Origin of the sequence: Paraburkholderia elongata (assembly GCF_013177735.1) — a bacterium.
Lineage (GTDB): Bacteria > Pseudomonadota > Gammaproteobacteria > Burkholderiales > Burkholderiaceae > Paraburkholderia > Paraburkholderia elongata.
On record NZ_WOEZ01000195.1, the window covers coordinates 1 to 57,303 of the forward strand.

Annotated in this window: 49 protein-coding genes and 5 tRNA genes (1 of these 54 only partly in view); 18 read left to right on the forward strand and 36 right to left on the reverse strand. The window is 62.0% G+C overall.

Going from position 1 to position 57,303, the window contains the following annotated elements; all coding sequences use genetic code 11:
- Positions 1-206: 206 nt before the first annotated feature.
- The 3 genes from GNZ13_RS34665 to GNZ13_RS34675 all read left to right on the forward strand — a co-directional run bounded on the left by GNZ13_RS34665 (position 207) and on the right by GNZ13_RS34675 (position 1,941).
- A tRNA-Pro gene (locus GNZ13_RS34665) sits at positions 207-283 on the forward strand.
- A 216-nt stretch (positions 284-499) separates the two neighbouring features.
- A complete protein-coding gene (gene sixA / locus GNZ13_RS34670) occupies positions 500-958 on the forward strand; it encodes a phosphohistidine phosphatase SixA (RefSeq protein WP_172172955.1) in 459 nt (152 codons plus the stop codon).
- A 170-nt stretch (positions 959-1,128) separates the two neighbouring features.
- Positions 1,129-1,941 (forward strand): GNAT family N-acetyltransferase, encoded by an 813-nt coding sequence (locus tag GNZ13_RS34675; protein ID WP_172172957.1) that lies wholly within the window; start codon positions 1,129-1,131, stop codon positions 1,939-1,941.
- Between the two features lie 118 nt (positions 1,942-2,059).
- On the opposite strand, the gene ppx is transcribed toward GNZ13_RS34675, so the two are convergent.
- On the reverse strand, positions 2,060-3,685 hold the full coding sequence (gene ppx, locus GNZ13_RS34680; protein WP_172172959.1) for an exopolyphosphatase: 1,626 nt from the start codon (positions 3,683-3,685) through the stop codon (positions 2,060-2,062).
- Between the two features lie 202 nt (positions 3,686-3,887).
- On the opposite strand from ppx, the gene ppk1 reads away from it, so the two are divergent.
- Positions 3,888-5,951, forward strand: coding sequence for a polyphosphate kinase 1 (gene ppk1, locus GNZ13_RS34685; protein ID WP_172172961.1), 2,064 nt, complete (start codon positions 3,888-3,890; stop codon positions 5,949-5,951).
- A 102-nt stretch (positions 5,952-6,053) separates the two neighbouring features.
- Here ppk1 and phoR read toward each other — a convergent pair whose 3' ends face one another.
- From phoR to GNZ13_RS34740, 11 genes are all read right to left on the reverse strand, one after another.
- Entirely contained in the window at positions 6,054-7,367 is a 1,314-nt protein-coding gene (phoR, locus tag GNZ13_RS34690; protein WP_172172963.1) for a phosphate regulon sensor histidine kinase PhoR, read from the reverse strand.
- Positions 7,368-7,551: 184 nt separating this feature from the next.
- A complete protein-coding gene (gene phoB, locus GNZ13_RS34695; protein ID WP_028199153.1) occupies positions 7,552-8,253 on the reverse strand; it encodes a phosphate regulon transcriptional regulator PhoB in 702 nt (233 codons plus the stop codon).
- Positions 8,254-8,279: 26 nt separating this feature from the next.
- Complete coding sequence (phoU, locus tag GNZ13_RS34700) at positions 8,280-8,984, reverse strand: phosphate signaling complex protein PhoU (RefSeq protein ID WP_028199154.1); 705 nt, start codon at positions 8,982-8,984, stop codon at positions 8,280-8,282.
- A 28-nt stretch (positions 8,985-9,012) separates the two neighbouring features.
- On the reverse strand, positions 9,013-9,861 hold the full coding sequence (gene pstB / locus GNZ13_RS34705; protein WP_172172965.1) for a phosphate ABC transporter ATP-binding protein PstB: 849 nt from the start codon (positions 9,859-9,861) through the stop codon (positions 9,013-9,015).
- A 17-nt stretch (positions 9,862-9,878) separates the two neighbouring features.
- Complete coding sequence (gene pstA / locus GNZ13_RS34710; RefSeq protein WP_172172967.1) at positions 9,879-10,775, reverse strand: phosphate ABC transporter permease PstA; 897 nt, start codon at positions 10,773-10,775, stop codon at positions 9,879-9,881.
- Entirely contained in the window at positions 10,772-11,773 is a 1,002-nt protein-coding gene (gene pstC, locus GNZ13_RS34715) for a phosphate ABC transporter permease PstC (RefSeq protein WP_172172969.1), read from the reverse strand. Before pstC ends, pstA begins: the two co-directional genes overlap by 4 nt.
- A gap of 146 nt (positions 11,774-11,919) precedes the next feature.
- Positions 11,920-12,951, reverse strand: a complete 1,032-nt coding sequence (gene pstS, locus GNZ13_RS34720) for a phosphate ABC transporter substrate-binding protein PstS (RefSeq protein ID WP_172172971.1) — start codon at positions 12,949-12,951, stop codon at positions 11,920-11,922.
- Positions 12,952-13,318: 367 nt separating this feature from the next.
- Positions 13,319-14,677: a phosphoglucosamine mutase gene (gene glmM / locus GNZ13_RS34725; protein WP_172172973.1), complete on the reverse strand. Its 1,359-nt coding sequence runs from the start codon at positions 14,675-14,677 to the stop codon at positions 13,319-13,321.
- Between the two features lie 28 nt (positions 14,678-14,705).
- On the reverse strand, positions 14,706-15,605 hold the full coding sequence (folP, locus tag GNZ13_RS34730; RefSeq protein ID WP_172172975.1) for a dihydropteroate synthase: 900 nt from the start codon (positions 15,603-15,605) through the stop codon (positions 14,706-14,708).
- Positions 15,606-15,688: 83 nt separating this feature from the next.
- The gene (gene ftsH, locus GNZ13_RS34735; RefSeq protein WP_074282683.1) at positions 15,689-17,578 is read right to left on the reverse strand and encodes an ATP-dependent zinc metalloprotease FtsH; all 1,890 of its coding nucleotides are present in this window, start codon (positions 17,576-17,578) and stop codon (positions 15,689-15,691) included.
- A gap of 188 nt (positions 17,579-17,766) precedes the next feature.
- Entirely contained in the window at positions 17,767-18,429 is a 663-nt protein-coding gene (locus tag GNZ13_RS34740) for an RlmE family RNA methyltransferase (RefSeq protein ID WP_172172977.1), read from the reverse strand.
- Between the two features lie 183 nt (positions 18,430-18,612).
- Between GNZ13_RS34740 and GNZ13_RS34745 the strand changes: the two genes are divergently transcribed.
- Complete coding sequence (locus tag GNZ13_RS34745) at positions 18,613-19,143, forward strand: YhbY family RNA-binding protein (RefSeq protein WP_172172979.1); 531 nt, start codon at positions 18,613-18,615, stop codon at positions 19,141-19,143.
- 36 nt (positions 19,144-19,179) lie between these two features.
- On the opposite strand, the gene GNZ13_RS34750 is transcribed toward GNZ13_RS34745, so the two are convergent.
- The 7 genes from GNZ13_RS34750 to gloB all read right to left on the reverse strand — a co-directional run bounded on the left by GNZ13_RS34750 (position 19,180) and on the right by gloB (position 29,435).
- On the reverse strand, positions 19,180-19,689 hold the full coding sequence (locus GNZ13_RS34750; RefSeq protein WP_172172981.1) for a DUF4149 domain-containing protein: 510 nt from the start codon (positions 19,687-19,689) through the stop codon (positions 19,180-19,182).
- Between the two features lie 20 nt (positions 19,690-19,709).
- Positions 19,710-20,186 (reverse strand): transcription elongation factor GreA, encoded by a 477-nt coding sequence (greA, locus tag GNZ13_RS34755; protein WP_074282679.1) that lies wholly within the window; start codon positions 20,184-20,186, stop codon positions 19,710-19,712.
- Between the two features lie 152 nt (positions 20,187-20,338).
- The gene (gene carB, locus GNZ13_RS34760; RefSeq protein ID WP_172172983.1) at positions 20,339-23,593 is read right to left on the reverse strand and encodes a carbamoyl-phosphate synthase large subunit; all 3,255 of its coding nucleotides are present in this window, start codon (positions 23,591-23,593) and stop codon (positions 20,339-20,341) included.
- 164 nt (positions 23,594-23,757) lie between these two features.
- A complete protein-coding gene (carA, locus tag GNZ13_RS34765; RefSeq protein WP_172172985.1) occupies positions 23,758-24,912 on the reverse strand; it encodes a glutamine-hydrolyzing carbamoyl-phosphate synthase small subunit in 1,155 nt (384 codons plus the stop codon).
- A 428-nt stretch (positions 24,913-25,340) separates the two neighbouring features.
- Complete coding sequence (locus tag GNZ13_RS34770) at positions 25,341-26,582, reverse strand: MFS transporter (protein ID WP_172172987.1); 1,242 nt, start codon at positions 26,580-26,582, stop codon at positions 25,341-25,343.
- A 200-nt stretch (positions 26,583-26,782) separates the two neighbouring features.
- Entirely contained in the window at positions 26,783-28,486 is a 1,704-nt protein-coding gene (locus GNZ13_RS34775; RefSeq protein ID WP_172172989.1) for a transglycosylase SLT domain-containing protein, read from the reverse strand.
- 157 nt (positions 28,487-28,643) lie between these two features.
- A complete protein-coding gene (gloB, locus tag GNZ13_RS34780; protein WP_172172991.1) occupies positions 28,644-29,435 on the reverse strand; it encodes a hydroxyacylglutathione hydrolase in 792 nt (263 codons plus the stop codon).
- 19 nt (positions 29,436-29,454) lie between these two features.
- Between gloB and GNZ13_RS34785 the strand changes: the two genes are divergently transcribed.
- The 5 genes from GNZ13_RS34785 to GNZ13_RS34805 all read left to right on the forward strand — a co-directional run bounded on the left by GNZ13_RS34785 (position 29,455) and on the right by GNZ13_RS34805 (position 34,097).
- The gene (locus GNZ13_RS34785; RefSeq protein ID WP_172172993.1) at positions 29,455-30,318 is read left to right on the forward strand and encodes a class I SAM-dependent methyltransferase; all 864 of its coding nucleotides are present in this window, start codon (positions 29,455-29,457) and stop codon (positions 30,316-30,318) included.
- Positions 30,315-30,761, forward strand: coding sequence for a ribonuclease HI (gene rnhA, locus GNZ13_RS34790; RefSeq protein WP_172172995.1), 447 nt, complete (start codon positions 30,315-30,317; stop codon positions 30,759-30,761). The genes GNZ13_RS34785 and rnhA overlap by 4 nt, the downstream gene beginning before the upstream one ends.
- A 104-nt stretch (positions 30,762-30,865) precedes the next feature.
- On the forward strand, positions 30,866-31,600 hold the full coding sequence (gene dnaQ / locus GNZ13_RS34795) for a DNA polymerase III subunit epsilon (RefSeq protein ID WP_172172997.1): 735 nt from the start codon (positions 30,866-30,868) through the stop codon (positions 31,598-31,600).
- 48 nt (positions 31,601-31,648) lie between these two features.
- Positions 31,649-31,723: transfer RNA gene (locus tag GNZ13_RS34800), tRNA-Val, on the forward strand.
- A 496-nt stretch (positions 31,724-32,219) separates the two neighbouring features.
- Positions 32,220-34,097 (forward strand): ABC transporter ATP-binding protein, encoded by a 1,878-nt coding sequence (locus GNZ13_RS34805; protein ID WP_172172999.1) that lies wholly within the window; start codon positions 32,220-32,222, stop codon positions 34,095-34,097.
- A 98-nt stretch (positions 34,098-34,195) separates the two neighbouring features.
- On the opposite strand, the gene GNZ13_RS34810 is transcribed toward GNZ13_RS34805, so the two are convergent.
- The 3 genes from GNZ13_RS34810 to GNZ13_RS34820 all read right to left on the reverse strand — a co-directional run bounded on the left by GNZ13_RS34810 (position 34,196) and on the right by GNZ13_RS34820 (position 37,012).
- Positions 34,196-34,660 (reverse strand): DUF2214 family protein, encoded by a 465-nt coding sequence (locus GNZ13_RS34810; RefSeq protein ID WP_172173001.1) that lies wholly within the window; start codon positions 34,658-34,660, stop codon positions 34,196-34,198.
- A 159-nt stretch (positions 34,661-34,819) separates the two neighbouring features.
- Complete coding sequence (locus GNZ13_RS34815) at positions 34,820-35,674, reverse strand: hypothetical protein (RefSeq protein WP_172173003.1); 855 nt, start codon at positions 35,672-35,674, stop codon at positions 34,820-34,822.
- Positions 35,675-35,947: 273 nt separating this feature from the next.
- Entirely contained in the window at positions 35,948-37,012 is a 1,065-nt protein-coding gene (locus tag GNZ13_RS34820; protein ID WP_172173005.1) for a glycosyltransferase family 4 protein, read from the reverse strand.
- A gap of 605 nt (positions 37,013-37,617) precedes the next feature.
- Here GNZ13_RS34820 and GNZ13_RS34825 point away from each other — a divergent pair.
- Positions 37,618-39,540, forward strand: a complete 1,923-nt coding sequence (locus tag GNZ13_RS34825; RefSeq protein ID WP_407945682.1) for an ABC transporter ATP-binding protein — start codon at positions 37,618-37,620, stop codon at positions 39,538-39,540.
- Positions 39,541-39,659: 119 nt separating this feature from the next.
- Here GNZ13_RS34825 and otsA read toward each other — a convergent pair whose 3' ends face one another.
- Together otsA and otsB are read right to left on the reverse strand one after the other, a co-directional pair.
- Entirely contained in the window at positions 39,660-41,120 is a 1,461-nt protein-coding gene (otsA, locus tag GNZ13_RS34830) for an alpha,alpha-trehalose-phosphate synthase (UDP-forming) (protein WP_172173009.1), read from the reverse strand.
- A 67-nt stretch (positions 41,121-41,187) separates the two neighbouring features.
- Positions 41,188-41,937: a trehalose-phosphatase gene (otsB, locus tag GNZ13_RS34835; RefSeq protein ID WP_172173011.1), complete on the reverse strand. Its 750-nt coding sequence runs from the start codon at positions 41,935-41,937 to the stop codon at positions 41,188-41,190.
- A gap of 472 nt (positions 41,938-42,409) precedes the next feature.
- Here otsB and GNZ13_RS34840 point away from each other — a divergent pair, with 472 nt between their 5' ends.
- The 3 genes from GNZ13_RS34840 to GNZ13_RS34850 are packed head-to-tail and all read left to right on the forward strand — an operon-like array spanning position 42,410 to position 44,353.
- Positions 42,410-42,979, forward strand: a complete 570-nt coding sequence (locus GNZ13_RS34840) for an SCO family protein (RefSeq protein ID WP_172173102.1) — start codon at positions 42,410-42,412, stop codon at positions 42,977-42,979.
- Between the two features lie 18 nt (positions 42,980-42,997).
- Positions 42,998-43,459 carry a copper chaperone PCu(A)C gene (locus GNZ13_RS34845; protein WP_172173013.1) on the forward strand — a complete coding sequence of 154 codons (462 nt, stop codon included), beginning with the start codon at positions 42,998-43,000 and terminating at the stop codon, positions 43,457-43,459.
- A 9-nt stretch (positions 43,460-43,468) separates the two neighbouring features.
- Positions 43,469-44,353: a cytochrome c oxidase assembly protein gene (locus GNZ13_RS34850; RefSeq protein WP_172173015.1), complete on the forward strand. Its 885-nt coding sequence runs from the start codon at positions 43,469-43,471 to the stop codon at positions 44,351-44,353.
- Positions 44,354-44,430: 77 nt separating this feature from the next.
- Here the strand turns inward: GNZ13_RS34850 and GNZ13_RS34855 are convergent, their stop codons facing one another.
- The 8 genes from GNZ13_RS34855 to uvrC form a co-directional block, all read right to left on the reverse strand.
- Entirely contained in the window at positions 44,431-44,934 is a 504-nt protein-coding gene (locus GNZ13_RS34855) for a GNAT family N-acetyltransferase (protein WP_172173017.1), read from the reverse strand.
- A 98-nt stretch (positions 44,935-45,032) separates the two neighbouring features.
- Positions 45,033-45,791 (reverse strand): TraB/GumN family protein, encoded by a 759-nt coding sequence (locus tag GNZ13_RS34860; RefSeq protein WP_172173019.1) that lies wholly within the window; start codon positions 45,789-45,791, stop codon positions 45,033-45,035.
- A gap of 47 nt (positions 45,792-45,838) precedes the next feature.
- On the reverse strand, positions 45,839-46,243 hold the full coding sequence (locus GNZ13_RS34865; RefSeq protein WP_172173021.1) for a hypothetical protein: 405 nt from the start codon (positions 46,241-46,243) through the stop codon (positions 45,839-45,841).
- A 201-nt stretch (positions 46,244-46,444) separates the two neighbouring features.
- Positions 46,445-46,518, reverse strand: a tRNA-Cys gene (locus tag GNZ13_RS34870).
- A gap of 104 nt (positions 46,519-46,622) precedes the next feature.
- Positions 46,623-46,698 (reverse strand) — tRNA-Gly (locus GNZ13_RS34875).
- A gap of 62 nt (positions 46,699-46,760) precedes the next feature.
- Positions 46,761-46,836, reverse strand: a tRNA-Gly gene (locus tag GNZ13_RS34880).
- Positions 46,837-47,084: 248 nt separating this feature from the next.
- Positions 47,085-47,678 carry a CDP-diacylglycerol--glycerol-3-phosphate 3-phosphatidyltransferase gene (gene pgsA, locus GNZ13_RS34885; RefSeq protein WP_074282658.1) on the reverse strand — a complete coding sequence of 198 codons (594 nt, stop codon included), beginning with the start codon at positions 47,676-47,678 and terminating at the stop codon, positions 47,085-47,087.
- Positions 47,679-47,767: 89 nt separating this feature from the next.
- Positions 47,768-49,966 carry an excinuclease ABC subunit UvrC gene (gene uvrC / locus GNZ13_RS34890; protein WP_172173023.1) on the reverse strand — a complete coding sequence of 733 codons (2,199 nt, stop codon included), beginning with the start codon at positions 49,964-49,966 and terminating at the stop codon, positions 47,768-47,770.
- A gap of 260 nt (positions 49,967-50,226) precedes the next feature.
- Between uvrC and earP the strand changes: the two genes are divergently transcribed.
- From earP to GNZ13_RS34910, 4 genes are all read left to right on the forward strand, one after another.
- On the forward strand, positions 50,227-51,420 hold the full coding sequence (gene earP / locus GNZ13_RS34895; protein WP_172173025.1) for an elongation factor P maturation arginine rhamnosyltransferase EarP: 1,194 nt from the start codon (positions 50,227-50,229) through the stop codon (positions 51,418-51,420).
- A 197-nt stretch (positions 51,421-51,617) separates the two neighbouring features.
- Positions 51,618-52,175 carry an elongation factor P gene (gene efp, locus GNZ13_RS34900; RefSeq protein ID WP_172173027.1) on the forward strand — a complete coding sequence of 186 codons (558 nt, stop codon included), beginning with the start codon at positions 51,618-51,620 and terminating at the stop codon, positions 52,173-52,175.
- A 52-nt stretch (positions 52,176-52,227) separates the two neighbouring features.
- Entirely contained in the window at positions 52,228-52,503 is a 276-nt protein-coding gene (locus GNZ13_RS34905) for a hypothetical protein (protein WP_172173029.1), read from the forward strand.
- 340 nt (positions 52,504-52,843) lie between these two features.
- Positions 52,844-54,226: a sigma-54-dependent transcriptional regulator gene (locus tag GNZ13_RS34910; RefSeq protein WP_172173031.1), complete on the forward strand. Its 1,383-nt coding sequence runs from the start codon at positions 52,844-52,846 to the stop codon at positions 54,224-54,226.
- Positions 54,227-54,363: 137 nt separating this feature from the next.
- On the opposite strand, the gene nagZ is transcribed toward GNZ13_RS34910, so the two are convergent.
- The 4 genes from nagZ to recO all read right to left on the reverse strand — a co-directional run.
- Positions 54,364-55,392, reverse strand: coding sequence for a beta-N-acetylhexosaminidase (gene nagZ, locus GNZ13_RS34915; protein WP_172173033.1), 1,029 nt, complete (start codon positions 55,390-55,392; stop codon positions 54,364-54,366).
- A gap of 70 nt (positions 55,393-55,462) precedes the next feature.
- Positions 55,463-55,906, reverse strand: coding sequence for a holo-ACP synthase (acpS, locus tag GNZ13_RS34920; RefSeq protein ID WP_171925353.1), 444 nt, complete (start codon positions 55,904-55,906; stop codon positions 55,463-55,465).
- A 16-nt stretch (positions 55,907-55,922) separates the two neighbouring features.
- Positions 55,923-56,687, reverse strand: coding sequence for a pyridoxine 5'-phosphate synthase (pdxJ, locus tag GNZ13_RS34925; RefSeq protein ID WP_172173035.1), 765 nt, complete (start codon positions 56,685-56,687; stop codon positions 55,923-55,925).
- Positions 56,684-57,303 carry the 3' portion of a DNA repair protein RecO gene (gene recO / locus GNZ13_RS34930; protein WP_172173037.1) on the reverse strand. It continues 313 nt past the right edge of the window, so the window shows 620 of its 933 coding nt (coding positions 314-933); the start codon falls outside the window, past its right edge — the gene reads right to left on this strand; the stop codon is at positions 56,684-56,686. Before recO ends, pdxJ begins: the two co-directional genes overlap by 4 nt.

Genomic DNA, 57,303 nt, shown 5'->3' on the forward strand with positions numbered 1-57,303 from the left:
GTGGCCCCAAGACCCGCAAACCCGCACCCTATGTCGAAGGCGCGGTAGCCCGTGCCCATCACAGTACCGCCCGCCTGCTTAAACGCGCCAAAGGCGAAACATCTTGATCAAGACCTTGAAAGGGCTGCGTCTGAGGCCCTTTTTTCATTCCGACGCAATTCGTGATTGACTCTGGCACCCAATGCCACGTAGAATCTCGGATTCGTCGGAGCGTAGCGCAGCCTGGTAGCGCATCTGATTTGGGATCAGAGGGTCGAAGGTTCGAATCCTTTCGCTCCGACCACGAAAAGCAATACGAAACCCGCGTCGCCTCCGGCTTCGCGGGTTTTTGCTTTTTGAGCGTCACGGGTCCATGCACATGGGGTGATGGGTTCATGCGGATTGATGCTCAGACAGGCTCGCCCGCGCCACCGCCTTGCGCCCTCACGTGTGCGCATGCGACAGTGATTGCAAACCCGGCGCTACTGCCTACGCCGCAACCGGAGTCAAGGAGACACGCATGAATCTGATCCTCTGGCGTCACGCCGAAGCTGAAGATTTCGCCGCGAGCGATCTCGCCCGCGCGCTGACCACGAAGGGCCGCAAACAGGCGCAAAACGTCGCCAAGTGGTTGCGCACCCGCCTGCCCGACGACGCGCTGGTCCTCGCGAGTCCCGCGGTGCGCACCATCCAGACTGCCGAAACCTTGAGCGACCAGTATCGTGTGGTGCGCGAACTCGCGCCTAACGCCAGTGCGGACGATGTGCTCAAGGCCGCCGGCTGGCCAAAAGGCATCTCACAGACCGTCGTCATCGTCGGCCATCAACCGACACTCGGCCACGTTGCGGCACGCCTGCTTGGCAACAGCGAAGCGAGTTGGCCGCTGAAGAAAGCCGGCCTGTGGTGGATCGAAAGCCGTGAACGCAACGGCGACGACCAGGCCGTGCTGCGCGCGGCAATGAGTCCCGATCTGGTCTGAACCGGTCGCGCAGAAACAACACACGCCCCGCCCGGCCCACGATATTACAAGCTGCGGGCACGCAGCTTACGGGCAGTCATCCAATCGTCACGACTCTGCCATGCGAGCGTCACCAGGCGTTACTACATTGGCGAAAAAAGAAATCTCCCTTTTTTCGACCAGGACGCCACATGCGAGAACTGCCGACGCCCACCCTGCCCCTGGCTTCGATCTTCGAAACGCGTCGCCTGCCGCGCGCCGAAGAGACGGTCACCGCCCAGCATCGCCTGCAAGTCACGTGGGCCCGCACCGACGAGGAACTGCGCGAGGCCCAGCGCCTGCGCTACCGCGTATTCGCCGATGAAATGGGCGCACGTCTGACGGGTCCTGCCGGCCTCGACGTCGATTCGTTCGATTCATACTGCGATCATCTGCTGGTGCGCGATCTCGACACGCTGAAGGTAGTCGGCACCTATCGCGCGCTGCCGCCGCACCAGGCCGCCCGTATCGGACGCCTGTATGCCGAAAGCGAATTCGACGTGTCGCGCCTCACGCACCTGCGCGCGAAGATGGTCGAGGTGGGCCGTTCGTGCGTGCACCCGGACTATCGCAGCGGCTCGGTGATCATGTCGCTGTGGGCAGGGCTCGCCGCGTACATGAAGCACAACGGCTACGAGACGATGCTCGGCTGCGCGAGCGTCGCAATGGTCGACGGCGGCCACTACGCGGCGAATCTGTACTGCTCGCTGCGCGACAACGCGCTGACCGCGCCGGAATATCGCGCGTTCCCGCACACACCTCTGCCGGTCGAAGAATTGCAAACCGGCGCCGACGTCGCACCGCCGCCGCTGGTGAAAGGCTATCTGCGCCTCGGTGCGAAGATTTGCGGCGCTCCGGCGTGGGACCCCGACTTCAACACGGCGGACTTTTTGACGCTGTTGCGCCTGACGGATATCAACGCGCGTTACGCGCGGCACTTCCTCGGCGACGCGTCGCCGCGCTGAGTGGCACGCAAACCCGCACAAACCCACGCGCACCACCCGGCACATTCAGGCGACGACTGGATGTGCATAAAAAAGCCCGGTATTTCCGCCGGGCTTTTTCACTTACAACGCATGCTTCTCAGTCGTCAGTGTAGACCACGCGATACGGGATGCCGACCTTCTCCCACTCCGCAGCCTCCTGAATCAGGCTGTAATCGGTCAGCGGATTCTTAGCCACCCACTCGTTCGGCAAACGCACCTCATAACCGCCGTTGACCTGCGCGACCGCGATACCCGGCAAGCCGACGTCGGCACGCCGGCGGCACAGCAGCGCCGCGAGCCGCAGACAGAACAACAGCGGCCATTCCACTTCGCGTGTTTGCGACAGCTTGCCGAGCTTCCCCGCGTGGCCGAGCACCAGCGCGGCGAGCCGCGCCTGGTCGGTGCGCGAAAAACCCGGCATGTCGGCGTTGCTGGCGATATACGCCGAATGCTTGTGATAGGCACTGTGGGAAATCGACAGCCCGATTTCGTGCAAGGCCGCAGCCCAGCCAAGGAACATGCGGTTCTCGACGCGACGCTCCTCATCCGGCTCGGCAAACTGGTCGTAAAAGCGCACCGCGAGTTCACCGATACGCCCGGCCTGCGCGCGGTCTACGCCATAACGGCGCATGAAGCCGCCCACCGTCAACGTGCGCATGTCCTCGTGCTGCGAACGGCCCAGCAAGTCGTACAGCACGCCGAGGCGCAGCGCGCCATCTGTTGTATCGACGTAATCGACGCCGAGTTCGTCGAACACCGCGATCATGATCGACAGGCCGCCGGCCAGCACCGGGATGCGATCGGCCTTCAACGCGACCAGCTTCAGACGATTGACATTCTCCGCCTTGATCAGCACGCGCTTGAGGCGCTCGAGCCCGCCACGCGAGATGCCGTGCGTGACGCCCGGATCGTTGAAGCCGTTTGCCTCGACCAGTTCGGCGAGCGCCCGTGCGGTGCCGGACGAGCCGATGGCCTGTTCCCAACCGGTTTTCTTGTATTCCGCAGAAATGATCTGGATTTCACGGCTCGCGGCGAGTTCGGCCTGGCGCATCGTGTAATCGTCGACATTGCCCGCCGGGAAGAATGCGCGACTATGGCTCACGCAACCGATATACAGGCTCTCCATCTTGATCGGCGTGTAGTGCGAACCGATGATGAATTCCGTCGAGCCGCCGCCGATATCCACGACGAGACGCTTGCCCGCGCTCGCGGGCACGGAGTGTGCAGCGCCTGCATAGATCAGACGCGCTTCTTCACGCCCGGCGATCACTTCGATCGGGAAGCCGAGCGCGGCTTGTGCCTCGCCGAGAAACTCGCCCGCGTTCTTGGCGATGCGCAGCGTGTTGGTGGCGACGGCGCGAACGTGGTCGGGATGAAAGTCGCGTAGCCGCTCGCCGAAGCGCTTGAGCGCATCCCAGCCGCGCACTTGCGAGGCACGGTCGAGCATCTTGTCGCGTGACAGACCGGCGGCAAGACGCACCGGCTCGCGCAACGCGTCGACCTGATAGATCTGGCTGCCCGCGTCGGTTTCCTCTACCCGGCCCACGATCAGCCGGAAGCTGTTCGAGCCAAGGTCGACGGCAGCAAGGAGTTGTGGAGTATTGACCATCGAGTAAGCGGACTCCATGCGCGCGTGCGCAGCGGCGTTTGATGCGAAAGGGGCCGGATGTGCACCGGATGCCTTGGGCGCCTTATGACCGGCCGCGCTGTTCAAAGACGCCATTCTAAGCGTACCGGGCCTCACGATGTCGCCTCGCGGTGATGGGGGTGCCCTATGGTCCCATATGCACTGCGTCATAATTACGACACGCGATGAATACGGCGTAGAATTTATAACACCGCAATCGTCATAACAACGTCATCATACTGTGAGAATTTCCGAGCGTCTTTTCGTCTCCCCTCCTGACATTCCATTCTCGCTGCCGATGTCCACCCGCTACCCCTTATTGAATCGCGAGCTGGGCATTCTGGGTTTCAACGAGCGTGTGTTGGCACAAGCTGCCGACCCTGCCGTCCCTTTGCTCGAACGCCTGCGCTTCATCTGCATCACCAGTAGCAACCTCGACGAATTCTTCGAAGTCCGCATGGCCGGACTGCAGGAACAGATGCGCGACAACCCCGGTGCGATGTCGCCGGACGGTATGTCGTTGCAGCACGTGTACGACCTCGTGGTCGAGCGCGCGCAGAGGCTCGTGCATCGCCAGTACACCATGCTGCACGACACGGTGTTCACCGTGCTCGAAACAGAAGGCATCTATTTTCACGGCACTGAAGCATGGAACGAAGCGCAGACCGAATGGGCGCGCAACTACTTCTTCGACGAACTGCTGCCGGTCCTCACGCCGATCGGCCTCGATCCGGCTCACCCGTTTCCGCGCGTGCTCAACAAGAGCCTGAACTTCGTCGTCGAACTCGAAGGCAAGGATGCGTTCGGCCGCCAGGCGATGATGGGCATCGTGCAGGCGCCGCGCGCGTTGCCCCGGCTCGTGCGCATGCCGCAGGACCTATCGGGCTATCCGCATGGCTTCGTGCTGCTGAGCTCGTTGCTGCAGCGCTTTGTCGGCGAGCTGTTCCCGAATCTGGTGGTGCGCACCTGCAACCAGTTTCGCATCACGCGCAATAGCGAACTGTTCGTCGACGAAGACGAAATCACCAATCTGCGTGTCGCGTTGCAGGGTGAACTGCCGGCGCGGCATCTGGGCAACGCGGTGCGGCTCGAAGTGTCGGCGGACACGCCCGAGCATGTCGTGCGGCGCCTCCTCGACGAAAGCAGCCTGACCACCAAGGACTGCTATTTCGTCGACGGCCCCGTCAATCTGGTGCGATTGATGCAATTGCCGGAGATGGTGGACCGGCCCGACCTGAAGTTCGTGCCGCATATCCCCGCGATTCCGTCGCAGATCGCCAACAGCACGAGCATGTTCGACGTGATCGATCAAGGTGACGTGCTGCTGCATCATCCTTACGAGAGCTTTCAACCGGTGCTCGAATTGCTGCTGCAGGCGGCTAAAGACCCGAACGTGATGGCCATCAAGCAGACCATCTATCGCACCGGCACCGACTCCCCGCTGATGGACGCGCTAATGCAAGCGGCGCGCAACGGCAAGGAAGTGACGGTGGTGGTCGAACTGCTCGCGCGCTTCGACGAAGAAACCAATATTAACTGGGCGTCACAGCTGGAAGCAGTAGGCGCGCACGTCGTGTACGGCGTGGTGGGCCACAAGTGTCACGCGAAGATGATGCTGATCGTGCGGCGTGTATCGTCGGGCGGCAAGACCACGCTCAAGCGTTACGTGCACCTGGGCACCGGCAACTATCATCCGCGCACAGCGCGTCTTTATACCGACTTCGGCCTGATGACCGCCGATCAGAAGATCTGCGAAGACGTGCACCACGTGTTTCAGCAACTGACCGGCATCGGCGGTGAACTGAAGCTGCATGAGTTCTGGCAGTCGCCGTTCACGCTGCATCCGAAACTGGTCGAGGCGATTCGCGCGGAAGCCGATCACGCGCGCGCCGGCAAGAAGGCGCGCATCGTCGCAAAGATGAACGCGCTGCTCGAACCCACCGTGATTGCCGAGCTATACGAGGCGTCGCAGGCCGGCGTGAAGATCGATCTGATCGTGCGTGGCGTATGTTCGTTGCAACCGGGTGTGCCGGGTTTGTCGGAGAACATTACGGTACGCTCGATTGTTGGGCGGTTCCTCGAACATCATCGCATCTTCTATTTCTACGACGAAGGCAAGGAACAGGTGTATCTGTCGAGCGCCGACTGGATGGACCGTAACTTCTTCCGGCGCGTGGAAGTGGCGTTTCCGATCAACAACCGCCGCTTGAAGCGGCGTGTGATTGCCGAAGGCCTGTCGGCGTTTCTCGGCGACAACCAGTCCGCGTGGCTGATGCAAAGCGACGGTCACTACCGGCGCCGGCGGCCAGGAAAATCCTCGCGCAATGCGCAGATGAGTCTCCTGGGGAAATTCTGTTCGTGATCTCGTGATTGCCTGATCGTGTTCGCGCACCGCTGAAGCGGCGGTGCACATGAAAAAAAGCCCGTCTCTTTTACAGACGGGCTTTTTTTCAGGCAAATATTTTTAGGCTGGTGCCGGTTGCCGACGCGCCGTGCGATACACGGGGAAGCGCACGGTGAACGTACTGCCACGCCCCTCTTCGCTCTTCACGTCGAGGAGCGCATCGTGCCGTTGCAGCACATGCTTGACGATGGCGAGACCAAGGCCCGTCCCGCCCGTATCCCGCGAGCGGCTGCGGTCGACGCGATAGAAGCGCTCGGTCAGCCGCGGAATGTCCGCAGCCGGGATCCCCAGGCCGCTGTCCATGACCGAAAAAACCGCGCTGCCGCCGTTGGCGTGCCAGCTCACCGTGATCGCACCGCCGTCCGGCGTGTAGCGAATCGCATTGGTTACGAGGTTGCCAAGCGCACTGAGTATTTCTGTTTCCACGCCGGTGACGGTGAGCCCTTCGTCGGCGTCGAACACGATCTTGTGATGGTCGCTCGACAGGCTTTCCGCGTCGTCCTTAAGATGCCGCAGCACCGCACGCATATCGATCATCTGATCGCTCGGCGGCTTGTTGTCGCCTTCGAGCTTCGCGAGCACCAGCAAGTCGTTGACGATATGACGCATCCGCGAGGCCTGCTGCTCCATCAGTTCGAGATAGCGCCCACGCTCGGTTTCGCTCAACGGCAGTTCCCGCATCGTCTCGAGAAAACCGGAGAGCACGGTCAGCGGCGTCTTCAGTTCATGCGAGACATTGGCGACGAAGTCACGTCGCATCGCGTCGGTACGCTCCAACTCCGTGATGTCCTGGGACAACACCAGCTTGCGATTTTCACCGTACGGAAACACCTGCACCGACAGCACGTTCTGGCGCTTGTCGCCCATGCCGCGCATGATCAGCATCTGTTCGTAGCGATGCGAATTCAGATAGCGCACGAAATCGGGCTGACGCACCAGATGCGTGATGTGCTGGCGCAGATCGCGCTTCGCATCGAGCCCGAAATGGAGTTCGGAGATCTCGTTGCACCACTCGATCTGATCGTGATCGTCGAGCATCGCCACGCCGTTCGGCGAAGCCTGGATCGCCTGGATGAAGCGCGAATGCTGCTGCTCGACCTGACGCACCTGCGCATGCCAGCGTTTCGCAAGCTTATGCAGACGGTAGTAGATTTCGCCCCAGATACCGGGAGCGCTCGGCACTTCGCCGTAGACCGGCGCGTCGAGCAAGCGCCACAAACGCTGCTTGTGGAAGGTGCTGAAGATGCTCTGCGCGAGCAGCATGACAATCGCGAGGACCAGCCCTGCCTTGACGTTCACGAGTGCGCCGACCACCGCGCACAGAACAGCCAGCAGCACGACCGACACGATGGAGCGCGCCCAGATGATGTTCATGTTCTAGCGATCGAAGAGAAAACCGTACACGCCGGCATCTGAAAAGCGCGGCGCTTAACGTAACCGAAGTAACCGAAGTAACCGATGCAACCGATGCAACCGACGTAGCCGGTGTGACCTATGTGGCGTATGCGACATTCATGACGGGCACAGCTAAAGCACCGCCATTCGCGCTACCGCAAGGTCAGGCGCTCTTCGCGAGCCGGTAGCCGCTGCCGCGTACCGTCTCAATCATAGCATCGCACCCGGCCGGCTTGAGCGCCGCGCGCAGACGCTTGATGTGCACGTCCACCGTGCGCTCTTCGACGAACACGTGGTCGCCCCACACCTGATCGAGCAGTTGCGTGCGGCTGTGCACGCGCTCCGGGTGCGTCATGAAGAAGTGCAGCAGACGGAATTCGGTCGGGCCGAGGTCGAGCTTGATCTCGCTGCCTTCCGCATGGGCGGCTACGCGGTGCGTCGCCGGATCGAGCTTCAGACCGTTGATCGCGACCAGGTCTTCGGTCAACTGCGGCGCGCGGCGGCGCAACACCGCCTTGATACGCGCCATCAGTTCTTTCGGCGAGAACGGCTTGGTGACGTAGTCGTCCGCGCCGATTTCGAGGCCGAGCACCTTGTCCTGTTCATCGCCGCGCGCGGTCAGCATGATGATCGGAATGTGCTTGGTGCGTTCGTTGTTGCGCAGATCGCGCGCGAACGCAATGCCTGACTTGCCCGGCAACATCCAGTCGAGCAGGACGAGGTCGGGCAGTACGTCGCTGATCAGGTTCTGCGCCTGCTCCGCGTTGTACGCGCGAATCGGGCAGTGTCCGGCGTGTTGAAGATTGACCGAAATCAATTCGGAAATCGCGGGCTCATCTTCAATGACGAGAATGCTGCTGGGCATCGGCACCTCTGTTCCTTATATCTGGATTAACTGAGTGCTTCGCGTTCGAGCGCGTCGCGCGACTTGTGCCGCACGTCGGTGCCCTTGACGATGTAAATGATGAATTCGGCGATGTTCTTCGCGTGGTCGCCGATCCGTTCGATCGCCTTGGCGATGAACAGGAAATCGAGGCCCACCGAAATCGAACGCGGATCTTCAGTCATGTACGAAATCAGCTTGCGAACGAAAGCTCGGAATTCTTCGTCGATCGCCTTGTCGTCGCGCACGATCTGCGCGGCGGCGACCGTATCCAGACGCGCAAATGCGTCCAGCGCGCGGCGCAGAATCGACACCGCCATTTCGCCCGACAATTTGATCTCGGCGATATTGATGGTGCGCGAGGCGCCGTCTTCCATCAGACGCTTGGTACGCTTGGCGATTTTTTCAGCTTCGTCGCCGGCGCGTTCGAGATTCGTGATGGTCTTCGAAATCGCGATCAGGAGGCGCAAGTCGCGCGCGGCCGGCTGACGGCGCGCGATGATGTTGCTGCACTCTTCGTCGATTTCGACTTCCATCGTGTTCAGGCGCTCTTCGGCCGCGATCACCTGTTCGGCGACGTCGAGGTCGAAGTTGTTGAGCGCAATCATCGCGTTGACGATCTGCGACTCGACCAGGCCGCCCATTTCGAGCACCTTCGAAGAAACGAGGTTCAGGTCGGCGTCGAACTGGCTGGACAGATGTTTATCGGACATGTCGTACTCCGTTGTTTTGCGCGGCGGCTTAGCCGAAGCGGCCAGTAATGTAGTCCTCGGTTTCCTTGCGGACCGGCTTGATGAAGATCTTTTCGGTATCGCTGAATTCGATCAATTCACCGAGGTACATATAGGCAGTGTAGTCCGAACAGCGCGCGGCCTGTTGCATGTTGTGGGTGACGATCACCACCGTGTAATCACTCTTCAATTCAGCGATCAACTCTTCGATACGGCCCGTGGAAATCGGGTCGAGTGCGGAGCACGGCTCGTCGAGCAGCAGCACTTCGGGACGGATCGCGATACCGCGCGCGATACACAGACGCTGCTGCTGGCCGCCGGACAAACCGTAGCCGCTCTGGCCCAATTTGTCCTTCACTTCGTTCCACAGCGCGGCCTTGGTCAGCGCCCATTCCACGCGGTCGTCCATTTCCGAGCGCGGCAGTGTTTCGAACATCTTCACGCCGAATGCGATGTTGTCGTAGATCGACATCGGGAACGGCGTCGGCTTCTGGAACACCATGCCGATCCGCGCGCGCAGCAGCGAAATATCGCGCTTGGAGGTCAGCAGGTTTTCGCCGTCCATCAGGATCTCGCCTTCGGCGCGTTGCTCCGGATAGAGCGCGTACATCTTGTTGAGCGTGCGCAGCAAGGTGGACTTGCCGCAACCCGACGGGCCGATGAACGCGGTCACCTTGCCTTCGGGAATACGCAGATTGATATTCTTCAACGCGTGATACTTCCCGTAGAAGAAGTTCAGGTCGTTGATCTCAATCTTCGGACGCGACGACGCTTGCGCCTGGCCGCTTTGGGCGGGATCGAAACCGGCGGGCGCCGTCGGACGCGCGCTCGGATTGAGTTGAGTTTCTGCCATATTCATCGGATTACACTCCGCCCTTACTTATTCGAAAAGATCGTGCGCGCAAGGATATTCAATCCCAGCACCGCGAGCGTGATCAGGAACACGCCGGCCCACGCGAGCGATTGCCATTGCGCAAACGGGCTCATCGCGAACTTGTAAATCGTGACCGGCAGATTCGCGACTGGCTGGTTCATGTTCAGCGAGAAGAACTGGTTCGACAACGCGGTGAACAGCAGCGGCGCGGTTTCGCCGGCAATGCGCGCGACGCCGAGTAAGACGCCGGTGATAACGCCCGCAATCGACGCCTTCAGTGTGATCGACAGCACCATCTTCCACTTCGGCGTACCGAGTGCAAAAGCGGCTTCACGCAGCGCATTCGGCACCAGTTTCAGCATGTTTTCGGTGGTGCGGATCACGATCGGAATCTGCAGCAGCGCGAGCGCGAACACGCCCGCCCAACCGCTGAAGTGACCCATCTTCGCAACGACGAGTGCATAGACGAACAGACCCACTACGATCGACGGCGCCGACAACAGGATGTCGTTGATGAAACGCGTGATACTGGCGAGCCAGCCCTTCTGACCGTACTCGGCGAGATAGACCCCCGCCAGAATGCCGATCGGCGTGCCGATGATCGTTGCGAGTGCAACCAGCATCAAGCTGCCGACGATCGCGTTGGCGAGACCGCCGCCATCGGTGTTCGGCGGCGGCGTGGATTGCGTGAACAATTCAACCGACAAGCCGCCGATACCGAGGCGCAGGGTCGTATAAAGAATCCACACCAGCCACAGCAGGCCGAACGCCATGGCCGCGAGTGACAGCGTCAGCGCAACCGCATTCTTCTTGCGGCGGCGGCCTTGCAGACGCACGCGCATCGCTTCGAGCGCGGCGGGGTCGTTCGAACCCGGCATATTCAAGGTGGGCTGGCTCATTTCGCGCCCTCCCCTTTTTCGAGGCGAAGCAACATGAACTTCGAGATCGCCAGGACGATGAAAGTAATCACAAACAGGATCAACCCGAGTTCCATCAGCGCCGACGTATGCAGGCCCGGATCCGCTTCCGCGAATTCATTGGCGAGCGCCGAGGTAATGCTGTTGCCCGGCGAAAACAGCGAGACGTTATCGAGCAGATTGGTGTTGCCGATCACGAAAGTGACCGCCATCGTTTCACCGAGCGCGCGGCCGAGGCCGAGCATCACGCCGCCGATCACACCGCTCTTGGTGAAGGGCAGCACGATCTTCCACATCACTTCCCAGGTCGTGCAGCCGATGCCGTACGCCGATTCCTTCAACAGGACCGGCGTGACTTCGAACACGTCGCGCATCACCGAGGCGATGTACGGAATGATCATGATCGCGAGAATCACACCCGCGCACAGAATACCGATGCCGATCGGCGCACCCTGAAACAGCGCGCCGACGAACGGGATGCCGCCCAACACCGCGCCGAGCGGCTTTTCGAACCACGTCGCGAAGATCGGTGCAAACACCAGCAGACCCCACATGCCGTAGACGATCGACGGGATCGCGGCGAGCAGTTCGATGGCGATACCGAGCGGACGGCGCAACCACGCGGGCGCGAGTTCGGTCAGGAAAAGCGCGATGCCGAAGCTGACGGGCACCGCGATGAGGAGTGCAATGAGCGAGGTCGCGATCGTGCCATAAATGGGCACCAGTGCGCCGAATTGCTTGCTAGGTGGATCCCAGTCGGAGGTCCACAGAAACGCGAGGCCGAACTGCTTGATCGACGGCAGGGAGGCGACGATCAGTGAAACGATGATGCCGCCGAGCAGCAACAGGGTGACGACGGCGGCGAGACGGGTAAGGCCGCCGAAAATGACGTCGCCGGCGCGGCTGGGTGCTTTCTGCTGCGACGCGCTGCCGGGCGGTGTCGACCTCGCCGCGCCAGACGCTAAATGGATATCGGACATGAGAGCCTGATGGACCTGTTTCCAGTTGCCGTATGACACTTGTCGTGCGGCGGATAATGCTGGGCTAATGCCGGTGTAATGCCATTGGCCGTCCTCGAATGAGGACGGCCAATGTATTGCTAGATGCCTACTGCTTACTGCGTCGCTCAGTCAGCAATAGCCTTGCCCGAAGCGTCCTTCACCTTCGCCTTCCATTGCGTGCGGATTTCCGACACAACCGAATCCGGCAGCGAGATGTAGTCCAGATCGTTCGCGGCTTGCGTGCCGTTCTTGAACGCCCAATCGAAGAACTTCAGCGTTTCGGTGCCTTGCGGCGCCTTTTCTTGCGTCGTGTGCAGCAGCACGAACGTTGCGCCGACGATCGGCCATGCGTTCTTGCCCGGCTCGTTCGTCAAGATCTGGTAGAACGACTTCGACCAGTCCGCGCCCGCTGCCGCTGCCTTGAACGTTTCCGTCTTCGGCTCGACGACCGTGCCCGTCGAGTTCTTCAACGCCACGTACGTCATCTTGTTTTGCTTCGCGTACGCCCACTCGACGTAGCCGATTGCGCCCGGCAGACGTTGCACGAAGGCTGCGACGCCGTCGTTGCCCTTGCCGCCCGTACCCGTCGGCCAGTTGACCGTCGAACCTTCACCAACCTTCGACTTCCAGTCTGCGTTGACCTTCGACAGGTAGTTCGTCCAGATGAAGCTGGTGCCCGAACCATCGGCGCGGCGAACCACGGCGATGTCGGTATCCGGCAGCTTGATCTTCGGGTTCAGCGCAACAATCGCCGGATCGTTCCACTTCTTGATCTTGCCCAGGTAGATGTCGCCCAGCACTTCGCCCGACAGCGTCAGTTCAGCCGGCTTCACGCCCGGCACGTTGACGACCGGCACCACGCCGCCGACCACCGTCGGGAACTGGAACAGGCCTTCCTTGGCGAGGTCTTCGTCCTTCAGCGGAGCGTCCGAACCGGCGAAGTCGACCGTCTTCGCGATGATCTGCTTGATACCGCCCGACGAGCCGATACCTTGGTAGTTGACCTTGCCGCCGCCCGACTTCTGGTACGCGTCAGCCCACTTCGTGTAGATCGGTGCTGCGAAGGTGCTGCCCGCGCCGGTGATGTCTGCGGCTTGCGCTGCGATCGCGAAAAGCGCGCCAGCGACGCCAGCGAACACGGTTTGCATCAATTTCATGAGACCTCCAAGGGTGTGAGCGGTGTGAGCGAATAACATGAACACCGCGAAGCTTAGGGTCTCTTTGTGACAGTAACGTGACTAACCGTGAAACGGATGTGACAATGAGATTACTAAGGTGAAAGGCGCGCGCGTGGACGAATTACCGGTTTAGCGGAATTGCAGGCGTCGCTCTACAGATTAGGCGAAAAAGATGGGGCGCGAACGTTTGCGTGCGGGGAGAGGGGTCTGGCGGGGATTTTTGACGGTTCGCTGGCGGGTTCGCCAACTGACGGGGCGAGGACGGACTGCTTGCCGCCCGCCGCTGTCGAATTAGCGTCGGGACGGCCGTGCTGTCGTTTCTCGCTTCCTCGGGGAGGCGCGTGGTTTAAGCCGTGGCTTGCTTGACCGCGTCGGCGATCGTTTCGGCATGGTGAACCGCGTCGTCGACATTCTCCGCCTCGACCATCACGCGTAGAACGGGCTCGGTGCCCGAGGCGCGAATCAACACTCGGCCGCGGCCGTTCAGCGCTTCCTCGGCCTTGCTGATGGCGCGGCGGATCGCGTCGCTGCCCTTCCAATCCGCGCCGGGCTTCATCCGCACGTTAATTAGCTTCTGCGGGAACAGCGTGACGCCGTGGAGCAACTCGGCGAGCGTTTTGTCGCTGCGCTTCATCGCGGCCAGCACCAGCAGGGCCGACACGATGCCGTCGCCAGTCGAATGGCGGTCAAGGGAGAGAATATGGCCGGAACCTTCTGCACCCAGTTGCCAGCCGTGCTCACGCAACTGCTCGAGTACGTAGCGGTCGCCCACCGCCGCGCGGACGAATTTCACGCCGGCTTCCTGTAGCGCGACTTCGACCGCCATGTTGGTCATCAAGGTGCCGACCGCGCCTTCCACTTTGCCGTCGGTCGCCATGCGGTCCTTGACCAGCACGTACAGCAGCTCGTCGCCGTTATACAGGCGGCCTGCCGAGTCCACGACCTGCAGACGGTCGGCGTCGCCGTCGAGTGCGATACCGAGGTCCGCGTGGTTCGCACGCACCGCGCGCACCAGTGCGTCCGGAGCGGTCGCACCGACACCGTCATTGATGTTGAAACCGTTCGGCGCGACGCCGATAGGAATCACATCGGCGCCGAGTTCATGGAACACGTGCGGCGCGACGTCGTACGCAGCGCCGTGCGCGCAGTCGACCACCAGCTTCAAGCCGCGCAGGTCGAACGCTGCCGGAAAGGTGCTCTTGCAAAATTCGATGTAGCGGCCGGCCGCGTCGTCGAGGCGCCGCGCCTTGCCGAGTTGCTCGGAGGCGGCGCATGCGAGCGGCAGATCGAGTTGTTCTTCGATCTGCGATTCCACTTCGTCGGGCAGCTTGTTGCCGTCGGCGGAGAAGAATTTGATGCCGTTGTCGTAGTACGGATTGTGCGACGCGCTGATCACGACGCCCGCAGCGAGCCGCAGTGCGCGCGTCAGATAGGCGATGCCCGGGGTCGGCATCGGCCCGGCCAGCATGACGTCGACGCCAGCCGCGGAAAAGCCCGCTTCGAGCGCGGCTTCGAGCATATAGCCCGACACCCGCGTGTCTTTACCGATCAGCACGGTGGGCCGTGCTCCTGTCCTGGCCCAGCGGTCCGCGCCCGCGAGCACCTTGCCGGCGGCGTAGCCGAGCCGCAAAACAAACTCCGGCGTAATGGGCCCTTCGCCGACCTTGCCCCGAATCCCGTCTGTTCCAAAATAACGACGTGCCATCTTTTATGTTCCTCCTTGGCTTTTGGGGTCAGTCATGCGCGCGGCTGTGGTTCGCCGCGTCGCGCATGGCTGCCCATACTTTCAATGCATCCACTGTTTGCGCCACATCGTGCACGCGCAGAATTGCCGCGCCGCGCTCGGCGGCACACACCGCCGCGGCGATGCTGCCCGCGACGCGCTCTGGCGCCGGGCGTCCGACGACCGCGCCGACCATCGACTTGCGCGACATGCCGGCGAGAATGGGGTATGGCGGCTCGGCCCGCGGCGCCGTGTCCGGCAGATGTGCGAGCAGTGCGTAATTGTGTTCGACCACCGCCTTGCCGAAGCCAAAGCCCGGATCCACGCTGATGCGCGCACGGGCAATGCCCGCCTGCGTCAGGGTCGCCACTCGTTCTTCGAGAAACTGCCGAACCTCGCTCACCACGTCTTTATAGTCGGGCTCATGAAGTTGCATGGTCTGCGGCTCGCCAAACATATGCATTACGCAGAGACCGCATTCGCTGTCGCGCACGGCATCAATCGCACCGGGCATCCGGAAGCCCCAGATGTCGTTGATCAGGTCGGCGCCCGCGGCCAGCGCGCGGCGCATCACTTCTGGCTTGTACGTGTCGATCGACAGCGGCACATTCGCGCCGCGCAGTTGTTCGACCAGCGGGATCACCCGCTCCAGTTCTTCGCCGAGCGGTACGGGCGGCGCACCCGGGCGGGTCGACTCGCCGCCGATGTCGATGATGTCCGCGCCGTCGAGCAGCATGCGCTCGGCCTGGCGCAGCGCATCGCCGCGCATCGCGTACTTGCCGCCATCGGAAAAAGAATCGGGTGTGACATTCAGGATGCCCATGACCAACGGGCGCTCAAAGGTCAGCTTGAAGCGGCCGCATTGCAGCGGCTCGGGGATGGGAAGAGAAGGAAATTCGACTTTCGACACGTAGCGGTCAATCACATAAAGCGGACAAATGCAAAACGGGCCGGTGTGAAACACACCGGCCCGCACTTTCTACTGGTCGCCTATCAGGCCGGCGCGGTCGCGCTACCCGGCTTGACCTCGGTGCCCGGGCTGCCACCCGACGAGGCGTCGCCAACCGACGGCGGCGAACTCTTCGGCGAGCGCGGCGGACGGCCTGCCATGATGTCGTTGATCTGATCGGCGTCGATCGTTTCCCACTCCATCAGCGCGGCGGTCATCGCTTCAACCTTGTCGCGGTTCTCGTCCAGCAGGCGCTTCGCGAGGTTGTACTGCTCGTCCAGCACGCGGCGGATTTCCGCATCGACCTTTTGCTGCGTCGCTTCCGAAATGGTGCGCGTGAAGCCACGACCAAACGGCGTTGCGTCGTTTTCGTCGTCGACGTAGACCATCGGTCCGAGCGCGTCGGTCATACCGAAGCGAGCCACCATGGCGCGGGCCGTAGCCGTTGCCTTGTTGAAGTCGTCCGATGCGCCGGTGCTGATCAGGTTCAGGAACAACTCTTCCGCGACACGGCCACCGAACAGGATCGCGAGGCGATCCAGCAGGTAGTCCTTTGAATACGTTTCGTTGTCATGTTCCGGCAGCTGCCACGTCACACCCAGCGCACGGCCGCGCGGAATGATCGTGACCTTGTGCACCGGATCAGCCTTCGGCAACAGCTTGGCAATGACCGCGTGACCCGACTCGTGATACGCGGTCGCGCGCTTCGATTCTTCGCGAATCACGGCCGACTTGCGCTCCGGACCCATGAAGATCTTGTCCTTCGCGTCTTCGAAATCCGCCATCTCGACGATGCGCTTGCCGCGGCGCGCCGCGAACAGCGCGGCTTCGTTCACGAGGTTTGCCAGATCGGCGCCCGAGAAGCCCGGCGTGCCGCGTGCGATAACCGCTGCGTCGACGTCGTTCGAAATCGGCACCTTGCGCAGGTGAACCTTCATGATGTGCTCGCGGCCGCGGATGTCCGGCAGACCGACGTACACCTGACGGTCGAAACGGCCCGGACGCAGCAGAGCCTTGTCCAGCACGTCCGAACGGTTCGTGGCAGCGATCACGATCACGCCCGAGTTCGCTTCAAAGCCGTCCATCTCGACCAGCATCTGATTCAAGGTCTGTTCGCGTTCGTCGTTACCGCCGCCCATGCCGGCGCCGCGATGACGGCCGACCGCGTCGATTTCGTCGATGAACACGATACACGGTGCATGCTTTTTAGCCTGCTCGAACATGTCGCGCACACGAGCCGCACCGACACCTACGAACATTTCCACGAAGTCCGAACCCGAGATGCTGAAGAACGGCACCTTCGCTTCACCGGCGATAGCGCGCGCCAGCAGCGTCTTACCGGTTCCCGGCGGGCCGACCAGCAGCACGCCGCGCGGAATGCGCCCACCCAGTTTCTGGAACTTCTGCGGATCGCGCAAGAAGTCGACCAGTTCGGAGACTTCTTCCTTGGCTTCGTCGCAACCGGCGACGTCGGTGAAATTGATTGCGTTGTTGTTTTCGTCGATCAGACGTGCACGGGATTTACCGAACGAGAACGCACCGCCTTTCCCGCCTCCCTGCATCTGTCGCATCATGTAGAACCAGAAGCCGATGATCAGGATCGTCGGTCCGAGGTAGTACAGCGCGGACACCAGCGCATTCGGTTCGTCATCAGCCTTGCCGCTCACCTGAACACCATACTTCATCAGATCGCCGACCATCCAGATGTCGCCGGGCGACACGATCTGGTACTTCTGACCGTCTGCTGGAGTGACCGTGAGGTTCCGCCCCTGGACAATGACGTTCTTGACTTTGCCGTTCTTCGCGTCGTCCATGAACTGCGAATAGGAAACACCTTCCTGGACACGGGGCTTGTCGAACTGCTTGAACACCGTAAACAGCACCAGTGCGATAACCAGCCACACTGCTGCTTTCGAAAACATATTGTTGTTCAAAGCACCACTCCTTCACTTAGACGGGCGCCTACATTTGCCTTGCGGCACCACGAAAGCATTCTAATCCAGTCCGCAGACCCCTGCCATAACGTTTCACTACCACAGAAATAGCGTAGTGGGCCATCAGAGCGCCAATCTCCGGCGCCATGGCACATTATCGGCAGATGCGGAACCTTCCTGCAGCGCGCCTATGCGGGCCGCTTGAGATGCCTACCCAAAATAAACGTTTCTGACGACTTGTCCCGCGAAGCTTTCGGCTTGCGGGCCGCCACCACCTTGAACTGGCGCTTGAACTTTTCGACAATCTGGCTATAACCGCTGCCATGAAAACATTTGACTAAAAGGGCACCATCCGGTTTCAGGTGGTTTTGCGCGAATTCCATCGCGATATCGCACAGATGCTCGATTCGCGCGGCATCCGCCACCGCCACTCCCGACAGGTTGGGCGCCATATCCGAAATTACAAGATCAACCTGGCGTTCCCCGACCAATTCTTCCAATTGGTGGAGAACCGAGTCTTCGCGGAAGTCGCCCTGAATGAAATGGACGTCCGCGATCGGCTCCATGGGCAGCATGTCCAGCGCGATGATCGTGCCGTCGATGCCGCCCTCGCGCTCAGCGTCGCGCTGCGAGCCCTTGGCCAGCTTGTTACGGGCGTACTGGCTCCAGCTGCCCGGCACCGAGCCGAGGTCGACAATGACCTGGCCTGGCCGGATCAGCTTGTCCTGCTCGTCGATTTCCTTCAGCTTGTAGGCAGCGCGCGCGCGGTAACCCTCCCGCTGCGCCATTTTTACGTACGGGTCGTTGATGTGATCGTGCAGCCACGCGGTGTTGAACTTGTTTTTTGCCATTAAAGGTAGAACTCTTGCTGCGTGATGTCGCGCTTTAGGGGATAATACGCGGTTAATTCGCGCGGCCACCGCCAATACTGGCAGTCATCCGCGATTCTGTTGTTCTGACGCGCCGCCCTGCGCCATGGCCCGAATCTATCCGGACTGCAGGTGCCGCCATTTTAGTCGAGTCTCCCACTTTCCATGCCAGCCCTTAAAGTCTCTTCCGACCAACGCGCCGAGTTGCGCTCCCAGGCACATGCGCTCAAACCGGTCGTGCTCGTCGGCGCCGAAGGCTTGACCGACGCGGTGCTGTCGGAGATCAAGGTCCACCTTGGCGCGCATCAACTGATCAAAATCCGCGTATTCGGCGACGAACGCGAAGAACGCATCGCCGTCTACGAACAAATCTGCGACAAGCTGAACGCTGCGCCGATCCAGCATATCGGCAAGCTGCTGGTGATCTGGAAGCCGGAAGCAGCAGCACAACCGGCCGTGAAGGCCAAGCGCGGCGCCCTGCCGAGCGCCCGCGAAGCGGCTGTCGAAGCCAAACCGGGTAAGGGCCGCGCACCGCGCGTGGTCACGGTGGTAAAGCCCAGCGAAATCCCGATGCGCAAGCCGAAGGCAAAAGCGGTCGTGGTGCGCGGCAATGAACGCGTCACGCAAGGCGGCAACATCAAGCGCGCCAAGAAGCGCCAAACCAGCGCGAAGCGCGCGCATCAGTCGTCGAAGTAAGCGAATGATGTGGGGTGCGGGCGGTGTCCGCACCACTCAACTGGTTACTTTCCCCGCAGCGCTTCGAGCGCCCTGCTCCGCTGTCACGACGCCGACGCTCGCCGGCAGCTTCCACACCAGCGCCACGCCCAGCAGGCTTTCGATCAGGTAAAACAGACTCGACACGCCGTGCAGGATGCCGAAGCGCGTCGCATAAACTGAATGTCCGACATCACTGCCCGCTTCCAGCGCGGCAATGCGCATTGCATTCATGAACGGCTGCAACGCAAAGTACCCCACCAGCACGCACACCAGCATACCGGCGATCAACCAGCGCAAACGACGATAGGCGTCGCTGCCGCGGCGAACCAGCACGTTCGCCAGACCCAGCAGCAAAATGCCGCAGACTGCGCCCAGCACGCCCTCGATGCGAAACAGTTGCGCCGCCACAGCGCCCGCCGTCATGCGGTCGAGCGACGTGAACAGCACCGGCGCGACGGCATAGCCGATAGTCAACAAACTACCGACCCACACCACCGTGAGCAGGCGGAACAGTCGATGCGGCATCAAGGACACCGGGGCCGCCCTCAAACGTAGCTAACTGCGATGATTTCGTACTCGCGCACGCCGCCCGGCGCCTGCACCGATGCAACGTCGCCTTCCGACTTGCCGATCAACGCGCGCGCGATCGGCGAGCTGATCGAGATCAGACCGTGGTCGATGTCTGCTTCGTCGTCGCCGACGATCTGGTATTTGACCTTCGCTCCCGAATCGAGGTCTTCGAGTTCGAGCGTCGCGCCGAACACGACGCGGCCGTCCGCGTCCACCTTGGACGGGTCGATCACTTGCGCACCGGCCAGCTTCGATTCGATTTCAGCAATACGGCCTTCGATAAAGCCCTGCTTTTCCTTCGCAGCGTCGTATTCCGCGTTTTCCGACAGATCGCCCTGGGCACGCGCTTCCGCGATCGAATTGATCACCGAGGGACGCTCAACCGATTTCAGGCGCTGCAGTTCATCGCGCAACATTTCCGCGCCGCGCTTCGTCAATGGAACAGTGCTCATAAACAACTCTATGCAAAAAAACAGCCGTAAAAAAAATCACCGCGGTTAAGTGCATTTCGCGAGGGCCGAAGCACCGAGGAAAAACCGGGCCACAGCACCTGCGAAACGCCGCTTAACCGCGGCACTTACATCTTGGACAGGTATTCGAAGCCTTAGTTTAGGCGAGCGTGAAGACCTTGTAAATCATAGACTTCCAGGTTCTTCAAATAGCGCAAACCTTCAACCGCGGCCCGCGCGCCGGACATCGTCGTGTAGTACGTGACCTTGTTCGCCTGGGCGCTCATGCGGATCGAACGCGAGTCGGCAATCGCAGCACGGGTTTCGTCGACGGTCGTGAAGACCAGCGCGATTTCACCGTTCTTGATCATGTCGACGATGTGCGGTCGACCGTCCTTCACCTTGTTGACGACCTTGACCGGCACGCCGGCCGCTTCGATCGCGGCAGCCGTGCCCTTGGTCGCGACGATCGGATAGCCGAGTTCGTGCAGCATGCGCGCCACTTCGACGGCCTTCGGCTTGTCGGCGTCCATCACGGTCAGCAGCACCGTGCCCGACTCCGGCAGACGCGAACCCGCCGCGAGCTGCGACTTGAACAGCGCTTCGCCGAACGTCTGACCCACACCCATCACCTCACCGGTCGAACGCATTTCCGGTCCGAGCACCGGATCGACTGCCGGGAACTTGACGAACGGGAACACGGCTTCCTTCACGCTGAAGTACGGCGGATCGATTTCCTTCGTCACGCCCTGATCGGCGAGCTTCTGGCCGACCATCGCGCGCGCTGCGATCTTCGCGAGCGGCAGGCTGGTCGCCTTCGACACGTACGGCACCGTGCGCGATGCGCGCGGGTTCACTTCCAGCACGTAGATGACGTCTTCTTTCGAGCCATCAGCCTGCGGCACCTGCTGGATCGCGAACTGCACATTCATCAGGCCGACCACGTTCAGTGCCTTGGCCATTGCGCCGGTCTGGCGCTTCAGCTCGGCAATGGTTTCCTTCGACAACGAGTACGGCGGCAGCGAGCAAGCCGAGTCGCCCGAGTGAACGCCCGCCTGTTCGATGTGCTCCATCACGCCGCCGATGAACACGGCTTCGCCATCGGAGATGCAATCCACGTCGCATTCGATCGCGTCGTTCAGGAAGCGGTCGAGCAGCACCGGTGAATCGTTCGACACCTTCACGGCCTCGCGCATGTAGCGCTCGAGGTCGCGCGGCTCGTGGACGATTTCCATTGCGCGGCCGCCCAGCACGTACGACGGACGCACCACCAGCGGATAGCCGATTTCCTCGGCAAGCTTCAGCGCTTCGTCTTCAGCACGCGCGGTACGGTTCGGCGGCTGGCGCAGGCCGAGGTCCTGCAGCAGCTTCTGGAAACGCTCGCGGTCTTCCGCGGCGTCGATCATGTCCGGCGACGTGCCGACGATCGGCACACCGTTCGCTTCGAGATCGAGCGCGAGCTTCAGCGGCGTCTGACCGCCGTATTGCACGATCACGCCAACCGGCTTTTCCTTGTCGACGATTTCGAGCACGTCTTCGAGCGTCAGCGATTCGAAGTACAGACGATCGGACGTGTCGTAGTCGGTCGAAACGGTTTCAGGGTTGCAGTTGACCATGATCGTTTCATAGCCGTCTTCGCGCATGGCGAGCGCGGCATGCACGCAGCAGTAGTCGAACTCGATACCCTGGCCGATCCGGTTCGGGCCGCCGCCCAGCACCATGATCTTCTTGTTGTTCGTGGGGTTCGCTTCGCACTCTTCCTCGTAGGTCGAGTACATGTAGGCGGTTTTCGTGGCGAACTCGGCCGCGCACGTGTCGACGCGCTTGTAGACCGGGCGCACGTTCAACTCGATACGACGCTGGCGCACGTCTGCCGGCTTCGCGCCGAGCAGCTTGGCCAAACGGCGGTCCGAGAAGCCGCTTTGCTTCACATACTTGAGCTCTTCCTTCGACAGGCTTGCCAGCGTACGGCCGGCCAACGCCTTTTCCTTCAGGATGATCTGTTCGATCTGCGCGAGGAACCACGGGTCGATCGAGGTCTCTTCAAAGATCTCTTCGGCCGTCATGCCGACACGGAACGCGTCGCCGACGTACCAGATGCGATCCGGACCGGCTTCGCCGATCTCACGGATGATCTCGTCGCGGTTGTTGGTCTTTTCGTCCAGACCGTCCACACCCACTTCCAGACCGCGCAGCGCCTTCTGGAACGATTCCTGGAAGGTGCGGCCAATGGCCATCACTTCGCCGACCGACTTCATCTGCGTGGTCAGGCGCGCATCGGCTTCGCGGAATTTCTCGAATGCGAAACGCGGGATCTTGGTGACGACGTAGTCGATCGTCGGTTCGAACGAAGCCGGGGTCTGGCCGCCGGTGATTTCGTTCTTCAATTCGTCCAGCGTGTAGCCGACTGCCAGTTTTGCCGCGACCTTCGCGATCGGGAAGCCGGTAGCCTTCGAAGCCAGTGCCGACGAACGCGATACACGCGGGTTCATTTCGATCACGATCATCCGGCCATCTTTCGGATTGATCGAGAACTGCACGTTCGAACCGCCCGTGTCCACGCCGATCTCACGCAGCACGGCGAGCGATGCGTTACGCAGGATCTGGTATTCCTTGTCCGTGAGCGTTTGCGCCGGCGCGACGGTAATCGAGTCGCCGGTGTGGATGCCCATCGGGTCCAGGTTTTCGATCGAGCAAACGATGATGCAGTTGTCCTTTTTATCGCGGACCACTTCCATCTCGTACTCTTTCCAGCCGAGCAGCGATTCTTCGATCAGCAGTTCGCGCGTGGGCGACAGGTCGAGACCGCGCTTGCAGATCTCTTCGAATTCGTCGCGGTTGTATGCGATACCGCCGCCCGAACCACCCAGCGTGAACGACGGACGGATCACGACCGGATAGCCACCGCTACCCGTTTGCGTAGCGATGTCAGCCTGCACCTGCAGCGCTTCTTCCATCGAATGCGCGGTGCCCGACTTGGCCGAACCGAGGCCGATCTTGGTCATCGCGTCTTTGAACTTCTGGCGGTCTTCCGCCTTGTCGATCGCTTCCGGCGACGCGCCGATCAGCTCGACCTTGTACTTGTCCAGCACGCCGTGTGCGTGGAGATCCAGCGCGCAGTTCAGCGCGGTCTGGCCACCCATCGTCGGCAGGATCGCATCCGGGCGCTCCTTGGCGATGATGCGCTCCACCACTTCCCACGTGATCGGCTCGATGTAGGTCACGTCGGCCGTGTTAGGGTCGGTCATGATCGTCGCCGGATTGCTGTTGACGAGAATGACCTTGTAGCCTTCCTCACGCAGCGCCTTGCATGCCTGCGCGCCCGAGTAATCGAACTCGCACGCCTGGCCGATGATGATCGGACCCGCGCCGATGATGAGGATGCTCTTGATGTCTGTCCGCTTGGGCATAACGCTCTCGCTAATGTATTCCTGAATTCTTTCCGTCGGCGCGCGTCGTTTCACCGTTGCGCGCGCTCTGTTTTGTGCGGCTCGCCTTGCTTCGCGCCAAATGCGCCTATCGCGTTGCGAGCCGCGCGCCGCCGGGGCGCTTCACAAGCTGCTTTACAAGCTATTTATGCCGCTGCGGTCTTGCCGGCCTTCTTCGTGTCCATCAACGCGGTGAAGCGATCGAACAGATAAGCGATGTCGTGCGGACCGGGCGATGCTTCCGGGTGGCCCTGGAAGCAGAACGCCGGCTTGTCGGTCAGCGCGAAGCCTTGCAGCGTGCCGTCGAACAGCGAGATGTGCGTGACCTTGGCATTGGCCGGCAGCGTGTCCGCATCGACCGCGAAACCGTGGTTCTGCGACGTGATGACCACGCGGCCGTCGTCCAGATCCTTCACCGGATGATTCGCGCCATGGTGACCCGTCTTCATCTTCATGGTCTTGGCGCCGACGGCGAGGCCCATGATCTGGTGGCCGAGGCAGATGCCGAAGGTCGGGATGCCGCGCTCGATCAGCTCCTTGGTGGCGCGAATCGCGTAATCGCACGGCTCCGGATCGCCGGGGCCATTCGACAGGAAGATGCCGTCCGGGTTGAGCGCCAGCGCGTCAGCCGCGGAGGCTTCTGCCGGCAACACCGTGACGTGGCAGCCGCGCTCGGCCAGCATGCGCAGGATGTTGTACTTCACGCCGTAATCGAACGCGACCACGCGGTACTTCGGCGCGTTCTGCGTACCGTAGCCGGAACCCAGACGCCATTCGGTCTGGGTCCATTCGTAGGTTTCCTTCGTCGACACGACCTTCGCGAGGTCCATGCCCGACAAACCCGGGAACGAGCGCGCGAGTTCGATTGCCTTCGCTTCGTCATCCGAACCAGCCAGAATGGCGCCGTTTTGCGCGCCCTTGTCGCGCAAAACACGCGTCAGCATACGGGTGTCGAGACCGGCGATGGCGACCACGCCTTCGTCTTTCAGGTATTGCGGGAGCGTGCGCTCCATGCGGAAGTTCGACGCGAGAACCGGCAGATCGCGGATGATCAGGCCGGCGGCATGGACTTTCGTGGCTTCGACGTCTTCGGCATTCACGCCGACGTTACCGATATGCGGATACGTGAGGGTCACGATCTGGCGCGCGTAGCTCGGGTCGGTCAGGATTTCCTGATAGCCGGTGATAGCGGTGTTGAACACGACTTCGCCGATCGTATGCCCGGGGGCGCCGATCGAGTAACCACGAAAGACCGTGCCGTCGGCGAGCGCGAGCAGAGCGGGAGAAAATGACGGCAACACGGGAGACTCCTTGGGGAACACCCTGTTGCCGACCTGTCTATCCGACTGCGAGCCGCAGCGAAACGCACCGACAGGATGCGCGCGCAGACTCACTCGCGTACTGCTGGTGACGTCGCAAGGGGCGCGATGGGTCCATTGTGTGGACGGATCGGCTGGGGTGCGGGGCGTCAAAAGCGCGCGGCGGATGAACGGTATGGGAGAGGTAGGCGCTAGGGTGCGGGTTGATAAGCTCAAACCTTGGAATTATAGCTTGAAACCACCCTTCTCTCCAAATCCGAGATAGGGAGTCAGCGTAGCAAAGCACGTTCCCAAACGGATCGAGGCCCTGCTGCGCATGGCCCGGAAGCCATTGGACAAAATTTGCGCGGGCCAGAATCAGGATAGGAGCGGTAAATATGACGCCACCCCGCGAATCGTGCGCGGCAGCCTTAAACCTGCTGTTCGGCGCGCACGTGCACCGGCTGAAGCCGCGCGCGGCCGGGCAATATGTACCAGATCGCGCTCAACACTTGCAGCGCCACCAGAATGCCCCAGGCGGTGAGATGCGCGGCCGCCGGATAATGTCCGCCACTGGCCGGCCAGCGCGACAGCACGGCGCCGACGCCGATCTGGAAGCCGAAAATCAGCAGAAAGATGATCAGCGTCAGCGTGGTATTCACCCGGCCGATCATCTGCGCCGGGAAATGCCGCGCCATGACCGCATAACTGAGAATCCCGGTACCGCCGAAGATCCCGTAGGCCGCCCACAGCAGGCTCGCAGGCAGCGGCACGTTGAACATGATCAGCAGTTGGGTGACGACGAACAGCGCCATGCCGATGCCGCAAAACACGTACAGCGAGACACCGCGCCGCTCGAGGCTGCGCGCCGCTGCGCCGAAGCCCACGCAGCCAGCCATCATCGCGAAGCCGAGAATCGACACCAGCGCGGCGGCTTCACGCGGCGCGAAGCCCTGCACGTCGCGCAACCAGGCGCCGACCCACAGTGATTGCATCGCGTAGAACACACCTTGCGTCAGGACCGAAAATGAAGCGATTTTCCAGAATGCCGCGCTCCTCAGGATGTGCAAAGTGCCTTTGAACTGGCCGCCGAGACTCGCCTGGTGATGGGTTTCTTTGGTGTCCGGCGCGAGAGTCCACTGCGCCACCGCCACCAGCACCGTCATCAGACCCAGACCGATACAGACCGAACGCCAACTTGCGAAGCTCAGTACCCACGTGAGCGGCGAGCCGACCATCACGCCGCCGAAACCGCCGATCGCCATGACCAGCCCGTTCATCAGCGGTAGCCGCGCCGACGCGAAATGCTGCGCCAGCGCCTTGAAGGCAGCGCCGAGGCACACGGACACACCGACGCCAATCAGCAAGCGCCCAACCATCATCATGCCGACGCTGTGCGCGGCGCCGAACACCCAGATTCCCAGCGCGGCAAATAGCAAGGTGACCGCCGTCACCCGACGCGCGCCGAAGTGGTCGAGCAACACGCCGGCCGGAATCTGCGCGCCCGCGAAGCCGAGGAAATACAGACTGGTCAGCAAGCCGAGATCAGTGGCCGACAAGCCGAGGTCGTGCGTGATGAAGGGTGCAAAGCCGAGATTGACGCCGCGAAACGCATAAGAAACGAAGTAACCGGCGGAAAACAGGAGAAAAACGCGCAACTGGGTCGACGACATGAGCTTTGAAAGAGCGGCCGACTTTGGCCTAAGCAAGAAAGATAAATGAAATGCGCGAACTTCGCCTGAATTGATCTGCAGAATGAAAAACGCCGTCACCACAGGTGACGGCGTCGGAATAACACGGTGCGTGATCGGAGCGCAATCCACGCGCTGCCCCCGCAACGCATGTGGTCACTACCGTGGGAGCCGCTTTTGGTCTACTTACCCTTCTTCGCGTTGGCCGCGGTCGTTTGGCGGCTATCTGCCGCGGCCTTCGACGCCTTGCTGGACGTGGAAGCCGACACCTTCGTCACCTTGCCCTTGCTGGCGCCGGACGTTGTCGGCTTGCTGGCGCTACCCACTTTACCCACCGGCTCAGACACCTTCACCACGGCGGAGTGGCCACGACCCTTCTTCTTATCGTAGCGCGAATCGCTCTTTATGTCTGCGACGCGGGTGCCGATCTTCTCGACGCCGCCGCCCTGCACGTCGGTCGCGATGCGCTCCGGACCCGGTTCGCTCGGCATTGCCTTACCAACCGGCACGTGCAGCACGATCACCTGGCCACGCGAAACCTGATCGCGATGCGTGCGATTCCACGCCTTCAACTGACCGATTGAGACGCCGTACCGCACCGCAATGGCGGCCATCGATTGATTGCGGCGCACGCGAATCAGCATCTTGCGCGTGTCGGGGACATCCGGCTCTATGGCCAGCACCGCGCTTTCGGCGACGTCGGCACTGATGTCTTCGTCGTCGTCCGAAGCACGCGGCACCACGATCGTCGAGCCCGGCTTCAGGCGCATGCCGACGGGAATCTTGTTCACTTCCATCAGCGTGTCGGCGTCGACACCGATCTTTTGCGCGATCGCCGCCGGTGCGGCACGTTCGGTGACCGTGTACGTGGTCCACGACGACAGCGAACCGGAGTACGTCTTCAGATTGCGCTCGAACGCGCTCGCGTTGTCGAACGGCAGCAGAATCTGCGGCTGGGTGGCGCCGAGAATTACGGGCTTTCTGAACGACGGGTTCAGCGAGCGGAATTCATCCGGGGAGAGATTCGCGAGTTTCGCCGCCGTGTCCACGTCGATGTCGTGCGAGGTCGTAACCGTCACGAAATACGGGTGGTTCGGAATCGACGGCAGCGTGAGCCCGTACATCTGCGGGTTCATTACGATGTTCTTCACCGCCTGCAGCTTGGGCACATAGTTGCGCGTCTCGTTCGGCATGCGCAGGCTGAGGTAGTCGGTAGGCAGCCCCGCCGCCTCGTTGCGAGCGATCGCACGCTGCACGTTGCCCTCGCCCCAGTTGTAGGCGGCGAGCGCCAGCTGCCAGTCGCCGAACATGTCATGCAGACGCGACAGATAGTCGAGCGCGGCGCTGGTCGAGGCCAGCACGTCGCGGCGCTCGTCCTGCCACATGTTCTGCTTGAGGTTGTAGGTGCGGCCCGTGCCCGGCATGAACTGCCACATGCCGGCCGCCTTCGCCACCGACAATGCCTGCGGGCTGTACGCGGATTCGATGAACGGCAGCAAGGCGAGCTCGGTCGGCATATGGCGCGCTTCAAGTTCTTCGACGATGTGGTACAGATATTTCTGCGAGCGCTCGGTCATGCGCTGCACGTAGTCCGGGCGCTGCGCATACCAGTTGACCTGCATGTCGACGAGGTCGGTTTGCAGATCCGGCATTTGAAAACCACGGCGAATACGACCCCAAAGATCGGCGTCCGCGCTCGTCAGCTGAGTGACCGAACCCTGGTCGACATTGATCGTCTCTTTGGCGGTGGCTGTCTTGCGAAGGGCGTCGGCTACGGCTTGCTGACTGGCGGGGTTTGTTGCGGTGGTGGGGCTATTCGTCGCCGGTCCCTGACTCGCACAAGCGGCGAGTGTCAGGACCAACAACGCACTAAAGATAAATCGCATGAACGTCTCGGCTTCCACAAGGGCTGGAATTTGCAGCCGATAGTACGAAACGGCAACGTTTACGTCAATCGGAAAATGACGAAAAAATTCAAGTAAATCTAGGGCTTGGCGAATTTTTGCGATTCTTCGCGTGAGGAATACCCTGATGCCGGTCGGGTCAACGAAAGCGGTTTTTCCATTCGCGCATCAGCGTAAATGCCGTTAAACGATCGGGCACTTTTTCGTGCAACTGCTCTTGCAAGCTTACTTGAATCGCCGGGTTACCGGCGCGCAAAAATGGGTTCACGGCGCGTTCGTGGGCAATGGTGGTGGGCAGCGTCGGCACATGCCGCGCGCGCAATTCGCTCGCCTTGTCACGCCAGGCTTGCAGTTCAGCATTGCCCGGCTCGCAAGCGAGCGCGAAGCGGATGTTCGACAACGTGTATTCGTGCGCGCAGTGCACCTCGGTCGGACCTGGAAGTGCGGCAAGCGAATCCAGCGACGCCAGCATCTGCGTGGGCGTACCTTCGAACAACCGGCCGCAGCCGCACGCGAACAGCGTGTCGCCACAAAACACGTGCGGCGTGCCGCGCGGGTCGGCCGCCTGAAAATAAGCAATATGACCGCTCGTGTGACCGGGTACGTCGAGTACATTGAATTCGAGTGCGGGCGCCGCAATTGTCACGTGATCGCCGTTTTCGAGACGATGCGTGAGGTGCTGGATCGCTTCACCGGCGGGACCGTACACGGGCACGGCCTGGCCGTTCAGCAGATCGGCCACCCCACCGACATGGTCTTGGTGATGGTGCGTGAGTAAAATAGCGCTCAACCGCCAACCTCGTTTCGCCAGATAGGCGCGCACGGGGGCGGCCTCACCCGGATCGACGACCACCGCATGATGCCCGTCGGAAACGACCCAGATGTAATTGTCTTCAAACGCCGGGACCGGTACGTACTCGAGCGCATTCATAGGTGACGCATTCTCTGATATGACTGATCGAGCAATTATAGACTGGCCCGCCTGGACCGATTCGCCGCCCGGGCGCTACGTGCTCGAGTGGGAACAGACCCAGCTCGATCGCGTGGTGTCCGACGTGTTCGGTTACCATGCGCTGCAACTCGGCCTGCCGCAGCTCGACGCCTTGCGCGAAAACCGCATGCCGTGCCGCGGACTCGTGCTCGACGCAGCGAGCGGCGCGAGCGCGCCCTACACTTTTCCGCGCGGTCCGGGGCGTGCCGGAAATGGCTTGGGGAATGGTGTGGGTAACAGCGCCGTGCAAGGTCTGCCCGCGGGTTTGTCGGCGCCGTCCGGGCGTAGCGCTGTGTGGTGCGACCTGCTCGATTTGCCGTTCGAAGCACAAAGCGTCGACCTGATCGTGATGCCGCATACGCTGGAATTCACGAGCGACCCGCACCGGCTCTTGCGTGAAGCCGAGCGAGTGCTGATGCCCGAAGGCCAACTGATCATTCTCGGCTTCAATTCGCTGTCGCTGTGGGGCGCGCGCCAATCGGTCGGCAAGATGACCGGCCGGCCGTTCGTGCCCGCGGCAGTCGACCTGATCGCCTTCACGCGTTTGAAAGACTGGATCAAACTACTGGGTTTCGACCTTGAACGCGGGCGCTTCGGCTGCTATCGTCCGCCGCTCGGCAGCGATCAATGGCTGTCCCGCTATGGTTTCATGGAAGCCGCCGGCGACCGCTGGTGGCCGATTTTCGGCGCCACCTACATGATCAAGGCGATCAAGCGCGTGCGCGGCATGCGCCTCGTCGGCCCGCTGAAAGTGAAGAAACCTGTCCTCGCCGCGGGCCTCGCGCCCGCCGCCACACCGAACACACGCAACCACACTCAATGACTTCCGACATCATCGATATTTACACCGACGGCGCCTGCAAGGGCAACCCAGGCCCGGGCGGCTGGGGCGCGCTGCTGCGCTTCGGCGACCAGGAAAAAGAACTGTTCGGCGGTGAACCGAACACCACCAACAACCGCATGGAATTGATGGGCGTGATCGCCGCGCTCGAGGCACTCAAGCGCCCCTGCAAGGCTGTCGTGCACACCGACTCGCAGTACGTGCAGAAAGGCATCAGCGAATGGATTCACGGCTGGAAGAAAAAAGGCTGGATCACCGCCGCGAAGCAGCCGGTGAAGAACGCCGATCTCTGGAAGCGGCTCGATGCGCTCGTCGCCCAGCACGAAATTGAATGGCGCTGGGTGCGTGGTCACAACGGCCACCCGGAAAACGAACGCGCGGATCAACTGGCCAATCGCGGCGTCGCATCACTCGCAGAAATGTGATGCATGCTGTGAAGCGGGTTTTGAAGCGGGCTTTGAAGCCCGCAGCGACGCCGACGCGCGCGCCCTTCTTTTTTGCTGATTTTTTTCGAGCAGGCTAATCCGACATGCGTCAACTCATCCTCGATACCGAAACCACCGGCCTGAATGCACGAACCGGCGACCGGATACTTGAACTCGGTTGCGTCGAAATGGTGAACCGCCGGCTCACGGGCAACAACCTGCATTTCTACATCAACCCGGAACGCGACAGCGATCCGGGCGCACTGGCCGTTCACGGGCTGACCACCGAGTTCCTGAGCGACAAACCGAAGTTCGCCGAGCTTGCCGATCAGATTCGCGACTTCATTCAGGACGCAGACCTGATCATTCACAACGCGCCGTTCGACATCGGCTTCCTCGATGCCGAATTTGCGCTGCTGGGTTTGCCGCCGGTGAAAGCCTACTGCGGCGAGATCATCGATACATTGGCACGCGCCAAGCAGATGTTCCCGGGCAAGCGCAATTCACTCGACGCGCTGTGCGACCGCTTCGGCATCAGCAACGCGCACCGCACCCTGCACGGCGCACTGCTCGATTCGGAACTGCTCGCCGAGGTGTATCTGGCGATGACACGTGGCCAGGAAAGCCTTGTCATCGACATGCTCGGCGATTCGCACGGTGGCGGAGACGCGCACGCGCCGCGCATCGCGATCGACTCGCTGAATCTGGTCGTGATTGCCGCGAGCGACGACGAAGTCGCCGAACATCAGGCCGTGCTCGACGGTCTCGACAAAGCGGTCAAAGGCACGAGCGTGTGGCGCCTCGATCCCACGCCGGCCGCGGATGAGCAAACTGCTTAAAAAACACTAGACGAGTGGAAAAATCCCTGACATAATTCGGCTCTCTTCGGGTGGTTAGCTCAGCGGTAGAGCACTGCCTTCACACGGCAGGGGTCACAGGTTCAATCCCTGTACCACCCACCAGATTCGCGGGTTTCCGAAGAACCGCAAGAGAAAGCCCTCGAACGTAAGTCGAGGGCTTTTTTGTTTTTGCTTCCGTTTTGCATGCACACGGCGGGTTGATCACATGTGCGCGCGTTGATGCGCACATGCACCTACCCTGCTTCGAAGTCAACACCGAACCTTCGTACGATTGCGGTCGCCAAATACTGCTGATATAGTCAGTTTTCGGGCAATCGCCCCGTCTACTTTCTTCACCTCATTCGACTACGGGGAGGCGTCACATGTTCGCAGTGCATATCGCCGTCCCTGGGATGGTCTCACGACCGTTCTCGCGACCTTAAATTCGTCGCGTCGTCGCTCACGCGGTTCCGCCTGAACAGGCGTCCGCGCAAATCCCAGACAGTCCGTAGTCTCATTGCCGGCATCGCAGTCGACACATCCCGGCTCGCTTGACTGTCTGTTCCTTTCGCTTCTGACTGGAACCTCGGTGCGCTCGCGCGCCACCGGGTCGTGGCAAATGACCAGAAAAAAACTCGACTTTCGTGGACAAGCCTTCAAGAACGTCCTCGGCTTCACCTTCCTTCACTGGGCCAAACAGCCCTGGCGCATCTTCGTCATTACGGCGCTGGTGCTGCTCTCGGCATTGGCTGACGTACTCACGCCGATGTTCGCGGGACGGCTCGTCGACGCGATCGCATCCGGCTCCGCTGGCGACGCCGTCGCGTGGCACGCTGCGATCACGGCTTTCTGCGTGCTGGGCGCGCTCGGGCTCGGCGCCACGCTGCTTCGCCAGGGCGTGTTCTTCAACATCATCAGGCTGACGCTCAAGATGATGAGCGAGATCGCCGCGAACGCGTTTCATCGCGTGCAACGCTTTTCGACGGACTGGCACGCCAACAGCTTCGCCGGCTCCACGGTGCGCAAGATCACGCGCGGCATGTGGGCGCTCGATCTGCTCAACGACACGCTGCTGATCGCGCTGTTCCCGTCGATAGTCATGCTGGTCGGCGCAACGGTGCTGCTCGGCTGGCGCTGGCCGGTGATGGGCGCGGTCGTCGGTATCGGCTCGGTGCTGTATATCGCGGTGACCGTGGCCATGTCACTCGGCTTCGTTGCACCCGCCGCACGCCTCGCTAATGCGTGGGACACGCGCATGGGCGGCGCCCTCGCCGACGCAGTCAGTTGCAACGGCGTGGTGAAAGCGTTCGGCGCCGAAGAGCGCGAAGAAGTCCTGCTCGAACGCGTGATCGGCAAGTGGCGTCATCGCACGCGCCGCACGTGGATGCGCGGCACGATCAACGGCGGCGTGCAGGGCGGCATGCTGGTGGCAATCCAGGCCGCCATTCTTGGCGCCGCGTTGCTGTTGTGGGTGCGCGGCGAAGCGAGCGTCGGTGACATCACGTTCGCGCTGACGATGTTCTTCATGCTGCAAGGTTATCTGCGCGAAGTGGGCATGCACATCCGCAACCTGCAGCGCTCGGTCAACGACATGGAAGAACTGGTGTCGCTGGAGAGCCAGCCGCTGGGCATCGAAGATCGGCCCGGCGCGGGCCCGATCGCGATCGGCAAAGGCGAAATTCGCTTCGAGCACGTCACCTTCCACTACGGTGTGAACGCCAAGCCGCTCTATGACAATTTCTCCGTGCGCATCGCGCCGGGAGAACGCGTCGGGCTGGTCGGCCATTCGGGTTCCGGCAAGACGACCTTCATCAAGCTGATCCAGCGGCTGTATGACATTTCGGAAGGCCGGATCACGATCGACGGTCAGGACATCGCCCGTGTGCGGCAGGCGTCGTTGCGCAGCCAGATCGCGATCGTTCAGCAGGAGCCGGTGCTGTTCCACCGCTCGCTGGCGGAGAACATCGCCTATGCACGGCCCGGCGCGAGCCGCGCCGAGATCGAACGCGCCGCGAGGCTCGCCAGTGCGCACGACTTTATCGCGGCGCTGCCTCAAGGTTACGACACGCTGGTAGGCGAACGCGGCATCAAGCTCTCGGGTGGCGAACGTCAGCGCGTGGCGATCGCGCGGGCGTTTCTCGCGGACGCGCCGATCCTGATTCTGGACGAAGCGACCTCGAGCCTCGACAGCGAGAGCGAAGTGCTGATCCAGCACGCCATGGAGCGGCTGATGATGGGCCGCACGACACTGGTGGTGGCGCACCGTCTTTCCACCGTGCGAGCGCTGGACAGGCTGCTGGTGCTGGACAAGGGCAAGGTCATCGAGGAAGGCAGTCACGAGGCGTTGATCAGACTCGAGAACGGCCTGTACAGGCGCTTGTTCGAACGTCAGGCGCTAGAGTTGATCAAGGGCTTGGGCGATTCGGAAGTCATGCCCAATCCCGATGGCGCGAAGGCGAATCGGCTCGATGATTCAAGCTTGCTGGTCGGGAAGTAAATTGCGGAGAAGCGTGCGGGACGTCATGCAGAACTCGCCAGTAAGAGGCGTCTTCTGCTGGCGTGACACACGCCCCGCACGCCCCTCTCGACGCGCGACTAAACCACGCCCGCAGGCAGCCCGATCCCGCGCGCCATGCCGGTAGCCGCGAACACCATCAACACTAGCAGCACGGTCTGGATCACGCTGAAACGCGCATACGTACGCGCTTTTCGCAAATCAGGCGGGGCGCCGTTTCTGATACTGGCACGCCAGCGCATCAGGCCGAGCATCGACGGGACTTCGAGGAAGAGTATCAGCACGAGCAGCGTCATCTTGACGTGAAAGAGCGGCTCATGCAGGTAATAGTCGGCGCCCTTTTCGAAACCACCGAAGGCGCGCATCAGACCGGTGACGATCAGCACCAACGCTGAAATGCCCCACCGCGAGTCGGAGCGGAATACGGATCGCAACGCAGCGGGCACGCTGGCTCGCCGCAGTGACCAGGTGCGCCGGAGAATCGACGCGAGGGCAAAGCCATAAGCGAGCAGATGAATGGCGGCAAGCAACCAGCGAACCAGCATAGCGACTCCTGGAAACGACGCAATACGATCGATGTATGTCTCACCCACCCACTGAAACGCCGGGAGGCGCTCGGGTGACACTTCTTATTATCGACTACCACTCACTTTACGATGTCTGCTTCGGCCGCGTGGCGTGGTCGACTGCACAAAGCGACAGACTCAGACTTGCCGTAACGACGTGTCGAGCGCACGCGCGGCGACCCGATCGCCCTCGGTAGTCAGCGCGGTACGGAACACGGTTTGCCGATTGTGGCCCGCCGCAGCCGGCGAATCCCACAGCAATTCGATTTTCGGACGTCGGCCGAAGACACCGCGAGTCAACGCAGGCGCGCCGACCGGGGCAATCGGCGCCGCAGGCCCACCCGGCTCGCCGGCAACACCGAACGCCACTACCGGCGCAGGCGTCGGCGATGCGTTCACGCCTGGGGTCGCCGCCCATCGCACGGACAATTCGCGAGCGTCGTACTGACCCACCTTGCGACGCTCGGCCCAGACGACCACCGTGCGTGTGGCCGGATCGAGCGAGACCGCATAGCGGCCGATCGCAAAGCGCCGTGCGGCGATATTGGTTCGCCACAGCGCGCGCGGCCGGCAAATCCACACTACCGCCGCGTACAACGCCGGTGCAGCCAACAACCAGCCGTTAGTGGCCGCCACCGCCTGAGCGGCGTGCCGCCAACCGGCGCTCGCTGCAAACGCGCCGACCGACCAGACTGCAAACAGGAACCCAAGGAAAGCAAACAGACGCAGCGCCTGCCGCAGCCATTGCGGCAGCGGATGCAAGGGACGCTCGGCCACGGCGCGCGCGCCAGGCAGGAAGATCAGCAGGAACAGGAACACCAGGTTGATGCACGCCCACGGCGAGGACACCATGGCCGACAGCGACGCGCCCAGGTCCATCTGCGCCATCGAAAAAAGCCAGCGAGCGAGGAGCACGAGACCGATGGCGCGCAGCGCGAAAATCGTTCCGGCGCCGGGCGCCGCGTTCGCACGCGTCTCTTTCGTTCTCGCCAAAGCATCCTCCTGTCGTAGGCGGCGCCGCATCCAGATTTGCGGCACGGCCATTATAGGGATATTACCGAGACAGGCTCATGCTTGCCGGTCCCAAAACCGCACTTTCTACCGCACACGTGCAAAAACGCGGCGCATATGCAACAACGCCTCGCGGGCGGGATGCACGCGAGGCGTTGCTGGGGTGCAGCCGGACCCTCTGATCGCCGGGGGCGCCTAGCCTGGGCGCCGGAAGCGCTTCGGCGAGCCGGCCTGACTGCTTTTACTTACCGTGCATTAGCTGGCGTTGACTTCGCGCAGCACCGTGCGATGCTTTTGACGCAGCAGCTCTTCGTAGGTGGCGACGTAGTTCTGCGCCATCACCTTCGACGAGAAGCGCGATTCGAAGGCTGCACGCACCTTGGCGCGCGGCAGCGTGTGCAGGCGCTTCACGGCGGCAACCGCGCTGATTTCGTCTTCGACGACAAAACCCGACACGCCGTTTTCGATCACTTCCGGCACCGAACCGCGATTGAACGCGATCACCGGCGTGCCGCAAGCCATGGCTTCGATCATCACCAGACCGAAGGGCTCCGGCCAGTCGATCGGGAACAGCAGCGCGTGCGCGTTGCCGAGGAATTCGGTCTTTTCCGATTCGCTGATTTCGCCGATGTATTCGACGTGCGGCAGCGACATCAGCGGCTTGATGACTTCGTCGTAGTACGCGCGGTCAGCCTTGTCCAGCTTGGCAGCAACCTTGATCTTCATGCCGGCTTGCTGGGCGATGCGAATCGCGGTGTCCAGACGCTTTTCCGGCGAGATGCGGCCGAGGAATGCCAGGTAGCCAGGCTCGACGTCCTTGATCGGCTTGAGCAGGTTTTCCGGCAGGCCGTGATAAACGGTTTGCAGCCAGTTCGCCTGTTGCAGCGGGATGCGCTGGTTGTCCGAAATCGACACCACCGGCACGTCGCTGAACGTGTTGAAGATCGGCTGCAGTTCCGGCAGATCGAGACGGCCGTGCAGCGTGGTCAGGAACGGCACCGGCTGGCGGGCGAACAGCGAGAACGGGTAGTAGTCGATGTGGAAATGCAGCACGTCGAATTCGTCCGCGCGGCGGCGCACTTCTTCGAGCAACAGCATGTGCGGCGCCATCACGTCGCGGATGGTCGGGTCGAGGCGCAGCGCCTGCGGCCAGAACGCTTCGAGTTTCGCCGAGGTTTGCGAATCGCCGCTTGCGAAAAGCGTGACGTCATGGCCCTGTTCAACCAGCGCTTCGGTCAGGTAGGACACCACGCGTTCCGTACCACCGTAAAGCTTGGGAGGAACCGCCTCGTGCAAGGGAGCGATTTGAGCGATTCGCATAATGAAGAACTCCTCGTAAAAAATCAGGCAAAAGTACTGCGTTTGGTAAAAGCGACTCGCTTGCTCGCCAGGGCAGTCTGGCCGGATATGCCGGCGCGGGCCTGATTCTTTCGAGAAATCCTGCGATGGATCGCTTGGGTAGTGAGCCCAGATCAGCAGTTCGCTGTCTGCGCATGTGCCGGTAAACGCACACATGGCACCTACGTTGACAAACTGTTAGATATTTCGGTTGGCCAACAGAGCATGCATTATCGGTGCCGGGCACTTCGCTGCACCACAACATTTCAAAGTCTTTACGTTGTTACAAAGGCGAAACACTTTACAAACCCTTGTTTTATAAGACAGTTCTACAGTAGCAACTGACTTGCAACGCTGACCTGAAGGCGGCAGCTGTAAGTTCCTGTGTCAACTTTGCCGGCAGGCATTGAAGAAATGCCGCACCGCGGTTGAATGCAATTTGTAATTATATCCCGAAATATTCCGCAGCCTGCGTGAACCACCGCTCCATCGGTGGGTCGAGCAACAGTAGGTCGCGGTCGTCTATCGCGAAATCAGTCGCGCCATCGCCCGGATACACAGGGCGCAATCGCTTTTGCATGTTTACAATGCGAAGCATCGGCTTCGCGGCGAGCGCTTTTGCCGTGGCCCATGCCTTGCGTGCACAACCTGAAACACACCGACCTCACGATCAATTGGAACACTTAACCATCGCCCAGCGTAATGCCGAGAACGCAAAGCTTGCGAGCTATGCGCATAGGCCGCTTGCGTTTCTTTTCCGCTTTATTCGCCGCCATCCGCTCGCGCATGCGATCGTCCTGTGCAGCGTGTTTGCGGCCGTGGGCTGTGCGCTCGCTTCGCAATACGCGATCAAGCATCTGATCGACGTGCTCGGCGAAGGCCGGCATCACCCCGGTCCGCTGTGGGGCGCGTTCGCCATCCTGGTCGGCCTGATCGCCGCCGACAACCTGCTGTGGCGGGTCGGCGGCTGGGCTGCCGCGCATACGTTCGTGGCCGTGACCGGCGACCTGCGGCGCGACCTGTTCCAGTACTTGAGCGGCCACTCGCCGACTTACTACTCGGAGAAACAGCCTGGCATGCTGGCGAGCCGCATCACAGCAACCTCGAACGCGGTCTACACCGCCGAAAACACCACCGCCTGGAACGTACTGCCGCCGTGTATCGCGGTGTTCGGCGCAATCGTCATGATCACCGCCGTGAATCCGCTGATGGCGGGCGGCCTGATGCTGTGCTCGGCCATTCTGTCGGTCGTGCTGTACAAACTTGCCGGGCGTGGCTCGGCGCGGCATCACCATTTCGCCACAAAAGCAGCGTCGGTGGACGGTGAACTGGTCGACGTGATCAGCAACATGGGCCTCGTGCGCGCCTTCGGCATGACGTTTCGCGAACAGCAGCGTTTCGGCGCGACCGTCAAAGCGGAAATGGACGCGCGCCAGCAGAGCCTGCTTTATCTGGAAAAGCTGCGCCTGCTGCATGCCGTGATCACCGCGCTGCTGTCGGCGGGCTTGCTGGGCTGGGCGCTGTGGCTGTGGGATCAAGGCCGTGCGACCTCCGGCGACATCGTGCTGGTTAGTTCGCTCGGCTTCACGATCCTGCACGGCACGCGTGATCTGGCCGTGGCGCTGGTCGACGTCACGCAGCACGTCGCGCGGCTCGCGGAAGCCGTTCGCACCCTGCTCGAGCCGCACGGCATGCCGGACCGCGACGGCGCCACCGAACTCGTGCCGCAAGGCGGCCGGGTCGATTTCGAAGGCGTGACGTTTGCCTACCCGCGCCGCCGGCCGATTCTCGATCACTTCGACCTGCATATCGAGCCGGGTCAGCGGGTCGGCCTGATCGGCAAGTCGGGCGCGGGCAAATCCACCGTGCTGGCACTATTGCAGCGTTTCTACGAGACGCAGGGTGGCGCAATCAAGATCGACGGCCAGAACATCGACGCGATCACCCAGGATAGCCTGCGCCATGCAATCGCGCTGGTGCCGCAAGATATCTCGCTGTTCCATCGTACGGTGTACGAGAACATCGCTTACGGCCGCCCTGAAGCAAGCCGGGATGAAGTGCTCGCCGCCGCGCGCGAAGCCCGCTGCAGCGACTTCATTGAAGCCATGCCGGAGGGGTACGACACCATCGTCGGCGACCGCGGCGTGAAGCTGTCCGGTGGTCAGCGCCAGCGTATCGCGATTGCGCGGGCGATCCTGAAGAACGCGCCGATCCTGCTGCTCGACGAAGCCACCTCGGCGCTCGATAGCGCATCGGAAGAAGCGATCCAGAAGGCGCTCGACCGGTTGATGGTGGGCCGCACGGTGATCGCGATCGCGCACCGGTTGTCGACGCTGAACAACTTCGACCGGATCATCGTGATGAGCGCCGGCAAGGTCATCGACGACGGCGGTCCGGAAGAGTTGCGCCAGCGGCCGGGCCTGTATCGCGATCTGCTCTCGAAGCAGTACGGCAAGGGCCACACGCTGCATATCGGCGGCAAGAAAGTGGACGAGCAGCACGTAGTCTAAGCAACGCCCCGCCCTCTGCTACCTCGGAAACAAACTCAGCAACAAACCAACAAACAGAAAAGCCGCTTTCGAGCGGCTTTTCTGTTTCCCGGCAAGTTGAAATTCGGCTTGATAGCCGCCTATCCGACCGTGGTTTCGCGCACCGCCTTCTTACCCGATCCCGCACGCACTTTCACGGTTCTGGTGCTCTTCGCACCATGTGCGCTCTGAAGATCGCGCATGAAGTTATCGCGCCACACGGACACGTTGTTCTCGCGCAGCTGCACCATCATGTCGCGATGACGCGCCTGGCGCTCCGCAAGCGGCATCTCCAGCGCTCTCGCCAGCGCCTCGGCCATACCGTCGATATCGACCGGATTCACGATCAACGCGCCATCCAGTTCCTGCGCGGCGCCGGCAAAGCGTGACAGCACGAGCACGCCCGGATTTTCCGGATCCTGCGCCGACACATACTCCTTGGCGACGAGGTTCATGCCGTCGCGCAACGGCGTGACGTAGCCGACATGCGCCGTGCGAAACAGCGCGGCCAGCACCGAGCGCTCGTACTGCTTGTGGATGTACAAGATCGGCGTCCAGTCCAGTTCGGCAAAGCGGCCATTGATGCGCCCCGACTCTCCCTCAAGCTGCAAGCGGATGTCCTGATACGCGTGCATGTCGGCGCGCGTCGGCGGTGCGATTTGCAGGAACGAGACCTTGTTGCGTTGCGCGGTGGAATGTTCCAGCAGGCGCTCGAACGCACGGAAACGTTCGACCAGCCCTTTCGAATAATCGAGGCGGTCCACGCTCATGATCAGCTTGCGCGAATGCAGCGCCGTCTTCATCGTGCGCACCGGTTTGCCGCGCTCGCCCGCTTTCGCGAGCTCAGCGATTTCGTCTGGATAGACGCCGATCGGATAAGCCGCCGCGCGCAAGGTGCGGCCGAACGCATGAACGGTCAGCGGGCCGCTGGCCGACACGTCGATCGTGCCGTTCGCCTCGTTGACGATGTAATCGCAAAACGCCCGTAAATCCGGCGCGGTCTGGAAACCGAGCAGATCGAACGAACAGAGCGCTTCGACCAGCTCGCGATGCGGCGGCACCGCCAGCAACACCTGCGAAGCCGGAAACGGAATATGCAGAAAGAAGCCAATGCGATTTTTCACGCCCGCCGCGCGCAAGGCCTGGGCGAACGGAATCAGGTGATAGTCGTGGACCCAGATCACATCGTCTTCGCGCAATAGCGGCACGAGTTGCTGGGCGAGCCACGCATTGACGCGGCAATAGCCTTCGAAGTCATGCCGATCGTAGTGCACCAGATCGGCGCGATAGTGGAACGCGGGCCACAGCGTGGCGTTCGAGAAACCGCGGTAGTACTGGTCGTAGTCGCGGCGCATCAGCGCGATGGTCGCGAAGGTCACGGGTCCGCGCTCTTCCACCTTGATCTGCGGCTGGCCCGAGCTGAGCACGTCGCCGCTCCAGCCGAACCACATGCCGCCGGTTTCCTTCAGCGCGTCGTACACGCCGACCGCCAGACCGCCCGCTGCCGGGCCGCCCTCCGAGATCGGCGCAACCCGGTTCGATACAATGATCAGTCGGCTCATGAAGCGCGATTCCCGATGCAGTAAATCATGGACGTTGGGCGATGGGGCGTCACCGGCGGCATCATCGTCACGCTCCGCGCGCGGCCGCGACAATCGATTCCAGCCAGTCGAGCAGTGCCGTTACCGACTCGATGCGCGTATGCGCCATCGTGTCGCCCGCGCCCACCTTGATCGACAGGCCGCCGCGCTCGTTGACGACGGCAAAGCCTTTCTCGTCGGTCAGATCGTCGCCGGCAAACACCGGCGTGCGGCCGACGAACGGCGGCTCTTCCAGGAACGCGCGCATTGCGCGGCCCTTGTCGACATCCTTCGGTTTGATTTCGTAGACCATCTTGCCCGGCTGCAACACATACGAACCGGGGTAATCGGCAACCAGCCGCTCGGTCGCCTCGCGCGCCACCGGCTCGCGGTCGGGCGCGTTGCGGTAGTGCAGCGCCAGCGCCGCGCCTTTGATCTCGAGCAGCATGCCGGGATGTTCGTTGACGACCTGCGCGAGCACCTGCTCCATGCGCAGCAGCCGCTCGTCGTGAAAGCCGATGCGCTGCGTGTCGCCGTTCGCGTCGCGCCGCTCGGCGCCATGCAGACCGGCGATCGGCAGATCGGGCATGCCGAGAAAATCGTCGATGCTGTCGATGCCACGACCCGACACGATCGCGACCGCGCCGTTCGTGAGACTGCGCAACTCGGCCAGCAGCCCGATCACGCGCGGTTGCACCAGCACGCCGTCCGGCGTGGGCGCGAGTTCGACGAGCGTGCCGTCGAAGTCGAAGAAAAATGCCGTCTCACCAGGAGACAGAACAGCCGGAAGTGCTTGCATCGGATAATTTTGCCTTTCAGCCTTCTGCGGCCGGAAAAGTGTGCGCATCTTACCGCGCATCCGTCAATTTTTCGAGAAAGTAAGCCGGGACACAAGCCTGGCCGGGCGGTGCGGCCGATGCCGCTCACGATTGCGTTCGAAAAGAGAACAATCCGGCTTCAACCAGCTTTCAGCCGCCTGCGTCAAATTGCCTCGCAAACCGCGCGCCCGCGGGTGCTGCGCGACGTCAGCGGAAATTTTGCGATAAAGTCGCAGCCACGCAGACCATTGCAGCGACGACCATATTTGCACACTATGACGGGCCGCGCGCTTTGCACGAATCACGCCACGCCCATTCACGGGCAGCGTCACGCGCCGCTCTTCAATCGAGTAATTGAACCCTGCTTTGTTCCCCATCCTCTCGTCCCATCACCAGCCGAACCTCGCCACGCCACGCCGGCAGTGGCCCGGGCGCCTGGTCGCGCTGACCGTCATGGTGGGCGTGCTCGGTGCGCTAACCGGCTGCACGCACCGCGCCGAACCGTTCCAGTTGACCAACGTAACCGGCCACTTGCCGGATCTCGATTTCACGCTGACCGGCGACGACGGCCGCGCCGTAACCGGTGAGTCGTTTAAAGGCCGCACCTCGCTCGTCTACTTCGGCTATACGCATTGTCCGGACGTCTGCCCTGAAACGATGGGCCGCTTGATGCAGGTGCTCGGCAAACTCGGCCCGGACGCGCAAAAAGTGCGCATCCTGTTCATCACCGTCGATCCGGCACGCGACACACCCAAAGCCTTGCATGACTACGTCGGCGCCTTCGACTCGCAACACGCCGAAGGTCTGACCGGCACCGACTGGCAGATCGAGTCGCTCGCCAAGCGTTACCGGGTCGCCTATCAGATGGAAAAGCGCGATCCCAACGGCAACTACGAAGTCACCCATAGTTCGGCCGTCTACGTGTTCGATCAGCAGGGCCACGCGCGCCTGCTCGCCACCGATCACGATACTCCCGATTCGATCGCACGAGACCTGCGCCGTATCATTGATGACCGTTCCTGACCTTTCCCGAGTTCATCCATGTCGATCAAGATCAAAACGTTCGCTGCACTGAGCTGCACCCTCGCCCTTTCATTCGGTTTCGCAACGGCCGCGCATGCCGCTGACGCTAACGCGATCACCGCAAAAGACGCCTGGGTACGCTGGCTGCCGAACAACCTCCCCGCCGCCGGCTACGTGACGCTGGTGAACGCGAGCGACAAGCCGGTCGACCTCGTCGATATCTCCAGCAACGACTACGGCGACGCGATGCTGCATCAAACCGTGTCGAACGGCTCGACGCAAAAGATGGTGATGGTCGACAAGCTGACGGTGCCCGCGCACGGCCAGGTGGCGATCGCGCCGGGCGGCTATCACGTGATGCTCGAAGACGCGAAGCACAAGGTCGCGCCGGGCGACACCGTGCATCTGACGCTGAAGTTCTCCGACGGTGAAACGCTCGATACGCCGTTCGCCGTCAAGTCGCCCGCCCAGACCAAGTAACGCCCCGCGATGAACCTGCTCTACTGGCTCGATCCCTGGGAGTTCTCGCCGACCGTCGTCATCGCCTTGCTGGTGCCGGCGATCCTTTTCGTGCGCGGCGCGCACAAGGCGAAGGTGTCGATTCTCCGGCGCGTTTCCTTCTGGTTCGGGTTGGTCGCGTTGTATGTCGCGCTGCATACGCGGCTCGATTACTTCTTCGAGCATGAGTTCTTCATGCATCGCGCGCAGCATCTGGTGCTGCATCACCTCGGGCCGTTCTTTATCGCGCTCTCGTATCCTGGCGCCGCGTTGCGCGCGGGCATTCCATTCAGCTGGCGGCAGCGCTTCGTGCGGCCTGCGCTGGAGACCCCGGTAGTACGCAAGCTGCTCGACGTGGTGATGCATCCGGTGGTTGCAGTCACGTTGTTCGTCGGGCTGATCTACTTCTGGCTGATGTCGCCGGTTCATTTCGTGGCGATGCTCGACTGGCGACTCTATCGCGTGATGAACTGGAGCATGGTGATCGACGGACTGCTGTTCTGGTGGCTCGTGCTCGATCCGCGTCCGGCGCCGCCGGCGCGTTTGTCGCCCGGCAAGCGCGTACTCGTGGTGATCGCCGCGATTCCGCCGCAGATCATCCTCGGCGCGTTCATCTTCTTTACGCCGCGCGAGCTGTACCCGATCTACTCGATCTGCGGCCGCGCCTTCACGTGGCTGAGCCCGATGCGCGACCAGCAGATCGGCGGGCTGTTGCTGTGGATTCCGGGCTCGATGATGAGTGTGATCGGCGCGCTGGTGGCGTTGCGTCACTGGATGCGACTGTCGGCACGCGGACGTCTGCGCGGCGAGCGGCGCGCAAAGGTGAAGCAAGGCTTGACACAGCCCGCGTCAGCGCCTGCGAGCAGCCACCGCTGAAATTTCGAATCTATTGAATTCGCGGCGATTGAAGCCGGGCAGCGTGCACGCGCCGGGCCCGGTTGCAGGCTGGCTTATTAAGCCGAACGCATCCACACGTGCGGGATGCCGTCCTCTTCGTGAATCTCCGACACCGGCGTAAAGCCGAATGCGCCGTAAAAGCCTTGCAGATGCGCCTGCGCATGCAAACGGATCGGCGTACCGGGCCACTGCACCCGAATATGCATGAGCGAGCGTTCGAGCATCGCGTTGCCGAGGCCGATGCCGCGGAATTCCGCTGTTGTCAGAACGCGGCCGATGCGGATATCGGTGTCTTCGGCGTCCGGCAGCAGCACGCGCAGATAGCCCGCGAGCGGCGGGCTCTTCTCACCGGAGCCATTGGCGCCATAAGCAAACAGATGCCAGGCATCTGAATCGAGCCCGTCAATATCGCCATACACGCAGTTCTGCTCGACGACGAACACCGCGCTGCGAGCGGCCAGCATCGCATAGACTTCGGCGGCCGTGAGGTCTTCGAACGCTTTCCAGCGCCATTCGAGTTGCGCCAGTCGCGTGGCGGCGGTTTGCTGCGATTCAGTCATGGAAAGTCTTCAAAGGAAGCGCGCCTTGATCGGCGGCGGCAAAGCGGAATTATGCCGCGCGTGGCGGTCTTAGGCTATGCCGCCCGTCGGCAATCCCGCTAGCTGTTTACAAAAACCGGCTCGACGGGCTGTGCGAGACATTCGATCAGGTTACCGGGCCCGCACAAATGCAGCGCGCCCACCACCACCAATGTTCGCTCCCGCCGTCCAAGCAGCTCCTTCACGCGCGCCGCCCACGCGCGATTGCGCGCATCCAGAATGGCGTGGCGGATGCCGGGCAGGTTGAACATCGGCGACTCGACGGCGATCTGGTGCACGGCCTGCAAATCGCCATGCAGCCAGGCGGTGTGCATCCGCTCGAGCGTGCGCTGCGGTTCGTCGAGATCGGACATCAGCATGCCGAGCGCGGTGCCGACTGCTTCGAGCGGAATCGATTCGAGCGACGCCGCCACTTCCTGCGCGGTCTCGAGATACTCGTACGGTTTGGCTTGCGTCAGCGCCGAGCGCAGCATGCGCGGCTCGACGCCTTCGACAACCTGCTGAAATAGCGTCGGCGCGACGATCAGCGCGGCCCACGGACGCAGATCCGCGAGCGGCGCGAGCGGGCCTTCGGTGGGCCATACGGACTGCAGTTGCCGCCATGCATCGGCGGATAACATGGGCTGAAGACAATCGGCGCCACCCTGCGCGCCGGCCTTCAGAAACGGCAGGATCGTCGGCGGATCGGATTCGAAAACCAGCGATTCGGCCCAGTCATACGCTTCGGCGATCCATGGCGGCGTTCTGCGGCTCGTCGCCGGAAACAGATGCATCGAGCCGAGCAAACGGACGTTAGTGCCGGTGAGTTGTAAATACATGCAGCCTCGTGTAGACGGGCAATTGCGCAAAGCGGCAATCGGGCAATTCAATCGAAGGCGCGCAGCGCGGCAGACCGGCTCGCGGCCCCTCGCCAGGCGGTCCGCACCGTGAACGCGACGAACAGCAGAAAGACGATCTGCGAAAGGTACAGGTCCATGCGGATCGGATGATGCAGCGCGAACCATGAATTGTGCACCACGTCTGTCACGATGACGGCGACGCAGAGGATCAGCCCTGCTCCCGGAATCAACAGCAGTAGCAGAGCGGTTAGCGGATCGATGAAGAGCAGCGACGTCCAGTAGATTCGCGTCATCGGCGCCGCGCCGCCGTAGTCCCACGAAAGTCCGTGGACCAAGGCCACTTGCAGATGTGTCCAGGTGGCGCCGCAGAGGCATAGCGCGTAGATCAAGCGCAAATAGAAGGAGCGGCGTTCGATATCCTTGATGCGCATGATGTCGATGCGGGAGCGTTGAGATCTGCGAACTATAGCGTTGCGCGCAGCGAAGCACGCAGATGGCCGCGGCGGCGTATCGAAAACAAGCGACCTAAGGACCCAGGCTGAAAGGAGAGACACGAGGTACGAGGTACGAGGTGCACGACGCCGCAAAAAGAAAAGCCCCGACAAGTCGGGGCTTTTCTTTACATCAACTACTGGAGGCGCGAGCCGGAGTCGAACCGGCCTAAACGGCTTTGCAGGCCGCTGCATAACCGCTTTGCTATCGCGCCGCAAGCGGACTGGAACCTAGCTGCAGATTCTCAGATTTGTCTGGTGGGCAACCGTAAGGGCTGGCCCACCAAACAAAAAGGGAAGCGTTGCTTCCCCTTATGTATGGAGCGGGAGACGAGGCTCGAACTCGCGACCTCAACCTTGGCAAGGTTGCGCTCTACCAACTGAGCTACTCCCGCATTGCCCTACTTCACAACGCGTTGCACTTTTACTTCGCCAAACAACGCGCTGCTTCAAAAATTGGAGCGGGAGACGAGGCTCGAACTCGCGACCTCAACCTTGGCAAGGTTGCGCTCTACCAACTGAGCTACTCCCGCATTGTGCTGCTTTTGTCCTGCTTTTATCACGCTAACTGCTGCCTTGTTACTGCAACTACGCTCTTACTGCCACCGACGTTTCGAACTGCGTGCATCGGAGAAACGAGATTATGGAGAAACGACTGAAACGTGTCAACCCCTTTTGCGAATGTCTTTAACTGAAAAAATTTCACTCACGCTTGCGCGACGTTCGGACACGCTTCAGCCGCTTGGGCGTCGCGCCTCGATCGCTCTTCAATCAGACACAATCAGGCAACGCCGCCCCGCTCGCGGATCTGCGGCCACGCGAGTTTCATGTAATAGAGCATCGACCAGATCGTCAGGAACGCGGCCAGATAGATTAGCCACAAGCCCCACACACGCGTATCGACAGAGACACCGCCGCCGAACGGCAACGGCCCGTAGAACAGCAGCATCGGAATCGCGACCATCTGGCACACGGTCTTGAACTTGCCGAGCGAATTCACCGCGACGCTCTTCGATGCGCCGATCTGCGCCATCCATTCGCGCAGCGCCGAGATGGCGATCTCGCGCCCGACGATCACCAGCGCAATCGCCGAATCGATCCGCGCGAGTTGCACGAGCACCAGCAACGCAGCCGTCACCATCAGCTTGTCGGCGACCGGATCGAGAAACGCGCCGAACGCCGAGGTCTGATTCCATTTGCGGGCCAGATAGCCGTCGAACCAGTCGGTGAGCGCCGCCAGAATGAAGATCGTCGCGGCAGCCAGATTGCGGTGTGCCGGGCTCATCATCATGTCGGGCAAATAAAACACACCGACGACGAGCGGAATCAGGACGATCCGCAGCCAAGTCAGGAAAATCGGAAAATTAAACGGCATGGGCAGGCGCAGCGTCTGACAAGGGAGATGCAATTGTGCCGTGTCACAAGGCCTGCCACAAGCAAAGCGGGCAGCGTGCCGTACCGCGATCAGTGCAACTGCCGGTAGATCTGCTCGGCAAGCGCCTGGGAAATCCCTTCGACGCTCGCCAGATCCTCGACGCTTGCCGCAACCACCCCACGCAACCCGCCGAAGCGCGCCAACAGCCGCTGACGCCGCTTCGCGCCCACCCCTTCGAGTTCTTCGAGCCGCGAGGTCTGGCGCGTCTTGCCGCGTTTCGCGCGCATGCCGGTGATGGCGAAACGGTGTGCCTCGTCACGGATTTGCGCGACCAGCATCAGCGCCGCGCTTTCCTTGCCAAGTTCGAGCGGTGCGCGGCCGTCCGCGAAAATCAGGGTTTCGAGACCGACCTTGCGTCCCTCGCCCTTCGCGACACCGACCAGCATGCCGGTATCGAGACCCAGTTCGGTGAACACCTGGCGCGCGATTTCGACCTGCCCCTTGCCGCCGTCGATCAACACGATGGTCGGCAGGATGCCGCCAGCAGCCGCCGGCTCCGCGGCATCCGCTGCGAGCGACGGGTCCGCGGCCGCGTCGGTTTGCAATTCGGCGGCTTCGTCCGCGGCGTTCGCAGCCGCTTGCGCGACCATCTTCTCGTAGCGGCGCGTGAGCACCTGCCGCATCGCCGCGTAATCGTCGCCCGGGGTGATGCCGGTGATGTTGTAGCGGCGGTATTCGGACGACTGCATCTTGTGATGGTGATACACCACGCACGACGCCTGCGTCGCCTCACCCATCGTGTGGCTGATGTCGAAACACTCGATACGCAGATGCGCGAGGTCGTCGTACTCCATACCGAGCGTGTCGGTGAGCGCGCGCGTGCGAGCCTGTTGCGAGCCTTGTTCCGAGAGCAGGCGTGCGAGCGCGAGCCGCGCGTTCTGCTCGGCCATCGCAAGCCATGCGCGCCGTTGACCTTGCGGCTGGCGCAGCACCGTCACCTTGTGGCCGGCCTGTTCGATCAGCACATCGACCAGCTCGCGCGTGGCCGGTGCGTGGCTGACCACGAGCACCGGCGGGACGCGATTGCCGATGTAGTGCTGCGCAATGAACGCCTCCAGGACTTCAGATTCGATGCCACCGGCGGTTGCACGGCCTTTGCGTGGCGCCGAAGGTTCGAGTTCAGACTCGGCTGCGTCGTCCGCCTCGGCCTCGAGCGCATCGCCTTCCTCGTCACCGTCCTCTTCGGACGGCATCTCCCCGGCGATTGCGAGGGCGTCAGCGGCATCGGATGATGCGTTCGCGCGGGTTGCAGCCTCGTCAGACATCGAGGCTGCGCCGGTCGCGACATCGGCTAACAACTCATCGTCGCCGCCCTCTTCAAGGCCGCCCTCGCCGACCGTCAAGGCGCTTTCCACATGCGCCGGGAAATACGCCTTGTCGCCCAGATGCCGTCCGCCGCGCACCATCGCGAGATTCACGCATACGCGCCCGCCGAGCGCGACGACCGCGAGAATATCCACATCGCTATCGCCGCCGACTTCGATGGCCTGCTGATGCAGCACCGTCGACAGCGAACTCATCTGATTGCGCACCGCCGCGGCCTGCTCGAACTTCAACTCGCCCGCGAACGCGTGCATTTTCTGCTCGAGCTCCTTCATCACCTCGCCCTGCCGGCCGAGCAGAAAGCGCGACGCGTTGGCGACATCGCGCGCGTAATCTTCTTCGCTGATTGAGCCGACGCACGGCGCCGTGCAGCGGCCGATCTGATGCAGCAGACATGGCCGGGTGCGGTTGTTGAACACGGAATCTTCACACGTGCGCAACTGGAAGACGCGCTGCAGGATCTGGATGCTCTCGCGCACCGCCCACGCACTCGGGAATGGGCCGAAGTACTGATTTTTGCGATCCACCGAGCCGCGGTAATACGCCATGCGCGGAAACTTGTGGCCGGTCAGCTTGAGATAGGGATATGACTTGTCGTCGCGAAACAGAATGTTGTAACGCGGCGCCAGCGCCTTGATCAGATTGTTTTCGAGCAGCAGCGCTTCGGCCTCGGAGCGCGTGACGGTCGTCTCGATGCGCGCAATGCGCGTCACCATCATCGCGATACGCGGCGACAGTTGCGTCTTTGTGAAGTAGCTCGAGACGCGCTTCTTGAGATCGCGTGCCTTGCCCACGTAAAGCACCGCGCCCTGCGTATCGTAATAGCGATAGACGCCGGGCAGATGCGGCAATTGGGCGAGCACTTTTTTCGGCTCGAAAACGTCGGTTGCTTCAGGTTCGGTCATGCAGAATCGGTTGGCTGGGACAGTGTCGCGAAGCCTCTGCCCGCGTGCTGCGCGCTGAGCGGTCACTTAGACGCGGAACCGCGGATGAGTGCTTTAGAATCGCCAGTTTAGAGCATTCCGCGTGCGTTCGAACCCTGCTGCATCGAATGCCGCGATAGAGCGGCGCAAGCCGGCGGCTGAACCTGATTGCGTCACCCGCCAGCAAGCCCCTGCAGAACCCAGGCACGCCACACCCGATCCACTCCGCGACCCACGCCACCATGTCCTCCGCTACGCCGCTTTCCGAACAACCCGTTGCCGCGCCCACAGCGATCGCCTGCGATATCTTTTGCGCGGTGATCGACAATTTCGGCGACATTGGCGTGTGCTGGCGTCTCGCGCGCCAACTGGCGAGCGAGCACGGCTGGCAGGTGCGCGTGTTCGTCGACGACCTGCACGCGTTCCAGAAGCTGTGCCCGTCGCTGGCGCTGAATCGCGCGCGCCAGGCGGTCGGCGGTATCGTCGTCGAACACTGGCACGAGCCGAACCACGCGGGCGATACGCTCGAAGTGGCTGACGTCGTGATCGAGGCATTTGCCTGCGAGTTGCCGCCGGTCTATGTCGCCGCGATGGCGCGGCGCGAGCGCGCGCCGGTCTGGTTCAATCTCGAATACCTGAGCGCCGAAGACTGGGTCGCGGATTTCCATCTGCGGCCGTCGCCGCATCCGCGCTACCCGCTGACCAAGACCTTCTTCTTCCCCGGACTCGGCCCCGGCACCGGCGGCGTGCTGAAGGAACGGCATCTCGACGCCGCGCGCACGGCCTTCGAGGCATCGCAACCGGCGCGCGAAGCGTGGTGGCTGAAAACCACCGGCCGCGCGCCGCCACCGCCCACGGCCACGGTCGTCTCGCTGTTCGCCTACGAGAACCCCGCCGTCGAGAGCCTGCTTGAACAATGGCGCGACAGCGCCGAACCGGTTGTTCTGCTGGTCCCGGAAGGCCGCATTTCGAGCGCGGTCGCGCGCTTTTTCGGCCTGCCCTCGTTCGCCGCCGGTTCGCACGCCGAGCGCGGCGGCCTCAGCGTCCACGCGCTCGCTTTTACGGAGCAACCCGGCTACGACACGCTGCTGTGGGCCAGCGACATCAATTTCGTGCGCGGCGAAGATTCGTTCGTACGCGCCCAATGGGCCGCCAAACCCTTTGTCTGGCACATCTACCCCCAAGCCGACGATGCCCATCTGCCGAAGCTCGACGCCGCGCTCGCCCACTACGCCCGTACCCTGCCCGCCGACGCGCGGGACGCCCTCGCGCGCTTCTGGCACGCATGGAACAGCGCGGGCCGGCCGGACTGGGCGGAATTCCAGCGTCACCGCGCGGCGCTGAAGCAGCGCGCGGCCAAATGGGCCGGCGAACTGGCCCAGGTGGGTGACCTCGCCGGAAATCTGGCCTTGTTCGCAAAAACTCAGTTAAAATAAGCGGTTATCCAACGGCCGACGACGCAAGCGCGGTCCGATCGCAGCGACTTCAGCGACTTAGTCTTGCGAATTGGTCTGGCAAATTCGCCAGGCTAATTGGACAGACCAATTCGCAAGGCAAACCCAGCAGGCCAATCCGCTTGCGCCGTATGCCGTTGAGCAAAGTTGAAGCTACTTATTTCGTACAGGACAGTTTTATGAAGACCGCACAGGAACTCCGCACCGGTAACGTCGTGATGATCGGCAGCGACGCGATGGTCGTGCAAAAGGCCGAATACAACAAGTCGGGCCGTAACTCCGCCGTCGTGAAGATGAAGTTCAAGAACCTGCTGACCGGCGCAGGCATGGAAAGCGTGTACAAGGCAGACGACAAGTTCGACGTCGTCGTGCTGGAACGCAAGGAAGTCGCGTACTCGTACTTCGCTGACCCGATGTACGTGTTCATGGACGCCGACTACAACCAGTTCGAAGTCGAAGGCGAAATGATGGGCGACGCCCTCCATTACCTCGAAGACGGCATGGCTTGCGAAGTCGTGTTCTACAACGAGAAAGCCATCTCGGTCGAACTGCCGACCACGCTGGTCCGTGAAATCATCTACACGGAACCGGCAGTCAAGGGCGATACGTCGTCGGGCAAGGTGTTGAAGAACGCCAAGCTGACCACCGGTTTCGAACTGCAAGTGCCGCTCTTCTGCAACATCGGCGACAAGATCGAAATCGACACGCGTACGCACGAGTACCGCAGCCGCGCGTAAGCGCCTACAGCCTGAATTCTGCGCCGGAGCAAGTCCGGCGCAGCGAAAAAAAATGGCAAAAAAAAAAAGCGCCCACCTTGGGCGCTTTTTCTTTTTTGCGCCGCCGTGTATGGTTGAGGAAAACTTTACCGGCAGCCTTCTCAAAAATGCCAGCCTGCTGCTCTTATCTTCCCGCCTTGCGTCAAACAAACCATTGATAAGCTTAAGTAATTGGCTTTGGCACAGTTCATGCTGCTGTCCGATAGAGACTGGTAAGGCTTTATTTTCTCAACGCCGGAAATACGACGTGAATAACGACATCGCCGAGGGCAAGCGGAACTTGAGGTAAGACGCTTCTTCGACAGCAACCGGGATTTCTGACCAGTCGAATGAAGGAAATACAGGTGCCCGCCCGCGCGTCACATCGCGCCAGCGCGGGCATCCACTGAAAATCAAAGGACCTATAACACCATGAGTCGAATCGCCCCAACTCCGCTTGCACGTCGTGTCCCACGACCTGCACAGCGCCTATGCCAATTGGCCGGCAGCTGTTCCGCCGCCGTGGCAGGCGCTGCCAGCGCGGTATGGCGTTCGACCGACAGTACCGGCCAGCCATCGCGCCCAGGTTGCGCGCCAGAGTACCGGCGCGGCGTACCGGGTATTCCGTCCATCTAAAAATAGCGCTCGCCATGCCACATGCCCTGATTGTTGAAGACGATCCCAATAGCCTGTCTGGCCTGTCCGCCATCCTCGCCGCCGACGGCTTTTCCGTCGACACCGCGACCACCATCGCCGAGGCTCGGGCTGCCCTGACGCGCTTCATTCCTGACGTCGTGCTGGTCGACCTGAATCTGCCGGACGGCAGCGGGCTCGATGTGTTGCAGCACCTGCCCGCGCACCCGCCCGGCGGCGCCTTGCCCGTGATCGTGATGACCGGCAACGCGACGGTCGAGAGCGCGATCGAGGGTCTGCGGCACGGCATCTGGGACTACCTGCTCAAACCGGTCAATATCCCGCGCTTGCGTAGTCTGCTCGCGCGGATTCCGCGCCCGTACGAACTGACCGAAGAAGTCCAGACGCTGCGCGCGTCGCTGCGTCAACTCGGTCGTTTCGGCTCGTTACTGGGCCGCAGCGGTACGGTCCAGCATGTGTACGACACGATCGAACATATCGCGCCGACTGAAGCCGCCGTGCTGATTTCCGGCGAAGCCGGCACGGGCAAGCAGATCGCCGCGCGCACGATGCACGACATGAGCCGGCGCCGCAAAGGACCGTTCGTTACATTCGATTGCCGGAGTGCAGGCAGCGGCGCGGCGCTTCGCTCGCTCGACAGCCTGCTGTTCGGCCACGAGCGCGGCGCGTTCAGTGGCGCCGAGCAGCGCGAGCCGGGCCTGTTCGAGCAAGCCAGCGGCGGCACGCTGTTCATCGACGAAATAGCCGAACTGCCGCGTGCCCAGCAGGAAGCGCTGCTGCGCGCACTCGATTCGCAGACCTTCATGCGGGTCGGCGGCACGAATCAGGTGGCGACCGACTTCCGGCTGATCGCTTCGACACGCAAAAACCCACGCGCGGCGGTCGCCGACGGCAGCCTGCACGAAGACCTCGCGCTGCGTCTCGAAGCGGCCGCCATCACCCTACCGCCGTTGCGCGAGCGCGGCGACGATCCGGCGTTGATCGCGCAAGCCGTCGTCGATGATTTGAATCACGAAGCGACCGCGCGCGGCACGTCGGAAGTGGCCAAGCAAATCGGGCCGAACTTCCTGCGCGAGTGTCTTTCGTACGAATGGCCGGGCAATGTGCGCGAGTTACAGGATCGCGTGCGCCGGGCGTATCACGCGTCGGGCGACGTGCTGGAATCGCTGCGTGCCGATGAGGCGGGCTCGGCGAACGGGCGCGATCTGAACGGCAGCCGCGTGCAGGTCACTGTCGGCACACCCCTCGCGGACGTCGAGGAAATGCTGATCCGCGCGACGCTCGATGCGGTCGGCGGCACGCGCCATCGCGCGGCATCGCTGCTGGGGATCAGTCCGAAGACGCTGTACAACAAGCTGCAACGGATGCGGTTGAACTGACCTGGTTAGGCCGGCTTGGCGGTAGCCAGGCTTGAATAGAAAACGGCGCCTGAAAAAGGCGCCGTTTTTTTGCTCGATGCAAACGCTCGAGTCCCTGATCCGCTATCTACCGGTTGCTACCGATTGCTACCGATTGCTCACGCAAACGCGCTGCGCAACAAGGCCTGCGCTTGCAGATACTGCGGCTCGGCGACCAGCTTGCTCCACTTGAGCGCCTTGCCGCGCGGCTGCATGCGCTTAAGCCGCTGCTGCGACTCCTTCGACGGCGTGAAGCGCAGCGCCTCCAGCACCTTTTCCGCTTCGTCCGGCTGATTGCAGATAAGCACCATGTCGCAACCTGCCTCCAGCGCGGCGCTCGCGCCTTCCGTCAGCGTGCCGCCCTGGCGCGCGGCTTCCATCGAGAGATCGTCGCTGAAGACTGCACCCTCGAAACGCAATTTTTTGCGCAGGATGTCCTGCAGCCAGACACGCGAAAAGCCCGCAGGCTTCGAGTCGACCTGTGGATAAACCACATGTGCGGGCAGCACGGCCCCTAGCGACACACCGAGCCAGTCGTACGGCGCCACGTCCTCGCGCAGGATCTCGTCGAGCGAACGGTCGTCGACCGGCATCGCAACATGCGAGTCGGCGTGCGCGAAGCCGTGCCCTGGAAAATGCTTGCCGCAATTGCTCATGCCGGCCAATGCGAGGCCGTGATTGAGGCTCTTGGCCAGCAAGGCCACGACGCGCGGATCGCGATGGAATGAGCGATCGCCGATTACCTGCGACTGGCCGTAATTCAGATCGAGCACCGGGGTAAAACTCATATCGATGCCGCACGCGCGCAATTCGGCCGCGAGGATATAGCCGATCGCGGTCGTCACTTTGGTGGCGTGCAGCACGTCGCTGTCCCAAAGGGCGCCGAGCTTGCCCATCGCCGGCAACAGCGTGAAGCCGTCGGTGCGAAAGCGCTGCACTCGACCGCCTTCGTGGTCGACGGAAATCAGCAGATCGTCGCGGATCGCGCGGATCGAATCGGTCAGCGCGATCAATTGCGCGCGGCTCTCGTAATGGCGCGCGAACAGGATCACGCCGCCGGTCATCGGATGGGCAAGGCGGCGTTTATCGTCGTCGTTCAGCGTTGTGCCGACCACGTCGAGCATTACCGGTCCGGGAGTGAGTTTCATCGAATTCCGCTAGAAAAAAGCCTGGTGCAAAGAGAGACGCGGCCGACGTGCGCCGCGTTCAGGATATTTTTTATTCGTCGCTGGCGGGTGCGTGCGGAGAGTCAGGCCCTCGCGCCACCTCCCCTGTTTCGGCAATCACGAACGACACGGCGTAATCGCGTTCGTCGCTGACCGTCACACGCGCTGTGATACCGCGCGCGTCGAGCCATTCGGCCAGCTCGCCCGACGCAACCACCATCGGCTCGCCACTCGGCTTGTTGAGCGTTTGCAGCGCGCGCCAAGTCATCGGCCAGCGCATGCCGAGGCCGATCGCTTTCGAGAATGCTTCTTTGGCCGAGAACCGCGTGGCGAGAAATGCGATTCCACGCGCCGCCGAACGCGCGTGGCGCGCGTGATAAACGCGCAGCTCGTCCGGGCCGAGCACCTTCTCTGCGAAGCGGCCGTTGGTGCGTGTCATCACCGCGGCCACGCGGCTGACCTGAACGATGTCCGTGCCGATGCCGTAGATGGTCATGTCCGGCGCCGCGGCGTTACGCGCTTGCGCCGAGACGGGCGGCGACCATGATCGCCTTCATCTCGCGCACGGCGTTGTCCCAGCCGGCGAAGATCGCATGCGCGACGATCGCGTGGCCGATATTCAGCTCGACGATGCCTTCGATCGCGGCAATCTGCTGAACGTTGGTGTAGTGCAGACCGTGACCCGCGTTGACCTTGATGCCCAGCGTTGCGCCGAACTCGACGGCACGCACCACTCGCTCATATTCGCGCTGCTGCTCGGCGGGATCGTGCGCTTCCGCGTAGCGGCCCGTGTGCAGTTCGATCACCGGTGCGCCTGCTTCGTGCGCGGCGCGGATTTGCGTTTCGTCCGGATCGATGAAGAGCGACACGCGCGAGTTCGCTGCGGCGAGTTGCTGGCATGCTGCGCGCACGGCTTCGAACTGCCCGGCGACGTCGAGACCGCCTTCAGTCGTCAGTTCCTGACGCTTTTCCGGCACGAGGCAAACGTCGTGCGGCTGCACGTCACACGCAATGTCAAGCATCTCCTGCGTGACCGCACACTCCAGATTCATGCGCGTTTTCAACAGCGGCCGCAGCTTGCGCACGTCGGCATCGACGATATGGCGGCGGTCTTCACGCAGGTGCAGCGTGATCACGTCCGCGCCAGCCTCTTCGGCCATCAACGCGGCGCGGATCGGATCGGGGTAGGAGGTGCCGCGCGCGTTGCGCAGCGTGGCGACGTGATCGATGTTCACGCCCAGGTCAATCACATTCGGCGACGTAAGAAAGAAGCTCATAAGTTCTGCAAGTCGATCAGGATCTGGCGCGTCGCGAGCGGCGTGCCGCCAAGGTAAGTGTTAAGCAGAAAGCGCATCAGCGTTTTGCTTTGCGCCACGGTCTGCACTCGATGGTAATCGTCCTTTTCCATATCGAGCAAGGTCTGTCCGGCGATCACCGGCCATTGCGCGGGCAGATCGTCGGAGGCTTCGCGCACGCCGCGCTCCGGGTCGAACACGTAGCGGCCTTCGGCCTGCACCGCTTTGCGCGCGACGGTGCGATCGAGCGCCATCGCATAACCGGTCTCCCGCAGCAGCACACGTTCGAACGAACGCAGCACCTGCACGGGCGGCTCGTCATGCGCGAGGCGCGTCATCGTGACGACGTAGTGATGGAACAGTTGCGGATGCGGGTCTTCGCGTGCGCAGAATTTGACCAGCAGTTCGTTGACATAGAAACCGCAGAGCAGCGCGTCGCCCGCTAAAGGCAACATACCGCCGACCCATTCGGCACCGGTCAGCGTGCGCACTTCGGATTTGCCGGACCACGATAACGCAAGCGGCTGGAAGGTCTGCAGCACACCGCGCAAAGCGGAGTGCGGACGTTTCGCCCCCTTCGCGACGAGCGCGAGACGGC

What these genes read in the sequence shown, in the direction of transcription:
- sixA (WP_172172955.1), top strand. Translation starts at nt 500, where the DNA reads ATGAATCTGATCCTCTGGCGTCACGCCGAAGCTGAAGATTTCGCCGCG.
- GNZ13_RS34675 (WP_172172957.1), top strand. Translation starts at nt 1,129, where the DNA reads ATGCGAGAACTGCCGACGCCCACCCTGCCCCTGGCTTCGATCTTCGAA.
- ppx (WP_172172959.1), bottom strand. Translation starts at nt 3,685, where the DNA reads ATGGCGTCTTTGAACAGCGCGGCCGGTCATAAGGCGCCCAAGGCATCC.
- ppk1 (WP_172172961.1), top strand. Translation starts at nt 3,888, where the DNA reads ATGTCCACCCGCTACCCCTTATTGAATCGCGAGCTGGGCATTCTGGGT.
- phoR (WP_172172963.1), bottom strand. Translation starts at nt 7,367, where the DNA reads ATGAACATCATCTGGGCGCGCTCCATCGTGTCGGTCGTGCTGCTGGCT.
- phoB (WP_028199153.1), bottom strand. Translation starts at nt 8,253, where the DNA reads ATGCCCAGCAGCATTCTCGTCATTGAAGATGAGCCCGCGATTTCCGAA.
- phoU (WP_028199154.1), bottom strand. Translation starts at nt 8,984, where the DNA reads ATGTCCGATAAACATCTGTCCAGCCAGTTCGACGCCGACCTGAACCTC.
- pstB (WP_172172965.1), bottom strand. Translation starts at nt 9,861, where the DNA reads ATGAATATGGCAGAAACTCAACTCAATCCGAGCGCGCGTCCGACGGCG.
- pstA (WP_172172967.1), bottom strand. Translation starts at nt 10,775, where the DNA reads ATGAGCCAGCCCACCTTGAATATGCCGGGTTCGAACGACCCCGCCGCG.
- pstC (WP_172172969.1), bottom strand. Translation starts at nt 11,773, where the DNA reads ATGTCCGATATCCATTTAGCGTCTGGCGCGGCGAGGTCGACACCGCCC.
- pstS (WP_172172971.1), bottom strand. Translation starts at nt 12,951, where the DNA reads ATGAAATTGATGCAAACCGTGTTCGCTGGCGTCGCTGGCGCGCTTTTC.
- glmM (WP_172172973.1), bottom strand. Translation starts at nt 14,677, where the DNA reads ATGGCACGTCGTTATTTTGGAACAGACGGGATTCGGGGCAAGGTCGGC.
- GNZ13_RS34740 (WP_172172977.1), bottom strand. Translation starts at nt 18,429, where the DNA reads ATGGCAAAAAACAAGTTCAACACCGCGTGGCTGCACGATCACATCAAC.
- GNZ13_RS34745 (WP_172172979.1), top strand. Translation starts at nt 18,613, where the DNA reads ATGCCAGCCCTTAAAGTCTCTTCCGACCAACGCGCCGAGTTGCGCTCC.
- GNZ13_RS34750 (WP_172172981.1), bottom strand. Translation starts at nt 19,689, where the DNA reads ATGCCGCATCGACTGTTCCGCCTGCTCACGGTGGTGTGGGTCGGTAGT.
- greA (WP_074282679.1), bottom strand. Translation starts at nt 20,186, where the DNA reads ATGAGCACTGTTCCATTGACGAAGCGCGGCGCGGAAATGTTGCGCGAT.
- carB (WP_172172983.1), bottom strand. Translation starts at nt 23,593, where the DNA reads ATGCCCAAGCGGACAGACATCAAGAGCATCCTCATCATCGGCGCGGGT.
- GNZ13_RS34770 (WP_172172987.1), bottom strand. Translation starts at nt 26,582, where the DNA reads ATGTCGTCGACCCAGTTGCGCGTTTTTCTCCTGTTTTCCGCCGGTTAC.
- GNZ13_RS34775 (WP_172172989.1), bottom strand. Translation starts at nt 28,486, where the DNA reads ATGCGATTTATCTTTAGTGCGTTGTTGGTCCTGACACTCGCCGCTTGT.
- gloB (WP_172172991.1), bottom strand. Translation starts at nt 29,435, where the DNA reads ATGAATGCGCTCGAGTACGTACCGGTCCCGGCGTTTGAAGACAATTAC.
- GNZ13_RS34785 (WP_172172993.1), top strand. Translation starts at nt 29,455, where the DNA reads ATGACTGATCGAGCAATTATAGACTGGCCCGCCTGGACCGATTCGCCG.
- rnhA (WP_172172995.1), top strand. Translation starts at nt 30,315, where the DNA reads ATGACTTCCGACATCATCGATATTTACACCGACGGCGCCTGCAAGGGC.
- dnaQ (WP_172172997.1), top strand. Translation starts at nt 30,866, where the DNA reads ATGCGTCAACTCATCCTCGATACCGAAACCACCGGCCTGAATGCACGA.
- GNZ13_RS34805 (WP_172172999.1), top strand. Translation starts at nt 32,220, where the DNA reads ATGACCAGAAAAAAACTCGACTTTCGTGGACAAGCCTTCAAGAACGTC.
- GNZ13_RS34810 (WP_172173001.1), bottom strand. Translation starts at nt 34,660, where the DNA reads ATGCTGGTTCGCTGGTTGCTTGCCGCCATTCATCTGCTCGCTTATGGC.
- GNZ13_RS34820 (WP_172173005.1), bottom strand. Translation starts at nt 37,012, where the DNA reads ATGCGAATCGCTCAAATCGCTCCCTTGCACGAGGCGGTTCCTCCCAAG.
- GNZ13_RS34825 (WP_407945682.1), top strand. Translation starts at nt 37,618, where the DNA reads ATGCGAAGCATCGGCTTCGCGGCGAGCGCTTTTGCCGTGGCCCATGCC.
- otsA (WP_172173009.1), bottom strand. Translation starts at nt 41,120, where the DNA reads ATGAGCCGACTGATCATTGTATCGAACCGGGTTGCGCCGATCTCGGAG.
- otsB (WP_172173011.1), bottom strand. Translation starts at nt 41,937, where the DNA reads ATGCAAGCACTTCCGGCTGTTCTGTCTCCTGGTGAGACGGCATTTTTC.
- GNZ13_RS34840 (WP_172173102.1), top strand. Translation starts at nt 42,410, where the DNA reads ATGGTGGGCGTGCTCGGTGCGCTAACCGGCTGCACGCACCGCGCCGAA.
- GNZ13_RS34845 (WP_172173013.1), top strand. Translation starts at nt 42,998, where the DNA reads ATGTCGATCAAGATCAAAACGTTCGCTGCACTGAGCTGCACCCTCGCC.
- GNZ13_RS34850 (WP_172173015.1), top strand. Translation starts at nt 43,469, where the DNA reads ATGAACCTGCTCTACTGGCTCGATCCCTGGGAGTTCTCGCCGACCGTC.
- GNZ13_RS34855 (WP_172173017.1), bottom strand. Translation starts at nt 44,934, where the DNA reads ATGACTGAATCGCAGCAAACCGCCGCCACGCGACTGGCGCAACTCGAA.
- GNZ13_RS34860 (WP_172173019.1), bottom strand. Translation starts at nt 45,791, where the DNA reads ATGTATTTACAACTCACCGGCACTAACGTCCGTTTGCTCGGCTCGATG.
- GNZ13_RS34865 (WP_172173021.1), bottom strand. Translation starts at nt 46,243, where the DNA reads ATGCGCATCAAGGATATCGAACGCCGCTCCTTCTATTTGCGCTTGATC.
- pgsA (WP_074282658.1), bottom strand. Translation starts at nt 47,678, where the DNA reads ATGCCGTTTAATTTTCCGATTTTCCTGACTTGGCTGCGGATCGTCCTG.
- uvrC (WP_172173023.1), bottom strand. Translation starts at nt 49,966, where the DNA reads ATGACCGAACCTGAAGCAACCGACGTTTTCGAGCCGAAAAAAGTGCTC.
- earP (WP_172173025.1), top strand. Translation starts at nt 50,227, where the DNA reads ATGTCCTCCGCTACGCCGCTTTCCGAACAACCCGTTGCCGCGCCCACA.
- efp (WP_172173027.1), top strand. Translation starts at nt 51,618, where the DNA reads ATGAAGACCGCACAGGAACTCCGCACCGGTAACGTCGTGATGATCGGC.
- GNZ13_RS34905 (WP_172173029.1), top strand. Translation starts at nt 52,228, where the DNA reads ATGGCAAAAAAAAAAAGCGCCCACCTTGGGCGCTTTTTCTTTTTTGCG.
- GNZ13_RS34910 (WP_172173031.1), top strand. Translation starts at nt 52,844, where the DNA reads ATGCCACATGCCCTGATTGTTGAAGACGATCCCAATAGCCTGTCTGGC.
- nagZ (WP_172173033.1), bottom strand. Translation starts at nt 55,392, where the DNA reads ATGAAACTCACTCCCGGACCGGTAATGCTCGACGTGGTCGGCACAACG.
- acpS (WP_171925353.1), bottom strand. Translation starts at nt 55,906, where the DNA reads ATGACCATCTACGGCATCGGCACGGACATCGTTCAGGTCAGCCGCGTG.
- pdxJ (WP_172173035.1), bottom strand. Translation starts at nt 56,687, where the DNA reads ATGAGCTTCTTTCTTACGTCGCCGAATGTGATTGACCTGGGCGTGAAC.